The following is a 55,932-nucleotide window of genomic DNA, read 5'->3' on the forward strand; positions in this document are numbered from 1 at the left end:
CTGGAAGGTTAAGGGGAGCGGTTAGGAGCAATCCGAAGCTGTGAACCGAAGCCCCAGTAAACGGCGGCCGTAACTATAACGGTCCTAAGGTAGCGAAATTCCTTGTCAGGTAAATTCTGACCCGCACGAATGGCGTAACGACTTGGGCGCTGTCTCAACGAGAGATCCGGTGAAATTTTAATACCTGTGAAGATGCAGGTTACCCGCGACAAGACGGAAAGACCCCATGGAGCTTTACTGTAACTTGATATTGGACTTTGGTACGATCTGTACAGGATAGGTGGGAGCCTAAGAAGCCGGAGCGCCAGCTTCGGTGGAGGCACCGTTGGGATACCACCCTGATCGTATCGGAGTTCTAACCTGCTGCCGTGAAACCGGCAGAGGGACCGTGTCAGGTGGACAGTTTGACTGGGGCGGTCGCCTCCTAAAATGTAACGGAGGCGCCCAAAGGTTCCCTCAGAATGGTTGGAAATCATTCGAAGCGTGCAAAGGCATAAGGGAGCTTGACTGCGAGACCTACAAGTCGAGCAGGGACGAAAGTCGGGCTTAGTGATCCGGTGGTACCGAATGGAAGGGCCATCGCTCAACGGATAAAAGCTACCCTGGGGATAACAGGCTTATCTCCCCCAAGAGTCCACATCGACGGGGAGGTTTGGCACCTCGATGTCGGCTCATCGCATCCTGGGGCTGAAGTAGGTCCCAAGGGTTGGGCTGTTCGCCCATTAAAGCGGTACGCGAGCTGGGTTCAGAACGTCGTGAGACAGTTCGGTCCCTATCTGTCGTGGGCGCAGGAAATTTGAGAGGAGCTGTCCTTAGTACGAGAGGACCGGGATGGACGTACCGCTGGTGTACCAGTTGTTCCGCCAGGAGCACAGCTGGGTAGCTACGTACGGACGGGATAAGCGCTGAAAGCATCTAAGCGCGAAGCCCCCCTCGAGATGAGATTTCCCAGTATGTAAGACCCCTAGAAGACGACTAGGTTGATAGGTTCGAGGTGGAAGCGCAGCAATGCGTGCAGCTGACGAATACTAATCGGTCGAGGGCTTATCCAAATCAGTGAAGCAACAGCCGGTCAGCACGGCGTATCGTTCGATCCAGTTTTCAGGGCGCAAGCTTACGTCTTGAGTAATGCAGCACGTTTGGTGGCGATGGCGGAAGGGAACCACGCGTACCCATCCCGAACACGACCGTTAAGCCTTCCAGCGCCGATGGTACTTGGACCGCAGGGTCCTGGGAGAGTAGGACGTCGCCAAGCACAATGCAAACCGTACCGTCACATCCTCGGATGTGGCGGTTTTTTGCTATTCCCGATGAAATTCGGTTTAGCTGATACCAGTAAATCTTGATAGTAATATTAGCTATAATTGAAGTTTACTTGCGGCTGTATCCTGAATCTGGTATATGTGCATAAAGGCTTTGGCATTAAGTCTGCATCAAAGAAGCCAAGTTCGGCCTAAAGAGGGGAGAGCTTCACCGTGACAAACCAATTGGCGGAAAGCTATTCCAAAGCGGAATATCAGACCGTTGGAAGCAATGCGCGTTCATTAAAGGTATTAATGGATGCATTCAAAGACGCAAACCCCGATCGGCTCAGTGATATGTACGGTAATGGGGAAATCATCGAGTCCTTCCAGACGAAGGTTGCCTCACTGCTCGGCAAAGAGTCGGCCCTATTTTTTCCTAGCGGCACGATGGCACAGCAAATTGCCTTGCGAATCTGGAGTGAACGCAGGGGAATTCGCAAAGCCGCTTATCACCCGCTCTGTCATCTGGAAATCCATGAGGAAAATGGGCTTCAGGAGCTGCATGGAATCGAGTCGGTGCTGCTTGGTGAAAGGGACCGCTTAATTACTCTGGCAGATGTTCAAGCGATGGGCGACGATATCGGCTGTCTACTGCTTGAGCTTCCACAACGGGAAATTGGTGGCCAGCTTCCTACTTATGAAGAGCTGGTAGCCATTTCAGATTATTGCCAGGCGAAAGGAATTCCGCTGCATCTCGATGGTGCGCGTTTATTTGAAGTTGTTCCTTTTTACGGGCGTACGGAAGCCGAAATATGCCGTTTATTCGACAGCGTGTACGTGTCGTTCTATAAAGGGCTTGGTGGTGTCGCTGGAGCGATTCTGGCTGGTGATACCGATCTGACGGAGAAGTCGAAGGTATGGAAAAGGCGGCATGGAGGCGACTTGGTCAGCCTTTATCCATACATCCTCAGCTCAGATTACGCCTTAGAGCTGCGCCGGCCGCGTATGGGGATTTACTATGAGGGGGCAATAGAGCTAAGTTCCCGCCTGAATGGCTGTTCAAGGCTGAAGACGGTTCCCGAGCGACCAGTCTCCAATATGTTTCATCTCCATATCGAATTGCCGCTGGAGCAAGCGACAGAAGTATTTATAAAAACAACAGAGCAATCCGGTGTTGGCCTCATCTCTTTCTTGAGAGAAACGTCCGAGACGTCCTGCTCGACCGAAATCCATATTGGCGACCGCTATACGAACATTCCAGCCGATCGGCTGGAAGAGGCACTTCTGCTGCTGGACAAGCTTTTACGCACCGCGGGTGAATAGAATCCATTAAGGGAGTGAGTAACAATGGAAATTCGCAAGCTGTTGCCGGAAGAGATAGATGATCATATCAAGCTGAGCCTGTATGCATTCCAGGCCGAGCTATCAGCTGAAGATATGGAGAGACAAAGGCAGTTATCAGAACCCGAGCAAGTACTTGTGGCGGTTGAACAAGGAACGATTCGTTCCAAGCTGCACGTGATCCCGCTCGAAATATATCTTCAAGGCCGCCGCTTTTTAATGGGCGGAGTTGCTGGTGTAGCGACATGGCCAGAGGAGCGACGCAAAGGACATGTCAGCGTATTGCTGAAGCATGCACTTGCAGAGATGCGGAGCAACGGTCAGACTTTGTCGATGCTGGCTCCATTCCACATCGGATTTTATCGCAAATTCGGCTGGGAGCTCTGCGTTGATCTGATCAAGTTTACTATTTCAAAGGAAAAGCTGCCTCGCCGCTCAGAATCGCCAGGAATGATTGAACGAGTAGAGCCCAAAAACGCGGAAGTTTACCCTATCCTGCAGGAGCTCTACGAGGTTTATGCTTCTGACTTCAATAGTTCGCTCGTACGTACACCTAAATGGTGGGAAAACTCCGTGTTTCGACGCAAGTCGGGCAGTGCCATGCTTTATCGTTCATCCGCGGGTACGCCTGAAGGATACGCTCTATATAAGGTGAAAGATGGGGTACTGACCGTTAAAGAGTTGGTTTATTTGAACGAAGAGGCAAGAGAGGGTCTTTGGAGCTTTTTCAGTAATCATGATTCCATGATTGAAAAGGCTGAGTTCGAAAGTTATAGCGGAGATCCTCTGCCGTACCTGCTGCCTGATCCACGCATCGAGCAAAGCGTACATCCTTATTTTATGGCTCGAATTGTAGATGCGCAGGCTTTTGTGAGTCAGTATCCATTCCTGCCCGGACAGAGGGATTCGTGGCGAATCCGTATCGAGGATCCAAATGCTCTCTGGAACGAGGGGGAGTGGGAGCTGACTGTGGACGAGCAAGGCAAAGGTAGTTTGGAGCTTGCTGCGGCAGGGAGTAGAGACATGCTATCCGCATCTATTGGGACCTGGACAGCACTGCTGACCGGCTATTCCAAGGCGGCGACGTTAACGCAAACAAGGCAGCTGCAGGGACCAGAACAGTCCGCTATAAAGCTTGCTGAGCGCATCGCTGCCCGCACCCCCAATTTGATGGACTACTTCTAGGTATAAAGAGAAGCGACTTATCCCAAGCTGGTAACAGCAGGTTTAGTCGCTTTTTCTATTTATGGTGGATAGGACAAAGATTCAGAATTCTTCAAAAACGGATTGGCGATGCTCTTGACCTTTGTGAAAAAAAGCGTATAATTACTGTTAAAGTCAAAGAAAGTCAAAGTCAGTTGCAAACCGTTTCGCTGTAAAAGGGTAAATGCCCTCGAGCAGTTGGAACAGCTTTCTCGCCTAGCGAAGGTCGTAATTTACGCCGTCAGGGGAATGCTACAAGGATGCGATTCGACATTGGCTATTTGGCTTAACTCACAACATTTGCAACCCAAAGTGTGATGCAAAGGGAGGTTGGTGATATGCGAAATATTTCCGATGCTCTGGAGCAGCACTTGAAGCAGCTGCTGCAGGATAGCCCCGAGAGCGCGGTGGAAATTCAGCGCAATGAGCTCGCGGATCGCTTCTCCTGCGTGCCGTCTCAAATCAATTATGTCATCAGCACCCGCTTTACGCTGGAGAAAGGTTATCTAGTCGAAAGCAAGCGGGGCGGCGGGGGTTACATCCGTATTCAGCGGATCGAGCTACCTGCGATGAAAGCCATTCATGGCCATATCCATCATTCAATCGGCACTCATGTTGAACAGAGTGCGGCAGAAGGACTTATTTATCAGTTGGAGGAAGCGACGATCATCACTAGGCGCGAAGGCAATCTGCTGCGAGCTGCTGTGTGCAGGGAGACGATTGCGGTCAAGCTTCCGCTGCGCGACGAGCTTAGAGCGAGATTGCTTAAGGCGATGCTTATCTCACTTCTGGGTAAGGAATAGAAGACAGTCCGGCAAGGAGGGAAGCGGCATGCTTTGTCAGGAATGTGGCAAGAGACCGGCCACGCTTCATTTTACCAAGATCATCAACGGGGATAAAAATGAATTTCACATCTGTGAGTCCTGCGCTCGCGAGAGGGGAGAAGGGCTCCCGGGAGCACCAAACGGCTTCTCCATTCATAGCCTCCTGTCAGGGCTGATGGACTTTGAGCCTTCAGGCAAGGCGAGCAGTCCGAGCCAGATAGCAGCTCAGGCATTGCGATGTGAACAATGCGGTCTGACCTATTCACAGTTCACCAAGCTCGGGCGTTTCGGCTGCAGCTCTTGTTATAAACATTTTGAAGATCGGCTCGATCCTCTGTTCAAAAGAGTGCATGGCAGCACATCGCATGTTGGTAAAATTCCGCAACGCTCGGGAGGCCTGATTAAGACGAGGCGCGAAATCGATCGTCTGAGGCAGGAGATGAAGAGCTCGATCCAGAAAGAAGAGTTCGAGGCTGCCGCCGGGCTCCGAGATGAGATTCGCCAGCTCGAGAAGCAGCTTCATGGAGCTAGCGAAGAATGAAGGGTCAGAAGGGTGTACCTGACGGCCGTGCAACCGAGAGGAGGGATTGGATTTGACAGCCAACCGCTTTGCGCAGAAGGCGCTGAGTGAATGGATGAAGGAAGACGGGCCGGATTCCGACATCGTATTCAGCAGCAGGGTGCGGATAGCGCGCAACCTGCGTGGCTTTCCATTCCCGATCTTGGCCACAGGGGAACATTCCACTGAGGTTATGAACAAGCTTTCGACCGTCGCGATGGAAGGAAAGCTTGATTCAATCGGCAACTTCGAAACGCTGATCCTATCCGATCTCAGTGAGCTTGAACGCAGGGTGCTGGTCGAGAAACATCTAATCAGCCCTTCACTAGCGAATGAATCGCGGGTCGGAGCCGTTGTGTTGAGTGACAACGAAGCAATTAGCATAATGATTAACGAAGAGGACCATCTTCGCATTCAATGTTTATATCCGGGTTTTCAAGTCAAGGAGGCATGGCAGCTTGCCAGCCGAATCGACGATATTTATGAAGAGGCTACGGAGTATGCCTTCGACGAGAAGCGCGGTTTTCTCACCAGTTGTCCGACCAATGTAGGCACGGGCATCCGTGCATCGGTCATGATGCATCTGCCAGCGCTCGTTATGACGCAGCAGATCAATCGCATTTTGTCCGCGATTACGCAGGTAGGGCTGGCGGTGAGAGGTCTTTACGGCGAAGGCAGCGAGGCGCTTGGCAATTTGTTTCAAATTTCTAACCAGATTACGCTTGGTCAGTCCGAGGAAGAAATTATCGATAATCTACATGGCGTCGTCCGCCAAATTATCGAGCATGAGAAGGCGGCTCGGCAGAGACTGATGCAGGAATCCCAGCTGCGGTTGGAGGATCGCGTTAAGCGTTCCTACGGCATTCTTTCCCATGCGGCGATCATGGAATCCAAGGAGTCCGCGCAGCGGCTCTCGGATGTACGGCTGGGCATCGATCTGGGCATGATTCGAGAAGTCTCCCCGCAGGTTATGAATGAGTTAATGGTGATGACTCAGCCGGGCTTTTTGCAACAGGCTTTTGAGGAAAAGATGAACACGGAGCAGCGGGATATGCGGAGAGCGGAGCTCATTCGCATACAGCTGGCATCCCGATCCCAAGATGGAGGTGCTTACGAATGATGTTTGGACGATTCACGGAACGCGCGCAAAAGGTGCTTGCACTTGCCCAGGAAGAGGCAGTGCGACTTGGACATAACAATATCGGTACGGAGCACATCCTGCTCGGCCTCATTCGGGAAGGCGAAGGCATCGCGGCCAAAGCGTTGATCGCGCTTGGACTCGGCCTCGAGAAAATTCAAGATGAAGTGGAGTCGCTTATCGGTCGCGGCCAAGAGCAGCCAAGCAACATCGCTTACACTCCACGCGCCAAAAAAGTCATCGAGCTGTCGATGGACGAAGCTCGTAAGCTGGGTCATACCTATGTCGGTACGGAGCATATTCTACTCGGTCTGATCCGCGAGGGAGAAGGCGTTGCAGCTCGCGTGCTGAACAATCTTGGCATCAGCCTGAATAAAGCTCGCCAGCAAGTGTTGCAGCTGCTTGGCAGCAGCGAAGCTGTTTCCAGCAGCCATGGCGCTCCAGCTAATGTTAGCACGCCGACGTTGGACGGACTTGCCAGAGATTTGACGGCATCCGCCCGCGAAAATAATCTTGATCCGGTTATCGGCCGGAGCAAAGAGATTGAGCGCGTCATTCAAGTGCTCAGCCGCCGCACGAAGAACAATCCGGTGCTGATTGGTGAGCCGGGTGTCGGCAAAACAGCGATCGCTGAAGGACTGGCGCAGAAAATTATCGCCAACGAAATTCCCGAGACGCTGCGCGACAAACGCGTTATGACGCTGGATATGGGCTCAGTTGTAGCGGGAACGAAGTACCGCGGTGAATTCGAGGATCGGTTGAAAAAGATCATGGATGAGATTCGCCAAGCGGGTAATATCGTCCTGTTCATCGATGAGCTTCACACGCTGATCGGAGCCGGTGGCGCGGAAGGCGCAATCGACGCTTCCAACATTCTGAAGCCAGCATTGGCACGCGGCGAGCTGCAGTGTATCGGCGCAACAACGCTGGATGAATACCGCAAGTACATCGAGAAGGATGCAGCGCTTGAGCGTCGCTTCCAACCGATTACGGTTGATCAACCAACGCCGGAGGAAGCCGTTCAGATTCTCCATGGACTTCGCGACCGTTATGAGGCTCATCACCGTGTCAAAATTACCGATGAGGCCATCCTAGCCGCTGTTAAGCTGTCGGACCGCTATATTACGGATCGTTTCCTGCCGGATAAAGCAATCGATCTGATTGATGAGGCAAGCTCCAAGGTAAGATTGCATACGTATACGATTCCGCCGGATCTCAAGCAGCTTGAGAGCCGTCTGGACGAAGTACGTAAGGAGAAGGATGCTGCCGTACAGAGCCAGGAGTTCGAAAAGGCCGCTGCTTTGCGCGACACGGAGCAAAAGATTCGTGAAGAGCTGGACACGACCAAGAACATCTGGAAGGAAAAACAAGGACGAACCGATTCCGAAGTAACGCCAGAGGATATCGGCCAAGTCGTTGCCAGCTGGACGGGAATTCCGGTCAGTAAACTGGCTGAAGAAGAAACGCAACGTTTGCTCAAGATGGAAGATATTCTGCATGACCGCATCATCGGCCAAGCCGATGCCGTCAAAGCTGTCTCCCGTGCGGTGCGTCGTTCACGTGCGGGTCTGAAGGATCCAAAGCGTCCAATTGGCAGCTTTATCTTCCTAGGCCCAACTGGCGTCGGCAAAACGGAGCTGGCTCGCGCGCTGGCCGAAGCGATGTTCGGCGACGAGAATGCAGTTATCCGCATCGACATGTCGGAATATATGGAGAAGCACTCCACCTCGCGTCTGGTCGGGGCGCCTCCAGGATATGTCGGCTACGAAGAAGGCGGCCAATTGACCGAAAAAGTCCGCCGCAAACCGTACTCTGTTGTCCTGCTCGATGAAATCGAGAAGGCGCATCCAGAAGTATTCAACATCCTGCTGCAGGTGTTGGAAGACGGCCGTTTGACCGATTCCAAAGGTCGCGTCGTTGATTTCCGGAATACGCTGATCATCATGACCTCCAACGTCGGCGCTGATCAGATCAAGCGGAATTCGACGCTGGGCTTCACCGCAGAGCAGGATGCGGGACGCGAGTTTAATCAAATGAAGGATAAGGTTCTGGCTGAGCTGAAAAAGAGCTTCCGTCCCGAGTTCCTGAACCGGATCGACGAAACCATCGTGTTCCACTCTCTCGCACAGGAGCATATTGCTCAAATCGTGACGCTGATGTCCGACGAGCTGCGCAAACGGCTGCGTGAGCAAGAGGTAGACTTTGAGCTGACCGATAAGGCTAAGGCATTCCTGGCCAAGGAAGGCTTTGATCCAGCCTATGGCGCTCGTCCGCTGCGCCGTGCGATCCAGAAGCATATCGAGGACCGTCTGTCCGAAGAGCTGCTGATGGGCACGATCCGCAAAGGTTTTATGCTCTTCATCGATGAAGAGAACGGCGGGCTGACCGTTGTTCCTCATCCGGAGCATAAGAATCCCCAGGAGGAGCCGGCCGCTAAGTAATGGCTGAAGGTATTTAAATCATGGCTAGTCGCAGTCCCCGGCCCGAAGCAGGGTCGGGGGCTGTTTTTTTTACGGATCGTGGAACGGGATGCGGGTAAGAAGAGGGATCTAGCAACGCTAACCAAATGAGAAGGAGAGCTGCCTCAATGATAGTTGTAACCAATACGATTCAGATCAAGAGTGGCTTTGGAGATCAGTTTGCGGAAAGATTCAAAAATCCAAAAGGTGTCCATAAAATGCCCGGTTTCGTGAGTATGGAGCTGCTGTTGTCGCGCGGTGAGGAAGCAGATGAGTTGAAGGTAGTCACCCACTGGGTAGATAAAGCGAGCTTCGACAACTGGGTGAGCAGCGATTCTTTCAAGCAGGCACACGCGCGGCCAGCTTCGGCGTCTTCGGCGTCGAGTGAACAGCCTCCGGTAGAAGCGGCCCAGCCCATGGGCGGCACGGCTGTGGATGGTAACCCCGTGGACGGCGCAACGGCTGCTGCTGAGACGGCGGTCGCTCCTACAGCTGCAGGAGAACATGGCGACGCAGCTGAAACGGCGGGGCGGCATAGAGCTGGAGAATACGTGGCAGCGCGCGCTGAAGGCGCTCCTGCAGCCGGAACAGCCAATGCTGGAGCACACGCTACGGCTAGCCACCCCAGTGGAACTGCTGGTACACACGCCGCGCATGGCCAAGCCAACGGAACTGCGGGCGCAGCCGCAGCGGTCGCACCCAATCCGCGCGAGCTGATGCTTGGCGCGAAGCTGTCCGTACACGAGATGCTGTTCACACTCGGTACAGACAAGCTCTAAGACAAAAAAGCTGCTTCCCTCACGTGAGGGAAGCAGCTTTTTTAATAAACAAACCTTTTAAAGCAGCAGTGGAAGTGCGAAAAAGCCCAGAATGCCTCCGCTGACGCTGAGCCATAGAAGCGCATAGCGGTCTCGGAGCACTCCCTTGCGGATGCAGTGCAGAACGAGACCAACGAATAAAAGAGCAATAGCGATAAGGGCGAGTTGCAGCAGATCAGGCATGGCTCCATCCTCCTGGATGCCGTCCTTGCAGCCGATTAGGCGGCGAGGCAGCTTCAATATACCTTTAGCATGGGCGAAAAAAAGGGCGCGTATACGTGTTGACGAAACAATTCCGCTCTGCTATGATTCAATTCATAGTAATTAAATAGGAATTGTATGAATCTACCGGACGAACCGGAGACGCAACGCCGCAGAGCTTATTATGCCCTGCTGCATGCGTCTTTTTTTGTTTCTTACGGGGATTTATTACTGGGATTATGCCGTTTGCCAATAGAGAGGGGAAAAAACATGAGTACATTTCAAACAGTGAATTACCAAACGTCGTCCACCACGGTCAAACGGAATCGAATGAGAAATCGCGCAGCTGCAGCGCTAGCTACCTTATTATCAGCGGCGGTGTTAATTGCAGGCTGCGGAAGCAATGGGGACCAAGCCGCATCGGCAAACTCGAATGGAGCAGGAGAGCCGGAGGTACTGGAGCTGAGCTATCAGGGCACGGTCGAAGGAGTGACTTTCCCGGAGCTTGCCGAGGATCTCGGTTATCTGGCCCCAATCAAGCTCAAATGGATCGGCAACACGATCAGCGGGCCGCAAGACATTCAGACGGTGGCAACGGGCCAGGCTGATTTTGGCGGAGCTTTTAACGGGGCGGTCATTAAACTTGTATCAGCAGGAGCTCCGATCCGCTCCGTCATCAGTTATTACGGTATGGATGAGGAGAACTACAACGGCTATTTTGTGCTCGAAGACAGTCCCATCAAGAGCGCTCGTGATCTTATCGGCAAAAAGGTTGGCATGAACACGCTTGGTGCCCATGGTGAGTTTGTACTTAAAGAGTATTTGCAGCGAGGCGGGCTGACGGATGAGGAAATTAAGCAGGTTACACTGGTCGCTTTGCCGCCCGTGAATATTGCGCAATCGCTGCGAGCAGGCCAGATTGATGTAGCTTCGCTGGGAGGCGTTCTACGTGATAAGTTGTCAGCCGAGGGCGGCGTAAGGAAGTTATTCAGCGACTTCGAGCTATTCGGGGCACAGAGCGCGGGGACGATTGTATTCAAGGAAAAATTCATCAAGGATAACCCTAACACGGTCCGCAAGTTCGTGGAGGCGACTGCCAAGGCGATTGAATGGGCTCGCAATCAGCCTCGGGAAACGGTCATCCAGCGCAGTGAAGCCATTATTAAAAATCGTGGACGCCAGGAAACCGGCACGATTGTGAAGTATTGGAAAACGACGAGCTTGGCCGGCAAAGGGGGCACAATTCGCCCAGAGGAATTCGAGATTTGGCGTAAATGGCTGGAGAAAAGCGGAGATAAAAAGGCCGGGGAAGTAAAGCTGGAGGATCTGTTCACGAATGAATTCAATCCTTATAAAGCTGAAGTAGAGAAGTAAGGTTAGGCAAGCGTTTTGGAAAGGAGTCGATACGACATGAGTGAAAAGCAGCAGCAAGCGGTGATTACAGAGGCGGCCAAAATTAGCTTTCAAAATGTAACGAAGCGGTTCCAGGTTCGCGAGGGGAGGGGCGTATCGGAATTCACGGCGATGGACGGCGTGAACTTGGATGTACGCCCAGGCGAGTTCATGGCGGTCGTCGGGCCAAGCGGCTGCGGCAAATCAACCTTGTTGGATCTGCTCGCCGGGTTATCCCATCCGACCTCGGGTCAGATTTTACTGGATGGTCGGCCGATTACCGGTCCAGGGCTGGATCGGGGCATTGTTTTTCAGCAATATGCGCTGTTCCCTTGGAGGACGGCACGAGCAAACATTGAGTTCGGCCTGGAAGCAAAGGGATTCAGCCAGAAGGAGCGCCGGGAGCGGGCGCGGCATTATTTGGCGCTAGTTGGGCTATCGGGCTTCGAAAACCGTTACCCGCATGAACTATCAGGTGGCATGAAGCAGCGTGTCGCGATTGCTCGCAGTCTGGCATTTGATCCGGATGTGCTGTTGATGGATGAACCTTTCGCGGCTCTGGACGCCCAGACTCGGGAGAGCTTGCAGACGGAACTGCTGAGCATCTGGGAGCAGACGGGCAAAACGATTCTCTTCATCACGCATGGTATCGACGAAGCAGTATATCTCGGGCAGAGAGTCGCCGTCATGACGGCTCGGCCGGGAAGAATCAAGCGGATCATCGACATTCCGCTCGGCAAGCGTTCGGAGGATGAGGATATCCGCTCCGGAGCCGAATTCGGCGCGCTGCGCCACGAAATTTGGAGCGAGCTGCGGGAGGAAGTGCAGCGTTCGCAGGCATTTGACCGGAGCCCGGTAACTGCGAAGGCGGGACTGGCGAAATAGCCGAGCGTGAATGAACAGCGGGCGGAAGCGTGAACTATTCAGTGCATGAACATTTGATTTCATGAACGGTTAAGAGCATAGATGATTGAGCTTGTGAAGGAACGTAATTCGGAGAGGAGCGGGATGCAAAATGAGCCTAGATAAAGCAATGGCGGCCACGAGCTCTACGGCCGCGGGAGGCCTTGCGACAAGGCAAGCTGGCACTGGCACAGGGCGGGCGGTCGCCGCAGCAGTTCGTATTCGGTCGGCTGCGGCAAAGGTGCTTCGCAGCACAGCGGCGATTGCCGCTTTTGCCGCAATATGGGAGCTGGCACCTCGACTTGGGTTAGTCGATTCGACGTTCCTACCCCCGTTATCTACGGTATTGTCGGCCTGGTGGGATCTGGCCGTATCGGGAGCGTTGTTGGAGCATTTTCAAGCGAGCATTGTTCGTTCAATCAGCGGGTTGTTGCTTGCCATTACCGTGGCTATACCTTTAGGATTGGCTATCGGTTATTACAAACCGGTGGCCGCGCTGCTGAATCCGCTGTTGGAGCTGTTCCGCAATACGGCGGCGCTGGCGCTTTTACCTGTATTTATTCTAATTCTCGGCATCGGAGAGACTTCCAAAATCACGATCGTCCTGTTCGCATGCACGTGGCCGATTTTGTTAAGTACAGTCAATGGTGTGCGTAGCGTCGATCCGCTGCTCATCAAGTCGGCACGCTCTCTCGGGCTCCAGCCATTCAAGCTTTTTTTCAAAGTCATTCTGCCGGCTTCGCTGCCGTCTATATTTACGGGAATCCGCCTTGCCGGGGCTTCCTCGATTCTTGTCCTGATCGCGGCTGAGATGGTGGGGGCGAAGGCTGGGCTGGGTTACTTGATCAACTATACGCAGTACAATTTTCAGATTCCTGAAATGTATGCCGGCATCCTGACGATTTCCGCGCTTGGACTGCTCATCAATCAAGGCCTGGTGCTGCTGGAGCGCAGATTCTCCGGTTGGAAGAACAATGCTTAAGTTTGACGGGTCCATTCGACCACTGGGGAGGAAATAAAGATGAGTAGAAAAGATAAGATGCGCCTCGGAGCGTTCATGATGATTCCCGGCCACCACGTGGCCTCGTGGAGATATGAGCATAGCAACGCCGAGGGCGTGCTGGACTATAGCTTTTACCGGCAAGTAGCAAAAACTGCTGAGCGTGGAAAGTTTGATATGGTGTTTCTGGCGGATAGCTATGCGGTGCACGAACGCTTTCCGCTAGCGCTTGAGCAAGCGGTACAGGTGAGGTTGGAGCCGCTGACGCTGCTTTCAGCGCTCGCAGCCGATACGGAGCGGGTTGGTCTGGCCGGCACGGTCTCAACGACATACAACGAGCCTTTCCACGTGGCCCGCAAGTTCGCTTCGTTAGATTTTATTAGCGGAGGCCGAGCTGCCTGGAACGTCGTTACTTCGCATACAGAAGATGAGGCCCATAACTTCAATCGCGACAAAGAAATGCTCCATGACCTTCGCTACGAGCGTGCGCAGGAATTCGTCGACGTTGTCCGTCAACTGTGGGACGGCTGGGAGGATGGTGCGCTGGTAGGTGATAAGGAAGGGTCACGCTTTGCAGACCGCTCCAAAATTCATCGGACCAATCATCAGGGCAAATGGTTCCAGGTGCAAGGTCCGCTGAATGTCGCGCGGCCGCCGCAGGGGCATCCCGTCGTCATCCAGGCTGGTGCTTCAGAGCCGGGAAGGGAGCTTGCTGCTCGGACGGCAGAGGTCATTTTTACGGCGTGGCAAACATTGGAGGAGGCGCAGTCTTTCTACAAGGATATTAAAGGGCGGCTGGCCCTTTATGGACGGCAACATTCGGATTTGAAAATCATGCCGGGAGTTTTCCCGATTATCGGGCGTACCGAGGAGGAGGCGCGCGAGAAAAAGGCACGCTTCGAAGAGTTGATTCCCGTCGAAACAGGCGTAGCGCTACTATCTGGCTTGATTGGTTTTGACCTTAGCCCATATCCGGTGGACGGTCCGCTGCCAGAGCTGCCGAAGGTAGAGCAGGTGAATGGCATCAAGAGCCGATTCCAGCTCATTAAGGATTTGGCCGACCGCGATGAGCTGACCATTCGTCAGCTGTACCAGCGCATTGCTGGAGCTCGCGGTCACCGGGAGATCTTTGGCACGCCTGAGCAGATTGCTGATCAGCTGCAGGAATGGTTCGAAAATGATGCCGCCGATGGCTTCAATATTATGCCTCCCTATTTGCCGGGAGGGCTCGAAGACTTCGTCGACCTCGTCGTACCTGAGCTGCAGCGGCGCGGCCTGTTCCGCACCGAGTACGAAGGCAAGACGCTGCGCGAGAACCTTGGCCTGCAACGGCCAGCGAATTTCTACGCGGAGAGAGCGGTAGAAAGCAGTGTAACGGCGGGCTAAAGACAGCCAGTCAAGAGCACGGCTTAAATTTGAATACGAATTGCTCGACAAGTGAGTGCGGCTCGAGGTCAAACTCGAGTTCAAATTCGATTCGGAAAAAGTGGCCACATGGAGCGATTCCCCTTCATTTTTTGGAGGAGGGAATTGCTCTTTTTGCATTCCATAATCCCTCTCGTAGCAGCGGATGCCCATAACATGGAGACCCGTAGCGGCATGCACCTCCTTACTGTTTTCTTAAAGGTAAGCGAACGATGAACTCCGTCTTGCGCTTAGAGCTATTGGCTTCGATTATGCCGTTATGCAGATCAAGGATGCTTTTGACGATGGCAAGGCCAAGGCCGCTGCCTCCCGTCTGACGTGAGCGCGAGGCGTCAACACGATAGAAGCGCTCGAACAGATGAGGCAGATGGTTCACCGGAATCGGCTCTCCGTAGTTGCGGAAGACGATCTCAGCCCATACCGCTTGCTCTGACTCTGATAGGGGTTCATCGGCGGCTTCTTCCCTTGAGTCCGCACTGGCATCGCTTTCCCGCAAATAGATATCCATCAAACCTCCCGAGGCCCCATATCGAATCGCATTAGTCATCAGGTTCTCGAATACGCGCAGCAGCAGCTCTGGATCGGCATCAACGAGCAACTGGCTTGGCGAAGGATGGACGGTGCATTTCATGCCGGCCTCTTCAAGCAGGGGATGGAACTCATCCCCTAGCTGCCGGAGAAAAGGATTCAAATCCAACCGTTCCAACTGTAATGGCATTCCGCCTCCCGTGACGCGAGTGTACTCGAACAAATCGTCGATCAGCTTGCGCAATACGAGTGACTTATCGTAGGCAATATCGACATATTGTCGCAGCTCCAGCTCATCGCGATAGCGGTCCTTTTGAATATATTCGAGGAATCCAAGCACCGACGTGAGCGGGGTGCGCAAGTCATGGGATACGCCGGTAATCAGGTCGTTTTTAGCTTGAACGGCCGCCCGTTCCTCCTGCTGAGCCAGCTGCAGTTGACTAGCCATATCATTGATCGTTCGGGACACCGCGCCAAGTTCGTCGCTGCTTTTGTCCTCGATTCGATGACTCAAATTGCCATCGGCAATCTGCTTCAGTCCATCTGTAATAGCGTCGAAACGCTTCAGGAAGCGGAGCGACATCCAGTAGAACAGTCCAGCGAACAGCAAGGCGCCAATTACGACCATCACTGGGCCAGATCCGACATATTTGATCACAAATCTGAGCAGAGGAGTAAGCGGGAAAGAGCGCGACGGATTGTAGCGTAGTAATAAGCTGGACAAGGTGTAGCCTAGCCAAAGGATCGGAGCGATGAGGGCCAGGCTGAGCACGAAGCGAAATAAAAGTTTCCAAAGAAACGATTGCAGCATCCGGGTCATCATCGCTCAGCGTCTCTCCATCTTGTAACCGACGCCCCAGACCGTCTTAATATAACGAGGCTCTCGTGGATTCTGCTCGATCTTCTCGCGGAGCTTGCGAATATGCACCATGACGGTATTACCCGACTCGAAAAACGTTTCCTGCCAGACGGTCTCATACAGTTGCTCCATGCTGTACACCCGTCCCGGGCTGCGCATAAGCAGCTCTAAAATGCTGAATTCACGCGGCGTCAGGCGCACTTCATTATCCTCTACGGTGACCTGATGCGTGAGCAAGCTCATCGTGATTCCGTCATGCTTCAATATTTCGCCCATACCATTGGAGGAAGCATCGTCAGCTGGCGCCCGGTAGGAGGCATAACGACGCAATTGGCTTTTGATCCGCGCCACCAGTTCCAGTGGACTGAATGGCTTGACCACATAATCATCTGCCCCGACGCTGAGGCCGTGGATTTTATCGATTTCCTCACTTTTGGCGGATAGAAAAATAATCGGCATTTGCTTCCGCTCGCGGATCGCCATGCACACTTCAATGCCGTTCATGCCGGGCATCATGATGTCCAGCACAACAAGATCGATCGGCTCCTGGTCGATCAGCTCCAGCGCTTCTGTTCCCGTCGAGGCGGTCAGCAGGCGGAAATTTTCCTGTTTCAGGTAAAGGCTTATGAGCTTGATGATCTCGGCTTCGTCGTCGACCATCAGCACGGTTTGCTCCTTCACGGCTCCATCATCCTTTCTTCTATTCATTATAACGGACGAAATCTTACTTTTTTCTTAGTTTGCCTTTAATGGCGGTCTTTGAAATGGTAAACTTTGAAGGATACGTCTTAATCTTAAGGAGCCTACTGTGGCCAAAATAAAAGTTAAGTTCGCCTGCACCGGATGTGGCACGGAATCGCCCAAGTGGCTGGGCAAATGCCCTGGATGCGGTGAATGGAACACAATGGTGGAAGAAAAGGAAGCGGTTGTAAAGACGGCTGGGGTCGGTTTATCCTTCTCAATGTCTCGCACGACGAAAGAAAAGCCGCGTTCCATCATAGATATTAATACAGGACAGGAGCCTCGCATCGAGAGCAGCATCGGCGAGCTTAATCGTGTGCTTGGCGGCGGAGTCGTCCCGGGCTCACTCATTCTCGTCGGTGGAGACCCCGGTATCGGTAAGTCGACGCTGCTGCTGCAAACCTCCCATGCCCTGGCTGCGGCCGGGCTTAAGGTACTGTATATTTCGGGCGAGGAATCCGTACGTCAGACTAAGTTGCGGGCGGATCGTTTGGGAGCACTCACGGAATTGCTTTATGTACTGTGCGAAACGAATATGGAGCATATTAATGATGCCATAGATTCGTTAAAGCCGGATTTCCTGGTCATCGATTCTATCCAAACCGTATATGATCCCAGCGTTCAGTCGGCTCCAGGCAGCGTCGCCCAGGTGCGGGAATGTGCGGCGCACTTCATGCGTACAGCCAAAATCAACGGAATCGCCACTGTGCTCGTCGGTCATGTGACCAAGGAGGGCGCGATTGCCGGTCCCCGCCTGCTGGAGCATATGGTGGACTGCGTCCTTTACTTCGAGGGGGAGCGGCATCATTCCTACCGGCTGCTGCGGGCGGTCAAAAACCGCTTTGGCTCCACCAATGAGATCGGCATCTTCGAAATGGGCGAGGACGGACTGCGCGAAGTAGCGAATCCTTCCGAGCTGTTCCTGTCGGAACGGCCGCTCGGCGTCTCGGGCTCAACAGTCGTAGCCAGCATGGAAGGGACGCGTCCGATACTGGTGGAGCTGCAGGCGCTCGTTGCACCGACACATTTCCCTTCGCCGCGGCGCATGTCCACTGGTTATGACCATAATCGGATGGCTTTAATTATCGCCGTACTTGAAAAGCGGATTGGTCTATTCCTGCAGACGCAGGATGCATACTTGAATGCGGCGGGAGGCGTGCGGCTCGATGAGCCGGCCGTCGACCTGGCGGCAGCGGTTGCCCTTGCTTCCAGCTTTAAGGATGCCCCGACAAAGCCGGATGATATTATTTTTGGAGAGGTCGGCCTGACGGGAGAGGTACGCGCTGTATCGCGAGCGGAGCAGCGGGTCAAGGAAGCTCAGAAGCTGGGCTTCAAGCGAGTTATTATGCCGGAGAAAAGTCTCAAAGGCTGGAAGCCGCCGGACGATATAAAGATCATCGGCGTGACTACGGTAGCGGAAGCATTGCGCGCGGCGCTTGAATAGGGGGTCACCATATATGAAGGAAATCAAGGACATTGAAATTACGAACCACCTGCTGCAGCTGGTCGCACCCGGAACGGCTTTTCGGGAAGGACTCGACAACGTGCTCCGCGCCAAAACAGGAGCTCTGCTAGTCGTCGGCTACAGCCCCGAAGTGATGGAAGTAGTGGACGGCGGCTTCTCGATCAATTGTGATTTCTCACCGAACTACTTGTATGAGCTAGCCAAAATGGACGGCGCTATTATTCTTAGCGAGGATCTCAAGCGAATTCTCTACGCTAATACACAGCTGATCCCGGACCCGTCGACCCCTTCCACCGAGACGGGCATTCGCCATCGTACCGCGGAGAGGGTGGCCAAGCAGACCGGGCGTTTAGTGGTCTCAATTTCACAGCGGCGCAATATCATTACGCTATATATGGGTAATCTTAGGTATTCGCTCAAGGAGATGGGCGTGATCCTCACCAAAGCCAACCAGGCCATTCAAACGTTGGAGAAGTATAAGGCGGTACTGCGCCAGTCGTTCACGAACTTGTCCGCGCTGGAATTCGAGGAATTGGTCACGCTTCAAGAAGTAGCTCATGTCATCCATCGGGTAGAGATGGTGCTGCGCATCAAGATGGAAATCAAGCGTTATGTCAACGAGCTTGGTACGGAAGGCCGATTGATCAGCATGCAGATGGAGGAACTGATCGGCGGTGTCGAGGAGGATGCCTGGTTCCTGCTCAAAGACTATGCCCGCGACAACAGCGACGAGCGGCTGCGCGACATTCGCATGGGGCTCAAAAAGCTCAGCAACGAGGAGCTGATGGATGCGCCGCATGTGATCAAGCTGCTTGGTTACCCGCAAGGAGCGTCCATTGCTGATGAGGCTGTGCAGCCGCGCGGCTACCGGCAAATGTACCGGATTCCGCGTTTGCCACTTGTCATCATGAACAATCTGATTGAGCGATTCGGCAATTTGCCGAATATCGTCATGGCGACAATTGCCGAGCTGGATGAAGTGGACGGTATCGGAGAGGTTCGCGCTCGGGCAATTAAGGAAGGGCTGCGCCGCATCCAAGATCAAATGTTCATTGACAGGCAAATCTGATTACCCTAGAATGAGGGAATGCCATTCGGCTCAAATGGATGAAGGTGGAAAATATTCCATGCCTGAGTTCTAGCTTCGCCGGGCATAGTAGAGATGAGGTGGTACCAGAGTGTTTGCAAAATCATTGCCGAATCTTTTTACAATAGGAAACCTGTTTCTCGGGATTGTAGCGATCATTCTCGTGTTCAATGATAAACCAGAGATGGCGGCGATGATGGTCATTGTCGCCATGCTGCTGGACGGCGTTGACGGGCGGGTTGCCCGCGCGTTAGGTGTTACAAGTGAGTTTGGCAAAGAGCTTGATTCCTTATCCGATGTCATTTCTTTTGGAGTGGCTCCAGCGTTCATCATGTATGTTGTAGCATTCCAGGATCTTAACTCGGACGCGGCTTCATGGATTGTAACGGCGATCTTCCCGATCTGTGGTGCGCTCCGTCTGGCCCGCTTCAATGTGATCAGCGGTATTCCAGGTTACTTCGTCGGGCTGCCGATTCCGGCTGCCGGCGGCATACTGGCTACGCTAGCGCTGTTTTACAAGGATATACAGCCTTGGGTGCTCATGGCGAGCACGCTGGCGTTGGCGCTGCTTATGGTCAGCACGGTGAAGTACCCGAACTTTAAGAAGTTCGGCCTGCCGAAGAGTGCGATCTGGAGCATCCCGATCGTCGTAGCGATTGCAATCGCGCTCGGTGTCGCATTCCCGGATCAGCTTAGCAAGATCATTTTCGTGCCGCTGCTTATCTACGCACTCTATGGCCTAAAAAAAAACGTTAATGTGCATGGACGTCTCCGTCGTCGCAGCCGCCGCGCCAAGGGCGACGAGGAGCGTCGCTCTAAACGTAGCGTTTAGATTCCTAACACGACAAAATAAAACGGCAATCCCATTCGGCTCAAGTCGAGGGATTGCCGTTTTTATCTATTTAAAAGTATAGATAAAAATTATATCCTTTTGTATTAAAGTAGTGTTCCATTTTTTCTTCAAATGCTCTCCGTTCCTTAAAATAAATTTCAAAATCAGGTTCAGCTTCATATTCATATGTGTTCAAATAAATCGAATCCTTCTCTTCACCGATGTAAGTAAGCTCGTGATGCGAAATAATCTCATCTAAAATTTCAGCTCCGCCAACTTGTGCTGTGATGTCATAATTTCCAGGCTCTATACATGTCCATCTTTTACTCAAATTCTATTCCCCTTTTAGTTAGTTCAGCTCTCTGCCGACAGAGATCATATAATCAACGTTGGTGAAGGGTGGGATTTTCTGCGTAAATGTAATGGTCTCGTCCTTATTGACAGCCTGCAGTGGAGGATTGAGGGGGCGGGAGTAAGAGTCTGTAGAGAATCCGCCGCGATTCGAAAAGGCGATCAACGGATGAATATCGCTTTTCCCTTTTTCGATTTTAGCTCCGGAACTGTTTTTGATATTAATGCTAAGGGCAGCGCTATTATTCTTTTGTACAACTTCATAGGATAACAAGTCAAAAGCATGCTCGTTCTTAACGTCGGCAGAGTCATTCCCCGCGAACATGTCGAACACTTCTCCCTTAACAATACGTTTGTCCGTCAGATGCAGCAAGCTTTTCTTCTGATTCCAAGTATAAGACAAATCCGTTTGATCGAGAAACAAGCGCATCGGCAAAAACATCGCTCCTTGGATAAGAGCGGGCTTGGTATCCATTTGAACGAGAGATCCGTCTACATAGGCATTGTAGGAGCCGATCGTTAATTTAAACGTATGATCAAACCAACTGACGATGGCCGTTTTGGATTGAGGGTCGTAACTCACCGCGCCGCCCATCAAATCCTGGATCGATCTTAGCGGGATTAGCAAGCGATTGTTTCCATCGAGGAAAGGTGCTCTTGGTTTCGTGTACAAGATGGAGTATTTATCGATTTTAAGGTGAATGGGAGTCGGTTTATTTGCTTGGGCGGATGCTGCGTCTGGAGGTGAAGCCACAGAAATTAGCATCATAGCCATAAGCGTAATAATTAACGAAATTATTTTTAATTTGTTTATCAAGATATTCCCTCACTCTCAATGGAATATAAATCAGATTTATTATCATCTCGTTTCAGCCTAAGTGACAGGCGTTGCCATCGTCATATAACATAGTGACGAATTAAGTGGGGGGAATTAGACATGAAAACAGCGGTATTTTTATCGATTGCAGCGTTTGTTATAGGTCTGGCATTTCCGTATTTGGGCCTTATTTTTAAAATCCCCTTGATAATCGTTGTTGTTGTCATGCATGTAGCGGTGTCATCAAGGGAGCATGAAGGATGGCGCAAATATCTTGTAAACTACTGTTTTCTGTTAGCGCTTATCGTTAGTTACTTGTTTAAACTCATTTTTGATATCGGATAAGAGCAGTTGTCTAGTAAAAAAGATCGCGAACCCCTGAAAAGGAAGGATTCGCGATCTTTTTTTTTCAGCCCGACACGGGATGCCACTAGAGTCGTGATCCAACGAGCGGAAGCTTTAATTTAAGTCAGATTAAATACGCCCAAAGTGGAGCATTTGGCAGACTCGGCCTCAATAACCTCGTCCAAATCTATTTCGAGCAGATTGCAAAGAGCGGACATATAAAAAAGGTTGCGGCCCAGCTCTGCCTTCAGAACGTCGCGGCAGTTTTCGCAGACAGCACCGTCCATGTGGGTTTCCAGCAGTCGCTTGGCTGTTTCCAGCTCAGGATCATCCGAATAGGGCTGTTTAACAGCTTGTATCTCGATGCAGCCACACTCGGTAACAGCTTTGGCAACCGCGCGATTTACGGCAGCACCGGCTTGGCCGAATTTGGACAGTACATCAAGTACGCTGCGGTGACGCAGAAGCAATTCCGATACTTGCTGCTGAAAATCGTTAAGCGTTGGGGCGCTCATGGAACCCACCTCTTTCGCAATTTTGTCATTGTATAGAGCTATTATAAGCTTGGCTTCTGCGGAATACAAAAGCGAATTGAGCTTTATGAGAAATCCTTCATGAGTCGATGTGGCGCATCGGTAACGGCCGCCGGGAAAGAAAGCCTCCCCCAGTCTTGTTGCCGGTCAAAATGTTCAAATTCCGCGCGGTTTAGCTGTCGCGAAATTGGAACATACTGGCTAATGGAGGTGGCAAAATCGATATGGTTAAACGTATTCTGCAATTACTTGGACTTGTATTTGGCGGTATGCTAGGCTCTCAGGCGGGTATCGGGTCGGGAAGCTCCCTACCGGTTGGACTGGGCAGTTATAGCCCGCTTGCCGGGGGTTACGGCTCATTCGGTTATTACACTGGCTTGGCTGTGGGTGCATTTTGCGGGCTGCTGCTGGCAACCGCGCTCGCCGGCCGCGCCCAGAAGTTGCTTGGCGAAGGTGCACGTCGCGCTGCCGAGCTGCCTGCGGCGGATCTGCTGGCTGGAGCTGCAGGCTTGACCGCAGGTCTTGTGCTCTCGGCACTCCTGTATCCGTCTGTATCTCGTCTGCCGGAATCGGCGGCGATGATCGTGCCAGCGTTGCTGACGCTCGGCCTTGGTTATGTCGGCTTGATGGTCGGCATCCGCAAGAAAGAAGAACTGTCCGAAGGGCTTCAAACGCTGTTGCAGCCAAAGGTTTTACCGGAGCCGGAGAAGGTAGAGCCCGTTAATTTTGAAGAGCATAAAATTATGGACACCAGCGTCATCATTGACGGCCGCATCGCGGACATCTGCAAAACAGGATTCATTGAAGGTACGCTCGTTATTCCGGAATTCGTGCTGGAGGAGCTGCAGCATATTGCGGATTCATCGGATTTGCTGAAGCGCAATCGCGGCCGTCGCGGCCTGGACATCCTTAATAAGATCCAAAAAGAGCTCGATGTGAAAGTGATGATTTACGAGGGCGACTTTGATGAGATCAGCGAGGTGGACAGCAAGCTTGTGAAGCTCGCCAAGGTGCTGCGCGGCAAGGTGCTGACCAATGACTTCAACCTGAACAAGGTATGCGAGCTGCAAGGTGTGTCCGTGCTCAACATCAATGATTTGGCCAACGCGGTTAAGCCGGTTGTACTACCTGGCGAGGAGATCGTCGTGCAAATCATCAAGGACGGCAAGGAACATGGCCAAGGTGTGGCCTATCTTGATGACGGTACGATGATCGTCGTGGAAGGCGGTCGTGACTACATCGGCTTGACGATGGAGGTTCTCGTGACGAGCGTTCTGCAAACATCGGCTGGACGGATGATTTTCGCGAAGCCGAAGCTGTTGGAAAAAGCGCTGTAACGGGTTATGATAGGGAGATAAACGTTACAGCGGGATGTGAGCGGATTGACAACGAGTAAAGAACATCTGCACGCCGATGATAGGGACAAGCCTCGCTGGGGCGCGGTCATCGTCGCCGCCGGACGCGGTACGCGCATGGGCACTGCCGAGAGCAAGCAGTTCCTTGAGCTGCGCGGCAAGCCCGTGCTGATCCATACATTGGAGCTATTCCAGAGTATGGAGGAGATTGGCGAGATCGTGCTCGTGACGGGAGCGGACGATGTGGAGCGGTGCCGGGAATGGTGCCGCTTTTATCGCTTGTCCAAGGTGACAGCGGTGCTGGAGGGCGGCAGCGAGCGGCAACATTCCGTGCGGCTCGGCTTGGCCGGGCTCCGGTCGGAATGGGCGCTTGTCCATGACGGCGTGCGACCGCTTGTGACGGCCAATGCTGTGCGTCTCTGCTTGCAACAGGCGGAGGGGACGGGAGCGGCTGTGCTAGCCGTGCCGGTCAAGGACACGATTAAGCAGGTGGACGAGAGTGGGGTCATCACAGCAACACCGGACCGGAGAAGCTTGTGGGCGATCCAAACGCCGCAAGCTTTTCGCCGTGTCAGGCTGCTGGAAGCCCATGAGCAGGCGCTGCGCGACGGCTTCCTCGGCACGGATGATGCGATGGCAGTCGAAAGGCTTGGCGATTCGGTATCGGTCGCTGAGGGTGAATATACGAACATCAAGATTACGACGCCGGAGGATCTTCCCTATGCGGAATTCCTTTTGGAACAGCGGGAGAGGGGAATTAAGATATGATTCGGATAGGACAAGGCTTCGACGTGCATCAGCTAGTGGAGGGGCGCCCTTGTATCATCGGAGGCGTGACCATACCCTATGAAAAAGGTCTTCTTGGCCATTCCGATGCGGATGTGCTGCTCCACACGATTGCCGATGCTCTACTAGGCGCGCTGGCGCTGGGCGACATCGGCAAGCATTTTCCCGATACGGATCCTGCGTTCAAGGACGCAGACAGTCTGAAGCTGCTAGAGCATGTATGGTCGCTGATCAAAGAGCGCGGCTACCGCCTCGGCAATCTGGACTGCACAATCATCGCACAAGCGCCTAAGATGGCGCCGTATATTCCGGCAATGGCTGCAATAATCGTTGAAGCTCTGGAAGCGACGCAGGATCAGGTGAACGTAAAAGCGACAACAACAGAGAAGCTCGGTTTCCCCGGCAGGGGCGAGGGCATCGCTGCTCAAGCGGTTGTCTGCCTTGTCAAGAATATGCTATGATCAGAGGCACTTATTTGGCTTATCGACCATTATTTGCAATTGCTCAAGGAGGAAAGACTGCCCATGGCACAAGCTAACCAGGAGGTCCGCGTTCGCTACGCCCCGTCCCCGACGGGTCATCTGCATATCGGCAACGCGCGCACGGCTCTGTTCAATTATTTATATGCTCGCAGGCATGGCGGCAAGTTCATCGTCCGCATCGAGGATACGGATGTGAAGCGTAATGTAGCCGGGGGCGAGGAAAGCCAGCTCAAGTTCATGAACTGGCTTGGCATCACGTGGGATGAGAGCGTCGACATTGGCGGGGGTTACGGCCCCTATCGCCAAACGGAGCGTCTCGACATCTACAAAGCCTATTGGCAGCAATTGATGGACCAAGGACTTGCGTACCGCTGCTACTGCACGGAACAAGAGTTGGAGCAGGAGCGCGAGGAGCAGACAGCACGCGGAGAGACGCCGCGCTACTCGGGCCGTCACCGGAATTTGACACCGGAGCAAGGGGCTGCTTTTGAGGCCGAAGGCCGTGTCGCAAGCATTCGCTTCCGTGTTCCAGAGGACCGTACTTACACATGGGACGATATGGTGAAAGGTACGATCAGCATCGATACGAAGGAGACGGGCGATTTTGTCATCGTGAAAAAAGATGGCATCCCGACCTACAACTTCGCAGTGGCGATCGACGACCATGAGATGCGCATCTCCCATGTGCTGCGGGGCGAGGATCATATTTCCAATACACCGCGTCAGCTGATGATCTATGAAGCTCTCGGATGGGAGCCACCGTTGTTCGCTCATATGACGCTTATCGTCAACGAGCAGCGCAAAAAGCTCAGCAAACGCGATGAGTCGATTGTTCAGTTCATCGAGCAATATGAGCAGCTTGGCTATTTGCCGGAGACGCTGTTCAACTTCATCGCATTGCTCGGTTGGTCGCCAGAGGGCGAGCAGGAGCTGTTTACCCGCGAGGAGCTAGTGGAAGTATTCGATTCTGCGCGCCTCAGCCGTAGTCCAGCCGTGTTCGACACGACCAAGCTGGCCTGGATGAACAATGAATATATCAAAAAGCTGGATCTGCCGCGTCTTGTCGACCTGTGTCTGCCCCATTTGCAAAAAGCAGGCCGTGTTAGCGGCGAGCCGGTCGCGCGGGAGCGGGAATGGGTGACTAGCTTAATTGACCTGTACCGTGACAAGCTGCGCTGGGGAGCGGAAATCGTGGAGCTGACCGAGCTGTTCTTCCTGGAATCTTACGAGGACGAGGCGGAAGCTCGCGAAGTACTGGCAGAAGAGACCGTTCCACAGGTTTTGTCGGCTTTCCTCGCAGGACTAGAAACGCTGGAGCCAGAAGCTTGGAACGAGGATAGCGTGAAGGCGCTCATCAAGTCGGTCCAAAAGGAAACCGGCTGCAAAGGCAAAGCGCTGTTCATGCCAATCCGCGCCGCCATCACCGGTCAAACACATGGCTCCGACCTGAACCGCACGATCGTGCTGCTTGGCAGCGAAAAGGTAGCCGCACGGCTGCGCGCTCGGCTGCAAGGCTAAAGCAGAGCCGGCTCGGCCATCCTGGCCCGCCGCTCGCTCGCAGCTAGAGCCCAACGTCGGCGCCGCTTCTTGCACTTTGCCGCTTTTGGGTTATACTAGATGTAATTCAGGCACATGCTGATCGAAATTGACAGGCTTTGAGCAGGAGAGGAACGCCATATCCGGGATAGCAGAGAGGACATCCGTCACGCATCCGGCCTATGCAAGTATGCACAGCGCCGATTGCCGACTGGCTGAGAGATGTCCATTCCGACGGCGCGTCCAATGCACCTGTGAGCTTTGCTCCGATCCTGTGGACGCTCCCGGAACCTTGTTCCGGCCAAGAGCTGACGCAGGGGTAGGCGGCAACGTCCGGCCCGCGTTACAGGCCATATGAGACAGGGCCGTTTTCCGTTCGGCCGGTTTACCCTCAGGCGATCTGGTATCGCCGACACGGTGAAGCCGGTTTCCTCGGATGGCCCTGTACCGCAGAGTGGAACCGCGTGAATGACGCCTCTGCAGCCCTATGGCTGCGGAGGCTTTTTTTCATACGAGAGTAGTTATCCTTATGGATAACATTCTCGTAATTCATTCGCATACGGACATCGTCGAAGGAACGGCGAAGCCGTATTGCCTTGCATATATGCCCAAATGGGGGGGCGAAAACATGTTACGACATATTAAGTCCGATATTCGGGCGGTGTTCGACAACGATCCCGCCGCGCGCAGCATGTTTGAGGTCGTATTTACCTATTCCGGCCTGCATGCGATCTGGGCGCACCGGGTTGCGCATACGCTGTTCAAGCGGAAGTTTTACACGCTGGCGCGTATCGTTTCTCAGGTAAGCCGATTTATGACGGGAATCGAAATCCATCCTGGTGCGAGAATCGGCAATCGGTTGTTCATCGATCACGGCATGGGTGTGGTCATTGGGGAAACATGCGAGATCGGCGATGATGTGGTTATTTACCAAGGCGTGACGCTGGGGGGAACCGGCAAAGAGAAGGGCAAGCGGCATCCGACGATCGGCAGCAATGTGGTCATTGGGTCTGGCGCCAAGGTGCTTGGCTCGTTCCGTGTCGGAGAAAATTGCAACATTGGCTCTAACTCCGTCGTTCTACGCGAAGTACCGGATAACAGCACCGTTGTGGGCAATCCCGGTCGCATCGTCAAGCGCAACGGACAGCGCGTAGGCGATCGGCTTGATCACACGCAACTGCCCGATCCTGTCATTGAGATGTTCCGAAGCATGCAAAATGAAATTAATACCCTGAGGGCCGAAGTGAATTCGCTGCGCGAGAGCAGCGTGGCGGTGCGGGAGCCCTCGGAGCAGCAACCGGTCAAAATACCGGTAGGTGGAGGCGAGCTGTAACGATGAGTCTGCAAATCTACAATACAATGAGCCGGAAGCAGGAAGCGTTTATTCCTCAAGAACCGGGTAAAGTAAAGATGTATGTCTGCGGTCCGACCGTATACGACTACATCCATATCGGAAACGCGCGTCCTGCGATCTTTTTCGACGTGGCTAGACGGTATCTGGAAGCGATCGGGTATGAGGTCGATTATCTCGTCAACTTCACGGATGTTGACGACAAGCTGATCCGCAAGGCAGAACAGCTCGGCACGAGCGTGCCTGAAGTAGCGGATCGGTTCATCGCGGCTTTTTATGAGGATACGGAGGGACTCGGCGTGAAGCGGGCGACCCGTAATCCGCGCGTTACGGAGCATGTCCCAGAGATTATCGCCTTGATCGAGGAACTGGTAGCTCAAGGGGCTGCTTATCCCAGCGCCGGCGACGTTTATTTCCGTACCAAGTCGTTCGCGAATTACGGGCAACTGTCGCATCAGAACCTGGAGGAGCTGCAGCTCGGTATCCGCATCGGCATCGACGAACGCAAGGAAGACCCGCAGGACTTCGTATTATGGAAAAGCGCAAAACCTGGCGAAATCAGCTGGGAGAGCCCTTGGGGACCGGGCCGTCCTGGCTGGCACATCGAGTGCTCGGCTATGGCGCGCAAGTACCTTGGCGATACGCTGGACATTCACGGCGGCGGCAACGACCTGCAGTTCCCGCATCATGAATGCGAGTGCGCTCAGTCAGAATCGCTGACCGGCAAGCCGCTTTCTAACTACTGGATGCATAACGGCTTCATCAACATCGACAATCAGAAAATGTCGAAATCGCTCGGCAACGGCATCACTGTGCACGAGCTGCTGAAGCGTATCAAGCCGGAGGCGATCCGTTACTTCATGCTATCAGGCCATTATCGTGCGCCGCTGAACTTCAGCGACGATACGGTTGAGCAGGCGCTCGGCAGCGTGGAGCGCATCACCAACTGCCGCGTCAACCTGGAGCATCGGCTGGCTGCGGTGTCTCCAGACGGTTCGCATACCGCAGGCTGGCATCTAGTCGAGGATGCGCCAATTGGCGCCTTGCGCTATGAGCCAGCTTCCGGTGATGAGTCGCTGGACACGCGTCTGCAAGAACTGAAGGCGCGCTTCACCGCCAAAATGGACGACGACTTCAATACGCCGGATGCAATAACGGTGCTGTTCGAACTGGTAGCGGAAGCGAACCAACTGCTCAAGCAGCCGGTTGTAGCGGCGCGATCGATCGATGCCGTCCTGGGACTGATGGATTCGATGGACGGGGTGCTCGGCTTGCTTCCAACTGTTGATGAGGCCGCTGGATTGCTGGATGCGGAAGTTGACGCACTTATCGTCGAACGCACCAAGGTGCGCTCGGAGAAGAATTGGAAACGCGCTGACGAGATTCGAGATCTACTGGCGGAGCAAGGCATTTTGCTAGAGGATACGCCCCAAGGCATCCGCTGGAGGCGCAAATGAGCGGGTCACCGGAGCAACCGTCGGTAGAGGATCAGGCCCAGCGGCAGACTGTGCCGGTGGTAGAGGCGACGATTATTGACCAGGCTGGACCCCCTCCGTTAGGAACGGAGGGGGTCGCCTCGCCAACTGGGGCAGTCTTTCAATCGCTGCCCTTTGAGCCGCCCTCCAAGCAGCCGGAGTTTTTGAATCCTGTTGTACTGGCTTACACCGGCGATGCTGTATTCGAGCTGTTGGTCCGCCAGCATCTCGTCGCCGGAGAGAAGCTAAAGCCGAACCAACTGCATCGCGCGGCGACTAGCATCGTCTGCGCGAAGGCGCAGCGCCGCTGGTTGGAGCTGTGGTCGCCGATGCTGAGTGAAGAGGAGCAGGACGTAGTGCGCCGCGGGCGCAACACCAAGTCCGGACAGCCTCCGCGCAACGCGGATCCGCATGATTACCGGCTGGCAACTGCGATGGAATGCCTGATCGGATTTTTATATTACAAGGGCAGGACCGAAAGGATTCGGGAATTGACGGCGGTTGTATTCGCAGCAGTAGACGAAGACCGCCAGAAGGAGACAAAGCATGGCCAATAATAAAACAACTCAAAACGAAAACCAGGAGGAGGAGCAAGGGCAGGACTGGATTGCAGGTAAACATCCCGTTCTAGAAGCACTTCGCTCCGGCCGCGAGCTTAATAAAATATGGATTGCCGACACGGTACAGAAACCGTCGGTGGCGCCGATTCTGGCAGAGGCGAAAAGTGCCGGTCTTGTCGTGCAATTTGTCGATAAACGGCGACTGGACCAACTCGACCTCGGTGTTGCCCATCAGGGCGTAGTTGCCCAAGCGGCCGCATATCGCTATGCGGAATTGGACGAGCTGCTAGCGCGGGCCAAGGCAAGCAGTGAAACGCCGTTGTTGCTCATTTTGGATGAAATCGAGGATCCGCATAACCTTGGCTCGATTCTGCGGACTGCCGAATGCACGGGTGTGCACGGTGTCATCATTCCGAAGCGGCGCGCCGCTGGCCTCACCGCAACGGTGTGGAAAACATCCGCTGGAGCAGCGGAGCATGTGCCTGTGGCACGCGTCACCAACTTGGCACAGACGATAGAGACGTTGAAACAGGAAGGCATCTGGATCGCTGGAGCTGACGTCAGTGCCAGCCAGGATGTATATCGTACGGACTTCAATCTACCGCTTGCGCTCGTGATCGGGAACGAGGCCAAGGGCATAGGCAGGTTGATTCGCGAAAAATGCGATTTTTTGGTGAAGCTGCCGATGCTTGGCCAGCTGAATTCCTTGAATGCCTCTGTGGCTGCCGGCGTACTCATGTACGAGGTCGTCCGACAACGCAGGAGCCTTTAGCCGGCGATGACTCGTCAGCCGGACGTCCTGTTGGTGGACGGCTACAACATTATCGGAGCGTGGCCCGAGCTGGAGCGTTTGAAGGAGACAAATCTCGAAGAGGCGAGAGAGAAACTCCTTGATTTGCTAGCCGATTATCAGGGTTATACAGGAATGCAGGTCTACGTGGTGTTTGACGCATACCAAGTGGCCGGCAGCCGCTCCGCTTACAAACAGTACAAAATCACAGTAGTGTTCACAAAAGAGAAGGAAACAGCCGATGAATGCATAGAGCGACTCGCAGGTGAGTTACGTAAACGCAGCCGAAGCATTTATGTAGCCACTTCGGACTCGGTGGAGCAGCATGTTGCCTTCGGCAAGGGAGCGCTGCGTCTGTCCGCACGTGAGCTGAAGCTAGAATTGGATCAGAATCGTCAACAGATTGCCCGATCACTTCGCGAGGAGAAACCGCGCGGACGCAATTCCATCGACGGAAACTTGAGCTTGGAGGCGCGAATGAAGCTGGAACGGATGCGCCGAGGCGAGTGAGTTCAAAATTGCGTTACAATTATGTCAGTTTAATTGCCGCCAAAAAAGCGATTTCAACCCATCTGTATCCAATTATAGTATTTATTATTGGATATAGAACGCTCGTTTGCATTGACGATGTCAAGAGAGGTCTTGTATACTTGGCTTATTCATTTTTGGAAATTTTGACCGGTTTCAGCATTACCTAATAGACTAGCTGTGCACGCTTTGCAGGCCGGAGGGATAGTTTGTGAGCATCGACCTCAGAGAATGGAGTACGCATGATTATGACTGCCGGACGGATGAGGACATCGTCGAGGCGGTGCGCATAGGTGACAGCGAAGCGCTGGAGTATCTGATCAACAAATACCGGAACTTTGTTAGGGCTAAGGCTCGTTCCTACTTCCTGATCGGCGCCGACAGGGAGGACATCGTTCAGGAGGGTATGATCGGTCTCTACAAGTCCATCCGAGATTTCAGGGGGGACAAGCTGGCTTCCTTCAAGGCTTTCGCCGAGCTTTGCATCACCCGGCAGATCATTACTGCGATCAAGACGGCTACACGGCAGAAGCATATTCCGCTGAATTCTTATGTTTCTCTTGACAAGCCTATCTATGATGAAGATTCCGATCGTACGTTGCTTGATGTCATTTGTGGCACTCGTGTAAGCGATCCGGAAGAGTTGATGATCAATAAGGAAGAGTTCGTCGGTCTTGAGGACAAGATGTCCGAGATTCTGAGCGATCTTGAGCGCAAGGTGTTAATGTTATACTTGGACGGACGCTCGTACCAGGAAATTGCCGTCGACTTGGACCGCCATGTGAAGTCCATTGACAATGCGCTTCAGCGTGTTAAACGCAAGCTGGAGAAATACTTGGAGCTTCGCAATGTAATTGTCTAGTGAATCGGCGGCTCTGCCGCTGGACCCTTCGGGGTCTTTTTTACATTCAGGACTTTGATCTTTATCGCTACTCAACCGTAGTTTTAGAAGTCTTTGAAAAGGGCTATACTGATTCCAGTAGAGAATGGTTTCTCTAGTGAGTTGGCGCCTGCTTCCGAACCCGATGCCGGTAAGCAGGTGCCAAAGCCGTTCAGAAAATCGACAAGTTGTGCTCGATTCGGCATTCGCCAACATGCGGCGTTCAAGTGCTGCCAAAGCCTGTTTTTTCGCTTCCGGCGCGGTCTCCCGGACTTTTCGGCCTCATGGAATTGCATTGACATGCGAGAATCCGGTATGATAAGGTACTTAGAGTGACTCGGATTAGGCCCTGAGGCCTTTTTGAGTCCGTTCGCACGTTGTCGGCTTGTACTATTTTGAGATCTGGAGGTGACCTATAATGCGGGTTATCATCACGCTTGCTTGCACGAACTGCAAGCAACGTAACTACACGAACACCAAGAACAAGCGTAATCACCCCGACCGTATGGAGATGAGGAAGTTCTGCAAGTATTGCAACGAGCATACTCCTCACCGCGAGACGAGATAGTCATGGAGGTGGGTTCAGGTGGCTTTTCTTGCAAAGATCAAGCGAAACTTCGGAACAACTTTTGAGTTCTTCGCAGACAGTTGGGCTGAGCTTAAGAAAGTACGCTGGCCAAACCGTAAAGAGTTAACAAGCTATACGATCGTTGTACTTGTTACGATCGTGTTTGTGACGATTTACTTTTGGCTTCTTGACATCGGGATCTCTAAACTGGTTGAACTGATCGTTTAAGAAGGGTCCAAAGGTGGATTGGGATGGAAAAACAATGGTATGTGGTTCATACTTACTCGGGCTATGAGAACAAGGTGAAAGCCAACCTCGAGCGCCGTGTCGAATCGATGGGCATGGAAGACAAAATCTTCCGCGTGCTTGTTCCTATGGAAGAAGAGATCGTGAACAAGGACGGCAAGAAGAAAACGGTCATGCGCAAAGTCTATCCGGGCTACGTCCTGGTAGAAATGATTCAGACCGATGATTCGTGGTATGTCGTTCGCAATACGCCTGGCGTAACAGGATTTGTAGGCTCGACCGGTTCCGGATCCAAGCCAACGGCACTGCTTCCAGAGGAAGTAGACGCCATTCTCAATCATATGGGAATGTCCGAGCCTAAGCCGAAGATGGAATTCGAACTCAAAGAAACTGTGCGCGTGACCGTAGGTCCGTTCGCCAATTTTGTTGGAGTCATTGAAGAAATTCAGTTCGACAAAAACAAACTCAAAGTGCATGTTAATATGTTCGGACGGGAAACCCCTGTTGAACTTGACTACACTCAGGTCGAAAAGGTATAATGAATCGGTTGTTTCTGGCTTTCGGAAGTCTTTTCGGAAGCGGGCGTGGTAATTCGCGTCAGGTTACTAGTTTGCTCGCAGGAGGTGTAACTCATGGCTAAAAAAGTCATTAAACTGGTCAAGCTGCAAGTTCCAGCTGGCAAAGCCAACCCGGCTCCGCCAATCGGACCTGCACTCGGTCAAGCAGGCGTCAACATTATGGCGTTCTGTAAAGAATTCAATGCGCGTACGGCAGACCAGGCTGGCCTGATCATCCCGGTTGTCATCACCGTATTTGAAGACCGCTCCTTCACGTTCGAGACTAAGACTCCTCCAGCTGCCGTACTGCTCCGCGTAGCAGCAGGCATCGAGAAGGGTTCCGGCGAACCGAACAAGAAGAAAGTCGCTACGGTTAACCGTTCCAAGGTTCGCGAGATCGCGGAACAAAAAATGCAGGATCTTAACGCTGCATCCGTAGAAGCTGCAATGCGCATGGTCGAAGGAACAGCCCGCAGCATGGGCGTTACGATCGTCGACTAATGCCGATCTAGTCGGCGCTGAGCAAGCGCCGCCCTGAGTAAAACCCCCGGTTTTGCTGTGGGAGGAACCGCTGCGCTGCAGTGGGTCCGCTATTTACCACATGAGGAGGATGTTCATTATGGCAAAGCAAGGCAAGAAATACCAAGAAGCCGCTAAGCTGATCAATAGCGAAGCGACTTACGAGCCGGCTGAAGCAATCGAGCTCGTGAAAAAAGCTGCATCCGCCAAATTCGACGAGTCCGTCGAAGTGGCAGTCCGTCTGGGCGTTGACCCGCGGAAACAAGACCAAGCCGTTCGTGGCGTCGTTGTACTGCCGCACGGAACTGGTAAAACTAAGCGCGTCCTCGTATTCGCTAAAGGCGAAAAAGCGAAGGAAGCCGAAGCTGCAGGCGCTGACTTTGTTGGCGATGCAGATATGATCAACAAAATTCAACAAGGCTGGTTCGAATTCGATGTCTGCGTGGCTACGCCTGACATGATGGCTGAAGTCGGCAAGCTCGGACGTATCCTCGGCGGTAAAGGCCTCATGCCTAACCCTAAAGCCGGTACGGTAACGTTCGATGTGACCAAGGCTGTTCAGGAGATTAAAGCTGGTAAGATCGAATACCGTCTTGACCGTGCAGGTCAAATCCATGCTCCAATCGGTAAAGTATCGTTCGATGCTGAAAAGCTGGACGAGAACCTCAAAGCTCTTATGGACGCTTTGAACCGTGCGAAGCCGGCATCCGCCAAAGGGATTTACCTGAAAAACATCGCTGTATCTTCGACAATGGGACCTGGCGCTCGCGTCAACGTTTCCGTATTCCGCTAAGAGCTGCGATTCCAACTTTAGAACACGCATGCCTAAGACAGTAGGTGCCCTTGCGGCTTAATTTTCCTACCGAGGTGTTATGATAAACGTTTCTCGTAAACGGATCATGGCCTTCGCTGTCTTGGCGGAGGCCTTTATACATGCACCTGCAGGTTGAAGGTCGACCGATCGAAGGATGCAAGAGATACTACTACGGGAGGTGTACACAAATGGCAAATACAAAAGTAATCGCGTCTAAGCAACAGCAAGTGGATGAAATCACCGCTAAGCTGAAAGCTAGCACGACTACGGTCGTAGCAGACTACCGTGGACTGAACGTTGCTCAAGTAACGGAACTGCGTAAGCAGCTTCGCGAAGCGGGCATCGAGTTCCAAGTTCTGAAGAACTCTCTCGTTCGTCGTGCGACGGAATCCGCTGAAATGGCGGCCCTGAACGAGGTTCTGACGGGACCAACGGCGATCGCCTTCGGCGGTGACGACGTGGTAGCTCCTGCAAAAATCATTAACGACTTCGCTAAGAAAAACGACGCTCTGAAAGTTAAAGGCGGCGTTCTGGATGGTCAAGTTGTTGATGCGGCCCAAATCAAAGCACTGGCTGAACTGCCGTCCCGCGACGGTCTTCTGTCCATGCTCCTCAGCGTTCTTCAAGCTCCTATGCGCAACTTTGCCCTCGCGGTCAAAGCTGTGTCCGAAAAGCAAGAGGCGCAAGCATAAGGTTTTTATCGCAGGTTCGCCTTTATGCTCGGCTTAGAGTGCGAACGGCCTAAAAACAAATGTATTCCGGCGTAGCCGGAATAAGATAAACCCCAAAAAAAACTAAAAAACCTAATGGAGGTTCAACCATGAGCAAAGAGCAAATCCTTGAAGCCATCAAAGGCATGAACGTTCTGGAACTAAACGATCTCGTAAAAGCAATCGAAGAAGAATTCGGCGTAACAGCTGCAGCACCTACAGTTGTAGCTGCTGGCGGCGGCGCTGCAGAAGTTGAAGAGCAATCCGAGTTTGACGTAATTCTGATAGGCGCTGGCGCTTCCAAAATCAACGTCATCAAAGTTGTTCGCGAACTGACAGGTCTTGGCCTGAAAGAAGCAAAAGAAGTTGTAGACAACGCTCCAAAAGCAATTAAAGAAAAAGTATCCAAAGAAGATGCAGAAGCTCTGAAAGCGAAGCTGGAAGAAGCCGGCGCAGCTGTAGAAGTGAAGTAATATCTGCCTTGGCCATACTGGAACCCCTTGGAACCGCTTCGGCTCCAAGGGGTTCTCTGTCTATGCAAGGGAAGCAGAAAATGGAGGGAAGGCAATGTCGGATCACTACTATTCCAGAAAGCCTGGTGTGCAGGAGAACCGGCAGGAGCATGAAACGAAGCTTCGCGGCTTCGCCTTTCGCTTCCTGACCGATAATGGAGTTTTCTCCAAAGGAGGTATCGATTACGGCAGCCGTTTTTTGATCGAGCAAATGCAGATTGGAGAGTCTGATCAAATTTTGGATGTTGGCTGCGGTTACGGACCGATCGGACTGACGGCGGCTCAGCTTGCTCCTCGTGGACAAGTTGTTATGCTCGACATCAATGAACGTGCAATTGAGCTGGCAACGGAGAATGCACGACGCAATGGTATTACCAATGCAGACATTCGCCATAGCGATTTATACGAGGCTGTTGGGACGGACACCTTTGATGTTATTCTGACGAATCCGCCGATACGAGCTGGAAAAGCGGTTGTACATCGGATTTTTGAAGAAGGTGCTGCATTGCTGCGACCTGGCGGAAGTATGTGGGTCGTTATACAAAAGAAGCAAGGTGCGCCATCAGCAGAAGCCAAACTGCAGCAGCTGTTTGGTAAAGTGATTGAAGTCGGCAAGGATAAAGGATTCCGAATTTTTCGGGCTATTGGGGCAGAAACTCCTCAAAAGTAAGCTTTTGAATTGAAAAGAGACTATTTTCTCATTTTTGTTGACTCGATTTCTCGGTTGTGTTATTATTATGAAATGTCAGCATTAAAATAGGTGGATTCTCTTTAGTCCGCTAAAATGTCAAGAATTATTTATTTGATGCTCGATGCATACAAATATGGTTTTTGACGTATAATGTTTAGATTTTGGGCAAAATTACATGATAGGAGACCGTCTCTCTCACGGTGGCTCATCTGTGGAGAGGCCGAGGTTTCAGGCCGGAAGCATGCTCTTTTTTCGAACCCTATTCGATAAGGGCTTTTCTTTATTTGCCACAGCGATCCGTGTTTTCGAGGAACGTTCTGTGGAAACGGGCTGTGCGGTCTAGGTATGAGTGCGCTTATCAAGCTGAGAAGCAGACATGAGGGGTGAGGTTAAGTTGGCAGGACAACTTGTTCAGTATGGTCGACGCACGCGTAGGAGCTATAACCGGATTCACGAAGTGCTCGAGGTTCCGAACTTGATTGAAATCCAACAAAAGTCTTACGGGAAGTTTCTGGAGAGCGATCTTCTGGAATTGTTCCAGGATATTTCGCCAATTCAGGACTTCACGGGAAATCTTTCGTTGGAATTTATCGATTACAGTCTCGGAGAGCCGAAGTATTCGGTTGATGAGTCAAAAGAACGCGACGTTACGTATGCCGCGCCGCTGCGCGTTAAGGTAAGGCTCCTTAACAAGGAAACTGGCGAGGTCAAGGAACAGGAAGTGTTCATGGGCGATTTTCCGGTGATGACGGATACGGGCACCTTCATTATTAATGGTGCAGAACGCGTCATCGTCAGCCAATTGGTACGCTCACCCAGCGTGTACTTCAGCACGAAAGTCGACAAAAACGGCAAGCGTAACTACACGGCTACGGTTATTCCAAACCGTGGTGCTTGGCTGGAGCTGGAAACCGATGCAAAGGACATTATCTACGTGCGTATCGACCGTACCCGGAAGATTCCGGTAACGGTACTTCTTCGCGCGCTCGGCTTCGGAACAGATGCCGAAATTTTGGACTTGCTCGGACAGGACGAGTATATCAAGAACACGCTGGACAAAGACAACACGGACTCGACAGAGAAAGCTCTGATCGAAATCTACGAGCGTCTTCGTCCGGGTGAGCCGCCGACTTTGGACAATGCGAAAAGTCTGCTTGTGGCTCGTTTCTTCGACCCTAAACGCTATGATCTGGCCAATGTAGGCCGGTATAAAATCAATAAAAAGCTTCACATCAAAAACCGTCTGTTCAACCAACGTCTCGCTGAAACGCTGGTGGATACGAATACGGGTGAGATTCTTGCTGAGGCTGGCCAAATGATCGACCGTCGTTTGTTAGACGATCTGCTTCCGCATCTGGAAGATAAGCTGAACAGCAAGATTCATCATGTGGCGGGTGGAGTGATGGATGCAAGTAGTATCCCACTGCAGACGATCAGCGTATTCGCTCCTAATGAAGATGGAAAAATCATCAAAGTGATTTCCAACGATGTTATCGACAAATCCGTCAAGCATGTTACGCCTGCGGATATCATTGCGTCGATCAACTACTTCATCAACTTGTTGCATGGAGTAGGTAGCACGGACGATATCGACCATCTCGGTAACCGTCGTCTTCGCTCCGTTGGCGAGTTGTTGCAGAATCAGTTCCGCATCGGCCTCTCCCGTATGGAGCGTGTCGTACGTGAGCGGATGTCGATCCAGGATGCCAATGCGATCACGCCACAAGCATTGATCAACATTCGTCCGGTCATCGCATCGATTAAGGAGTTCTTCGGATCTTCCCAGCTGTCCCAGTTTATGGATCAGACGAACCCCCTTGCTGAGCTTACGCACAAACGTCGTCTTTCAGCACTCGGACCCGGTGGTTTGACGCGTGAGCGGGCCGGCATGGAAGTCCGTGACGTCCATCACTCTCACTATGGCCGTATGTGTCCGATCGAGACGCCAGAGGGACCGAACATCGGTTTGATCAACTCCTTGTCTAGCTTTGCCCGCATCAACGAGTACGGCTTCATTGAAACTCCGTACCGCTGGGTAGATCCTAAGACAGCTATTGTCACCGAGCAGATCGCGTATCTGACTGCCGATGAAGAAGATAATTACGTCATCGCACAAGCGAACGCGCTCCTGTCAGAGGAAAGCAAGTTTGTCGACGATCAAGTTGTCGTTCGTTACAACAAGCAGGCTGACAACATCCTGACTATGCCAACCGAGCGCGTCGACTACATGGACGTATCGCCGAAGCAGGTTGTATCCGTCGCAACGGCGCTCATTCCGTTCCTCGAGAACGATGACTCCAACCGTGCGTTGATGGGATCCAACATGCAGCGGCAAGCCGTTCCACTGCTCATTCCGAAGGCGCCGCTTGTCGGCACAGGCATGGAGCACAAGTCTGCTAAGGACTCTGGTGTTTGCATCGTTTCCGATCATGACGGTGTCATCGAGCGCGTATCCTCCAACGAAATCTGGGTGCGTCGCGTGGAAACCGTGGACGGCAAGCCTGTGAATGGCGATCTCGTGAAGCACAAGCTTCACAAGTTCACCCGTTCTAACCAAGGTACTTGCATCAACCAACGTCCGATCGCCCGCAAAGGTGATATTGTTAAGAAAGGCGACATCCTGGCTGACGGCCCGTCCACGGAGCAGGGCGAAATTGCTTTGGGACGTAACGTCGTTGTCGCGTTCATGACATGGGAAGGTTACAACTATGAGGATGCTATCCTACTCAGCGAAAAGCTCGTGAAGGAAGACGTATACACGTCCATCCACATTGAAGAATATGAGTCCGAAGCCCGTGATACGAAGCTTGGACCGGAAGAAATCACTCGCGATATCCCTAATGTAGGCGAAGATGCGCTCAAGAATCTCGACGAGCGCGGTATCATCCGCGTCGGCGCTGAAATCAGTGCAGGAGACATCCTCGTTGGTAAGGTTACGCCTAAAGGTGTGACGGAGCTGACGGCGGAAGAGCGTCTGCTCCATGCAATCTTCGGTGAAAAGGCCCGCGAAGTTCGCGACACAAGCCTGCGCGTGCCGCATGGCACCGACGGTATCGTTGTTGACGTCAAAGTGTTCACTCGCGAGAATGGCGACGAGTTGCCTCCTGGTGTGAACCAGTTGGTACGCGTCTACATTGCACAGAAGCGTAAAATCTCCGAAGGCGACAAGATGGCCGGACGCCACGGTAACAAAGGTGTCATCGCGCGCATTCTGCCGGAAGAGGACATGCCGTTTATGCCGGATGGAACTCCAGTAGAGGTTGTTCTCAACCCCCTGGGTGTACCTTCTCGGATGAACATCGGCCAGGTTCTTGAAGTTCACCTTGGCCTGGCATGCAAGCGTCTCGGTATCCACGCCGCTACACCGGTATTCGACGGAGCGCGCGAGCATGATGTATTCGATGCAATGGAAGAAGCTGGGATTCAGCGTAACGGCAAGACCGTGCTGTACGACGGCCGTACCGGCGAGTGCTTCGAGCGCGAAGTTACGGTCGGCGTCATGTATATGATTAAGCTGGCGCATATGGTCGACGACAAGATTCATGCTCGCTCCACAGGTCCTTACTCTCTCGTTACGCAGCAGCCACTCGGCGGCAAGGCCCAATTCGGCGGCCAACGTTTCGGGGAGATGGAAGTATGGGCGCTTGAAGCTTACGGCGCGGCTTACACCCTGCAAGAGATTCTTACGGTCAAATCTGACGATGTGGTCGGCCGGGTGAAAACGTACGAGTCTATTGTGAAGGGCGAGAACGTGCCGGAGCCAGGCGTTCCGGAATCGTTCAAGGTTTTGATCAAGGAGCTGCAGTCACTCGGCATGGACGTGAAGATCCTCAATGCGGACGAGAACGAGATCGAGATGAAGGAAATCGATGACGAGGACGAAGGTGCAGGCGATAAGCTGAACCTCAACCTTGAAGGCGCCGAAGCAGGCGCTGAATAAGTCATACTTGAACTAAGGAGGGTTGCTCCTTGTTGGACGTGAACAACTTCGAGTACATGAAGATCGGCCTTGCATCGCCGGAAAAGATTCGCTCTTGGTCCCGCGGAGAAGTCAAGAAGCCGGAGACCATTAACTATAGGACACTCAAGCCAGAGAAAGAAGGACTCTTCTGCGAGAAGATCTTTGGCCCAACAAAGGACTGGGAATGCCATTGCGGCAAGTATAAGCGCGTTCGTTACAAAGGCGTTGTCTGTGACCGTTGTGGCGTTGAAGTTACTCGTGCTAAAGTTCGCCGCGAGCGGATGGGCCATATCGAGCTCGCCGCTCCGGTATCCCACATCTGGTACTTCAAAGGTATCCCAAGCCGGATGGGGCTGGCACTTGATATGTCGCCCCGTTCCCTTGAGGAAATTATCTACTTCGCCAGCTACGTTGTCACCGATCCTGGTGAGACGCCGCTTGAGAAGAAACAGCTTCTCTCTGAGAAGGAATACCGCAGCTATCGCGAGAAATACGGCTACGGTTTCCATGCCGGTATGGGTGCTGAGGCGGTCAAAAGACTGCTTCAGGACATCGATGTGGAGCGCGAGCTTGAGCAGCTGAAGGAAGAACTGCGTACGGCTCAAGGCCAACGCCGTAACCGTGCAATCAAGCGCCTTGAGGTTATCGAGGCATTCCGCCACTCTGGCAACAAGCCAGACTGGATGATTCTTGATGTGCTTCCGGTCATTCCTCCAGAGCTTCGTCCAATGGTACAGCTGGACGGCGGACGTTTCGCTACGTCTGATCTTAATGACCTGTACCGTCGCGTTATCAACCGCAACAACCGTCTGAAGCGTCTGCTTGACCTTGGCGCGCCTGACATCATCGTGCAGAACGAGAAGCGGATGCTGCAGGAAGCCGTTGATGCCTTGATCGATAACGGTCGTCGTGGCCGCCCGGTAACGGGCCCAGGCAACCGTCCATTGAAATCCCTCAGCCATATGTTGAAGGGTAAACAAGGTCGTTTCCGGCAGAATCTGCTCGGCAAACGGGTTGACTACTCCGGCCGTTCTGTAATCGTTGTAGGCCCGAACCTTAAGATGTATCAGTGTGGCCTGCCAAAAGAAATGGCGCTTGAGCTCTTCAAACCGTTTGTCATGAAGGAACTGGTTAACAAGGGTCTTGCCCATAACATCAAGAGTGCGAAGCGCAAAGTTGAGCGCGTAAGCGCAGAAGTATGGGATGTCCTTGAAGAAGTTATCAGAGAGCACCCGGTTCTGCTGAACCGCGCCCCTACGCTTCACCGTCTTGGTATTCAAGCGTTCGAGCCGATCCTCGTTGAAGGTAAAGCGATTAAGCTGCATCCACTTGTTTGTACAGCTTACAACGCCGACTTTGACGGAGACCAAATGGCTGTGCACGTACCGCTGTCCGCAGAGGCGCAAGCAGAAGCTCGCTTGCTCATGCTCGCCGCAGGCAACATCCTTAACCCTAAGGACGGTAAGCCTGTCGTAACGCCTTCGCAGGATATGGTCCTCGGCTCCTTCTATCTAACGATGGACAACAAGGAAGCCATGGGCTCTGGATCTGTGTTCGGCTCGGTCAACGAGGCGATCTCGTCTTATCAGCGCGGTATCGTGTCGCTGCATGCCCGGATTTTCATTCCGGCTAAGGTGCTCAAGAAGGACGACTTCACGGAAGAGCAGAACCGCTCGCTTATTTCGACGACAGTGGGCAAGGTTATTTTCAACGAAATCTTCCCGAGCTCGTTCCCTTACATCAATGAGGCCACTAAGACCAATCTGATGGATGGGACGCCGGACAAATATTTCGTATACGAAAAAGGCGCGGACCTGAACTCCTTCTTGGATAACGTTCCGCAAATGGGCGCCGTTGGCAAGGAATACCTCGGTCTTCTGATTGCCGAATGTTTCCGTCTTTACCACACGACGCGTACCTCGATCATTCTCGACAAGATCAAAGAGCTGGGCTTCACTTATTCGACCCGTGCGGGTATTACGGTTTCCGTCTCCGACGTCATCGTACCGCCAGAAAAAGTGGGAATCCTCAAAGAATCCGACGAGAAGGTCAGAATCGTTACGAATCAGTACCGTCGTGGTCTGATTACGAACGAAGAGCGCTATGACCGCGTTATCGAGATCTGGAGCAAAACAAAGGATCAGATTACGGAAATCCTCATGAAATCGATGGACCGTTACAACTCCATCATGCTCATGGTTGACTCCAAAGCGCGGGGTAACAAGTCGCAGATCACCCAGCTGGGCGGCATGCGGGGCCTGATGGCGAATCCATCCGGTCGAATCATCGAGCTCCCGATCAAGTCGAACTTCCGCGAAGGCCTTACCGTCCTCGAGTACTACATCTCGACTCACGGAGCGCGTAAAGGTCTTGCCGATACGGCTCTTCGGACAGCCGACTCCGGTTACTTGACTCGTCGTCTCGTTGACGTCGCGCAGGATGTTATCGTCCGCGAGGACGATTGCGGCACGGACAAAGGTATTCCCGTTGCTAAGATCCAGGACGGCAAAGAAGTTATCGAGGATCTGTTCGACCGTATCGAAGGTCGTTATTCCTTCGAAACGCTACGCAATCCGACAACCGGTGAGATTATCGTCGGCCGTGGAGAGCTGATCGATGCGACCAAAGCTGATGCCATCGTGAACGCGGGCATCGAGAAGCTGCAGATTCGCTCTGTACTGAGCTGCCGTGCCCGTCATGGCGTCTGCAAAATCTGTTACGGCCGCAACCTGGCAACTGGCAAACATGTTGACATTGGAGAAGCGGTAGGCATTATCGCCGCTCAGTCGATCGGTGAGCCAGGAACTCAGTTGACGATGCGTACATTCCATACCGGCGGCGTTGCCGGTGATGACATCACGCAAGGTCTGCCGCGTATTCAGGAGCTGTTCGAGGCTCGGAATCCAAAAGGCCAAGCGATCATTACCGAGCTCGACGGCGTCGTGAAGAGCATTCGCGAGACGAAGGACCGCAGGGAGATCGAAGTGCAGGGCGAAGCCGAGTCCAAAGTGTACCCGGTCAGTTATGGCTCCCGTATCCGCGTCATCGAAGGACAACACCTGGAAGCTGGCGACGAGCTGACGGACGGATCGATCGATCCGAAAGAGATGCTGCGCATCAAGGGCATCCGCGGGGTACAGAACTATATCCTGCAGGAAGTTCAGCGTGTTTACCGCAACCAGGGCGTAGAAATCAACGACAAACACGTCGAGGTCATGATCAAGCAGATGCTTCGCAAAATCCGTATCGTCGATGCGGGGGATACGAAGCTGCTGCCTGGCGCATTCGTCGATGTGCATGAATACGAAGCAGCTAACCGTGAGGTTCTTCTGTCCGGACGCGAGCCGGCAGTCGCCAAACCGGTACTGCTCGGTATTACCAAGGCATCCCTGGAGACGGACTCCTTCCTCTCTGCAGCCTCCTTCCAGGAGACGACCCGCGTCCTTACCGACGCTGCTATCAAAGGCAAGGTCGATCAGCTGCTCGGTCTCAAGGAAAATGTTATCATCGGCAAGCTGATTCCAGCAGGTACGGGCATGAACCGTTACCGCAGCATCCGCTTTGTCGGCCAGGAGGACGAAATCGAAACGGCAAAGGCGCAAGCCAGCGAATCCGTGCCGGTAGAGTCCTAAGCCTTGTCGGGACTTAGGTCCCGACCGTATCTTCCCAGCACCAGCTGCCCGGTTCGCCGGCCAGCTGGTGCTGCTGCGAAGATCGAATAGGAAGACTAAGAGAATGGCTAAGTCTTTCTTGACATGCCCATTCAACTAGTGCTACTATATCGGAGTGTGCCTGTGAGTGGATTCTTGTGCTTGTATGAGGATGGTGAATCCCGTGGCTTACAAGATTGGCACGAAGCAAACGACAAAAGCGGTTGAATCCCGCAAGGCGATTCAAGTTTATGTAGCCCGGGATGCTGATCCTAAGCTGACACGCGGCATTGTCGCGATTAGCGAGAGGGACAATATACCGATCAAATGGTTCGAAAGCATGGCGGATCTCGGCATGGAATGCGGGATAGACGTTGGTGCTGCGATGGCTGCAGTCGTTAGCGATGAAGAGTAGGAACGATGTTTTTGCCGGCAGGGTTGATTTTTATCCTCAATGCGCAGGCAAGAACTTTTGTTTGTCCAAAGATGAACCGCCTGGACCTGTGGGCTTAAATAATGAGCAGATTGCAGTTCAGCGCTTCATGAATTATGGGAAGGGGGTGGCAACCGACATGCCAACTATCAACCAACTGGTCCGCAAAGGCCGTCAAGCTAAAGTGGTCAAGTCCAAATCGCCAGCACTGCAACGGGGTTTCAACGCCCTGAAACGTGAGGTTACGGAAATCAGCGCTCCTCAAAAACGTGGTGTCTGCACCCGTGTAGGTACAATGACTCCGAAAAAACCGAACTCCGCGCTTCGTAAGTATGCTCGTGTTCGTCTGACGAACAAAGTAGAGGTAACAGCTTACATCCCGGGTATCGGACACAACCTCCAAGAGCACAGCGTCGTGCTGATTCGCGGCGGACGTGTAAAAGATCTTCCAGGTGTTCGCTATCATATCGTTCGCGGCGCACTGGATACGGCTGGTGTTAACAACCGTAAACAAGCTCGCTCCAAATACGGCGCGAAGCGTCCTAAAGTTAAAAAATAAGATTTTTCCTACTATCACATAATGAGAGAAAGGGGGACTTGCTCAAATGCCACGCAAAGGTCCTGTAACAAAACGCGATGTTTTGCCAGATCCGCTGTACAACAGCAAGCTGGTTACTCGTTTGATCAACCGCATTATGATCGACGGTAAACGCGGTGTTGCTGCAACACTGTTGTATGATGCCTTCAAGTTGATCCAAGAACGTTCCGGCAAAGAACCTATGGAAGTGTTCGAAGCAGCCCTGAAGAACATCATGCCTGTACTGGAAGTTAAAGCTCGCCGTGTAGGCGGCTCCAACTACCAGGTTCCAATCGAAGTTAAACCAGAGCGCCGTACAGCGCTTGCTCTCCGTTGGCTCGTGAACTACTCGCGTAACCGCGGGGAGAAAACGATGGAAGAGCGTCTGGCTGCTGAAATCCTCGACGCTTCCAACAACACGGGTGCTTCCGTTAAAAAACGTGAAGACACACACAAGATGGCGGAAGCCAACAAAGCATTCGCTCACTACCGCTGGTAGGATTCTAGCAGTACAATTTGAAGGGAGACATTCCAATGGCAAGAGAGTTCTCCTTGGCAAATACGCGTAACATCGGGATTATGGCGCATATCGATGCGGGTAAAACCACCACCACTGAACGGATCCTGTTCTATACAGGCCGTACCCACAAAATCGGCGAAGTGCACGAAGGTGCAGCGACGATGGACTGGATGGAGCAAGAGCAGGAGCGCGGGATCACGATCACGTCTGCTGCGACGACGGCTCAGTGGAAGGGAAACCGCATCAATATCATCGACACCCCGGGACACGTTGACTTCACCGTTGAAGTTGAACGTTCCCTGCGCGTATTGGACGGGGCAGTTGGTGTTTTCAGTGCGAAGGAAGGCGTAGAGCCTCAGTCCGAAACCGTATGGCGTCAGGCTGACCGCTACAACGTTCCCCGGATTGCTTACATCAACAAAATGGACATTATCGGCGCGGACTTCCTGAATGTCATCAAAGACATGCGTGATCGTCTGCAAGCTAATGCTGTTGCGATTCAACTGCCGATCGGCGCGGAAAGTGATTTCCTCGGCGTAGTCGACCTCGTTGAACGTGTTGCCTACAAATACAAAGACGACCTCGGGAAAGATCCTGAGCAAGTCGAAGTTCCTGCCGAGCTGGCCGACCAAGTCGAAGAGCTCCGTGCAGAACTGGTCGAGAAAGTGGCCGAGCTGGATGAAGACCTCATGATGAAGTATCTGGAAGGTGAAGAAATTTCCATTCCAGAACTGAAGGCAGCGCTCCGCAAGGGCGTTATCGACGTGAAGATCTTCCCAGTTATCGCTGGCTCCTCTTACCGCAACAAAGGCGTACAAATGATGCTGGATGCAGTTATTGACTACCTGCCGGCTCCAATCGACGTACCATCTATCAAGGGTACCCTTGAAGACGGTACGGAGACGACCCGCGATTCTTCCGATGAAGCGCCGTTCGCGGCCCTCGCATTCAAAATCATGACGGATCCGTATGTCGGCAAACTGACCTTCTTCCGCGTTTACTCCGGCGTACTGAACTCCGGTTCTTACGTTGTCAACGCAACGAAGGGCAAGCGCGAGCGGGTCGGTCGTATTCTTCAAATGCATGCGAACAGCCGTCAAGAAATCAGTTCGGTATACTCCGGCGACATCGCCGCTGCAGTAGGCCTTAAAGATACGACGACGGGCGATACGCTGTGTGATGAGAAGAATCCGGTAATTCTCGAATCCATGAACTTCCCAGAACCGGTTATCCAACTCGCGGTTGAGCCTAAAACAAAGGCTGACCAAGACAAAATGGGTATCGCTCTGCAGAAGCTTTCGGAAGAGGATCCAACGTTCCGTGCTCATACGGACGAAGAAACGGGACAAACGATCATCGCGGGAATGGGTGAGCTTCACCTTGAAATCCTCGTTGACCGCATGCTCCGCGAATTCAAAGTTGAGACGAACGTAGGTAAACCGCAAGTAGCTTACCGTGAAACCTTCCGTCAAGCGGCTAAGGTTGAAGGTAAGTTCGTTCGCCAGTCCGGTGGACGCGGTCAATACGGTCACGTATGGATCGAGTTCTCCCCGCTTGAGCCAGGTAGCGGTTTTGTGTTCGAAAACAAAATCGTCGGCGGATCTGTTCCTCGTGAATTCATCGGTCCAGTTCAAGCAGGTATTGAAGAGTCGATGAAGAACGGTGTTATCGCCGGCTTCCCGCTCGTTGATATCAAAGCACAAATCTTCGATGGTTCGTACCATGACGTCGATTCCTCGGAGATGGCGTTCAAAATTGCGGGTTCCATGGCACTCAAGGCAGCTAAAGACAAGTGTAAGCCTGTCATCCTTGAGCCGATCATGAAAGTCGAAGTAACCGCACCAGAAGAGTACATGGGCGACGTAATGGGCATGCTGAACTCCCGCCGCGGTCGCATCGAGGGCATGGATTCCCGCGCAGGAGCGCAAATTATCCGTGCTAAGGTGCCTCTTGCCGAGATGTTCGGATACTCCACTACACTTCGTTCCGGTACCCAAGGCCGCGGTGTGTTCTCCATGGAACTCTCTCACTACGAAGAAGTTCCAAAATCGATTCAAGAAGAGATTGTTTCCAAGAACAAATCGGAGTAATCTCTATATAGATTCGCTGTGACAGACCGTGCTGATTGCCTAGTGCAAGTAATGGTCTGTCACCTAACATAAAATTTCCTGACCTTTAAGGAGGATTAAGTTCAATGGCAAAAGCTAAATTTGAACGTAATAAACCCCACGTTAACATTGGCACAATCGGTCACGTTGACCATGGTAAAACAACGCTGACGGCTGCCATCACAACGGTTCTTTCCAAAAAATACGGTGGCGCAGCTATCGCTTTTGATCAAATCGACAAAGCACCAGAAGAGCGCGAGCGCGGTATCACGATCTCGACTGCACACGTTGAGTATGAGACTCCTAACCGTCACTACGCACACGTTGACTGCCCAGGCCATGCCGACTATGTTAAAAACATGATCACTGGCGCAGCTCAAATGGACGGCGCGATCCTGGTTGTATCCGCAGCTGACGGCCCAATGCCGCAAACGCGTGAGCACATCCTGCTCTCCCGCCAAGTTGGCGTACCTTACATCGTCGTATTCCTGAACAAATGCGACATGGTTGATGACGAAGAGCTCCTTGAGCTTGTTGAGATGGAAGTTCGCGACCTTCTGAACGAGTATGAGTTCCCAGGCGACGACACTCCAATCATCCGCGGTGCTGCTCGTGAAGCTCTGCAAAACCCAGAAGGCCCATGGGCTGAAAAAATCATCGAGCTCTTTGAGCAAGTTGATACGTACATCCCAACTCCTGAGCGCGACACGGCTAAGCCTTTCCTTATGCCAGTCGAGGACGTGTTCACGATCACGGGTCGTGGTACGGTTGCTACCGGTCGTATCGACCGTGGCGTAGTAAAAGTATCCGACGAGATCGAAATCATCGGTCTTGCTGAAGAGTCCCGCAAATCCATCGTTACGGGCGTTGAGATGTTCCGTAAGCTGATGGACTCCGCTCAAGCGGGCGACAACATCGGCGCACTGCTTCGTGGCGTTGACCGTAAAGACATCGAGCGTGGACAAGTTCTGGCTAAGCCAGGTTCTGTTAAACCACACACGAACTTCACGGCTCAAATCTATGTTCTGACCAAAGAAGAGGGTGGCCGTCACAAGCCTTTCTTCACTGGTTACCGTCCACAGTTCTACTTCCGTACAACGGACGTAACAGGCATCATCAACCTGCCTGAAGGAACTGAAATGGTTATGCCTGGCGACAACATCACGGTTACCGTTGAGCTGATCGCTCCAATCGCTATCGAAGAAGGCACTCGCTTCTCGATCCGCGAAGGCGGCCGTACTGTAGGCGCTGGCGCCGTAGCAACAATCCAAAAATAAGGATTCTGCAGCGTAAGCTGCGGAATCGAAAAACCCCCGCTTCGGTGGGGGTTTTTATTTGTTTCATCTATATATAATGAGCGCAGAATGAGTAGCTCTCGTTCAAACTTTTAATCCAATTTTTGTTGAATAGAGACTCTAATAAGCATTTACCTAATTACTTGTTGCATTAGGCTATTCAACATGATAAAATATTGTCTGTTGGTTTGTGACGTTGCGATGATGCGGGAGGTTGCTGACACACCCGGCTCCTTTGCCATGGAGCGTGTGTGAGGAGTTCTCGCGGAGTATGTCCGATACTAAATTGGGCGATAGAAGGAGGGACTTATATGGCAAAGCAAAAGATTCGTATTCGCTTGAAAGCATACGATCACCGCATTCTCGATCAGTCTGCAGAGAAAATCGTTGAAACCGCAAAACGTTCCGGAGCAGGTGTTTCTGGACCGATTCCGCTTCCGACGGAAAAGCAAATCATCACCGTTCTCCGTGCAGTACACAAGTACAAGGATTCGCGCGAGCAATTCGAACAACGCACACACAAGCGTCTGATCGACATTGTTAACCCGACTCCGCAAACGGTTGATGCGTTGATGCGTCTGGACCTGCCGTCCGGTGTCGATATCGAAATCAAACTGTAAGTTATCCACAAGCGTAAGCTAAGTGAGAACGAAAAGAGGTGTCAACATGAAGGGTATCTTAGGCAAAAAGCTCGGAATGACGCAAGTATTTACGGCTGAAGGTATTGTCGTGCCAGTCACGGTTATCGAAGCAGGTCCTTGTGTCATTCTACAAAAGAAAGATCAAGAAAACGACGGCTACGAAGCGGTCCAACTCGGTTTCTCCGACAAAAAGGAGAAAAACGCGACTAAACCTGCAATCGGTCATGCCAAAAAGGCCAACACGGCTCCTAAGCGCTACATTCGTGAAATTCGCGGCATTAACTTGGGCGAATATGAAGTTGGCCAAGAAGTTAAGGCTGACGTATTCACGGAAGGCGAATTTGTTGACGTAACGGGCGTTTCCAAAGGTAAAGGCTTCCAAGGCGTTATCAAACGTTGGGGACAAAGCCGCGGACCAATGGCGCACGGCTCGCGTTATCACCGTGGACCAGGTTCGATGGGTTCGATCCAAGCGAACCGCGTTCCAAAAGGCAAGCGTCTGCCAGGCCACATGGGCCATGAGACAATTACGATTCAAAAACTTGAAGTCGTACGCGTCGATGTAGAACGCAATGTCCTGCTGGTAAAAGGCTCCATTCCGGGCCCTAAAAACAGCTTCGTAAAAATCAAACAAACGGTGAAGAAATAAGCACCGCCTGAAGAAAGGAGGAACAAGCTATGCCTAAAGTAGCTATCTTCAATGTGAGTGGCTCCCAAGTCGGCGATATCGAGCTTTCTGAGCATGTCTTCGGTATCGAGCCTAACGCTCACGTCCTGCATAGCGCAGTTCTGTTGCAACAAGCAGCTGAGCGCGCTGGAACGCACAAAACAAAAGGACGCTCTGAAGTACGCGGCGGCGGACGTAAACCTTGGAAACAAAAAGGTACAGGCCGCGCCCGTCAAGGCTCCACCCGCGCCCCACAATGGGTTGGTGGTGGTACCGTCTTCGGTCCAACTCCGCGCAGCTACAGCTTTAAGCTGCCTAAGAAAGTTCGCCGTCTGGCGATTCGTTCTGCTCTGTCTTCCAAAGTTATCGCTAGCGAGCTGATCATTCTTGATCAACTGAGCTTCACTGCTCCGAAAACGAAGGAATTCAAAGCCGTTCTGAAAAACCTCAAAGTAGGTCGTAAAGCGCTTGTCGTAACGGCTGAATTTGAAAACAATGTAGCTCTATCCGCCCGCAACATTCCTGGAGTAAAGTTCGTCGCAGCAGAAGGCATCAATGTTCTGGATGTACTGTCGTATGACCAACTTATCATCACCAAGGAAGCGGTCGAGAAAGTACAGGAGGTGCTTGCGTAATGAAAGATCCACGCGATATTATCAAGCGCCCGGTAATCACGGAACAAACGACTGAGCTCATGGCTGCTAAACGTTATGTGTTCGAAGTTGACATCCGTGCTAACAAAACCGAGATCAAATCTGCTGTCGAGCAGATTTTCAACGTAAAAGTAAGCAACGTGAACACGCTTCGCGTACCGGCTAAGCCTAAACGCTACGGTCGCCATTCTGGTTACACGTCCGAGTGGAAGAAAGCCTTCGTTCAATTGAGCGCAGACAGCAAAGAGCTGGAATTCTTCGAGTCGGTTTAATCTGACAAGGCAAGGAGGGAAACAAAGTGCCAATCAAGAAGTACAAACCTACTTCCCCGGCCCGTCGTGGTATGTCGGTCTCGACATTTGAAGAGATCACAACAAACGTACCGGAGAAATCGCTCCTGGCGCCGCTTTTCAAAAAAGCTGGCCGTAATAACCAGGGTAAAATCACGGTTCGTCACCACGGTGGCGGACATAAGCGTAAGTACCGTATCATCGACTTCAAGCGTACCAAAGATGGTATCGTAGGCCGCGTAGCGACGATCGAGTACGATCCGAACCGCACCTCGAACATCGCGCTGATTCATTACGTTGATGGCGAGAAACGCTACATCATCGCACCAAAAGGCATGAAAGTTGGCGATCAGGTCGTTTCCGGTCCTGGTTCTGACATCAAAGTGGGCAACGCGCTTCCACTGGAGAACATCCCAGTAGGTACGCTTATCCACAACATCGAAATGAAGCCTGGCAAAGGTGGACAACTTGTTCGCGCTGCTGGTACGGAAGCTCAGCTTCTCGGTAAAGAGGATGCTTACGCGGTTATCCGCTTGTCTTCCGGTGAAGTTCGTCGCATTCTGAAAACTTGCCGAGCAACGATCGGTTCTGTTGGTAACGAGGATCACGAGCTCGTGAAAATCGGTAAAGCTGGCCGTTCCCGTTGGTTGGGCAAACGTCCTGAAGTTCGCGGCGTAGTAATGAACCCTAACGATCACCCACACGGTGGTGGTGAAGGCCGCGCTCCAATCGGACGCAAATCGCCTATGTCTCCTTGGGGCAAACCAACCCTTGGTTTCAAAACACGCAAGAAGAAGAAAGCATCGAGCCAATATATTATTCGTCGCCGTACGAAATAATAACCGCTTGAGCGACTGTGCGTGACGTCGCCTGCGTCACGCTAACGTCTCGAGGAAGGGAGGAACTAGATCATGGGTCGTAGTTTGAAAAAAGGTCCTTTCATCGATGGGTACCTTCTGAAGAAAGTTGAAGAACTGAACGCTGCGGACAAAAAAACGGTGATCAAAACTTGGTCCCGTCGTTCCACGATCTTCCCGCAATTCATCGGACACACGCTGGCTGTTTATGATGGCCGCAAACACGTGCCGGTTTATGTAACGGAAGATATGGTCGGACACAAGTTCGGCGAATTCGCACCGACTCGTACCTACAAAGGTCACGACGACGACAAGAAAACGGGCAGACGCTAAGCTGCTGCCTTTCTATAACCAAGCTGTTTGAGAGGAGGTACCTGTCATGGCAGAAGCAAGAGCACATGCTAATAAAGTTCGCATTGCACCCCGCAAGGCTCAACTCGTAGTTGACCTTATTCGCGGAAAGCAAGTCGGTGAGGCGATCGCTATCCTGCGTCACACGCCGCGCGCTGCATCCCCAATCGTGGAAAAGCTGCTGAACTCCGCAATCGCTAACGCTGAGCATAACTACCAGATGGACGTAAACAATCTGGTCGTCTCCCAGGTATTTGTTAACCAAGGTCAGACGATGAAACGGTTCATGCCTCGCGCTATGGGTCGCGCAAGCCGCATCAATAAGCGCACCAGCCACATCACGCTGGTCGTATCCGAAAAATAAGGAGGGATAACGAGTGGGTCAAAAGGTAAATCCAATTGGTCTCCGGGTTGGAATCATCCGAGACTGGGAATCTAAGTGGTACGCGGGTAAAGACTTTGGCGATCTTCTGATAGAAGACGTACGAGTACGCGAGTTCCTTAAAGGAAAGCTGAAAGACGCTGCTGTATCCCGTATCGAGATCGAACGCGCGTCTAACCGCGTGAACGTAACGATCAACACGGCTAAGCCGGGTATGGTCATCGGTAAGGGCGGTTCGGAAGTGGAAAACCTTCGTAGCGAGCTTACTCGTATTACGAACGGCAAAAAAGTCCACATTAACATCTCCGAAATCAAGCAAGCGGATCTGGACGCAATTCTCGTTGCCGAAAACATCGCTCAACAACTTGAGCGCCGGACTTCGTTCCGTCGTGCTATGAAACAAGCTCTGCAACGCTCCATGCGTGCAGGCGCTAAAGGAATCAAAACCTCAGTTAGCGGTCGTCTCGGCGGCGCTGAGATTGCTCGTCAAGAAGGATACAGCGAAGGCACCGTTCCGCTTCATACGCTGCGCGCCGATATCGATTACGGCACAGCTGAAGCACATACAACTTACGGCCGTATCGGCGTAAAAGTATGGATCTACCGCGGTGAAGTCCTTCCTCCTAAAAAGAAAGCAGCCGTCCAGGAAGGAGGCAACTAATCATGTTGGTACCTAAACGCGTCAAACACCGCAAAGAACAACGCGGACATATGAAGGGCCGCGCTAAAAACGGAACGGAAGTTCACTTCGGTGAATTCGGTCTGCAAGCGACGGAACCTGGTTGGGTAACGAACCGTCAAATCGAATCCGCTCGTATCGCCATGACTCGCTACATCAAGCGTGGTGGTAAAGTATGGATTAAAATTTTCCCTGCTAAACCAGTAACCCAAAAGCCTCTCGAGGTACGGATGGGTAGCGGTAAAGGTAATGTGGAAAAATGGGTTTCCGTTGTGAAACCTGGCAAAGTTATGTTTGAGCTTGCCGGCGTATCCGAGGAAATCGCACGTGAAGCAATGCGCCTTGCGGCCCACAAGCTCCCGGTTAAAACCAAGTTTGTGAAACGCGAAGAAGTGGGTGGTGAAGCAAATGAAAGCTAGTGAATTCCGCAACTTGACCACTGATGAACTTAACCAAAAGGTTGCCGGCTTTAAAGAAGAGCTGTTCAACCTCCGCTTCCAACTGGCTACTGGCCAACTGGATAACCCAACGCGCATCGGCGCCGTTCGGAAAGAGATCGCACGTGCCAAAACGGTACTGCGTCAAAGAGAACTGGGAATCAGCAGCTAATTCAGCCGCGTGCCTATGCACGCCTAGTCTGAGGAAGGAGGAAGAACATGAGCGAACGCAACAATCGCAAAGTTCAGATTGGCAAAGTTGTCAGCGATAAAATGGATAAAACGATCGTGGTGGCTGTAGAAACTTACAAAAAACATGATCTATACCATAAACGCATTAAGCATACGAGCAAGTTCAAAGCCCATGATGAAAACAACACTGCAAAAATCGGTGATATGGTTAAAATCATGGAAACTCGTCCGCTGTCGAAAGACAAGCGCTGGAGACTGGTTCAAATCGTAGAAGAAGCCGTAGTTCTCTAATACGATACGACCATCAAGTTTGAAAGGAGGACATTTCAATGATTCAACCTTTTACACGCCTTTCGGTTGCTGACAATTCTGGCGCGAAAGAACTGATGTGTATCCGCGTACTGGGTGGTACAGGACGTCGTGTAGGACATATCGGTGATCTCATCGTTTGCTCGGTCAAACAAGCAACACCTGGTGGCGTTGTCAAAAAAGGTGATGTAGTCAAAGCCGTTATCGTTCGCACGAAGCGTACGGTTCGCCGTAAGGACGGTTCCTACATCGCATTCGACGAAAATGCTGCTGTAATCGTGAAGGAAGATAAATCCCCTCGTGGTACTCGTATCTTCGGACCAGTTGCTCGTGAACTTCGCGACAAAGACTTCATGAAGATCGTATCGCTTGCACCGGAAGTTATCTAATAGCGCCTCTAGCGGCGTGAAGTCAAGGAGCAGGAGGTGTAACACATGCCAAAGGTTAAAAAAGTTCTGGAATCCCACAACAACAAGCTGCACGTGAAAAAGGACGATACCGTTATCGTCATCACGGGCAAAGATAAAGGCAAAAAAGGCCGCGTTATCGCAGCTTACCCTCGTGAGAACCGCGTTCTGATTGAAGGTGTGAACATGGTGAAGAAGCATACGCGTCCTTCCCAAACGAACCCTCAGGGCGGCATTATCGAGCAGGAAGCTCCGGTTCACGTTTCCAACGTGATGCACGTGGATCCGAAGAGCGGCAGCGTAACCCGTATCGGCTACAAAACGCTTGATAACGGCAAGAAAGTCCGCGTTGCTAAGCGCTCCGGCGAGGTTATCGACTAATTATTTTTTGACGGAAAGGAGGACCCTTTACCATGGCAGCAAGAATGAAAGAGCGTTTCTTGAACGACATTACTCCTGCTCTGATGCAGAAGTTCAACTATACGACTGTAATGCAGGTGCCGAAGATTGAGAAAGTTGTTATCAACATGGGTGTAGGCGAAGCAGTTGCCAACTCCAAAGTGCTTGATACAGCAGTTGAAGATCTTCGTCTGATCTCTGGTCAAAAACCGGTTATCACGCGCGCTAAGAAGTCTATTGCAGGCTTCAAGCTTCGTGAAAATATGCCGATCGGGGTTAAAGTTACACTGCGCGGCGACCGCATGTACTATTTCCTCGACAAGTTGTTCAACACCGCATTGCCACGCGTCCGTGACTTCCGCGGCGTATCGACCAAAGCTTTTGACGGTCGCGGCAACTACACTCTTGGTTTGAAAGAGCAGCTGATCTTCCCGGAGATCGAATACGATAAGATCGACAAAATCCGCGGTATGGACGTCGTCATCGTGACGACGGCGAAATCGGACGAAGAATCCCGTGAGCTGCTGTCCCAACTGGGAATGCCGTTCGCGAAGTAATCGCCAATCAGGAGGTGTAATACCAAAGTGGCAAAAACTTCGATGAAAGTTAAGCAACAACGCACTCCGAAGTTCAAAGTACGTGCCTACACGCGCTGTGAGCGCTGTGGACGTCCTCACTCGGTTCTGCAAAAGTTTAAAG

General features: G+C 52.4%; 61 protein-coding genes, 2 rRNA genes and 1 other annotated feature (2 of these 64 only partly in view). Of the genes, 57 read left to right on the plus strand and 6 right to left on the minus strand.

What is annotated here, in order from left to right; genetic code table 11:
• From CGZ75_RS19040 to CGZ75_RS25645, 9 genes are all read left to right on the plus strand, one after another.
• Positions 1-1,052, plus strand: a 23S ribosomal RNA gene (locus CGZ75_RS19040); it begins 1,880 nt to the left of the window's first position.
• A gap of 86 nt (positions 1,053-1,138) precedes the next feature.
• Positions 1,139-1,255: ribosomal RNA gene (rrf, locus tag CGZ75_RS19045) — 5S ribosomal RNA — on the plus strand.
• A 220-nt stretch (positions 1,256-1,475) separates the two neighbouring features.
• Positions 1,476-2,567 (plus strand): threonine aldolase family protein, encoded by a 1,092-nt coding sequence (locus CGZ75_RS19050; protein ID WP_245850924.1) that lies wholly within the window; start codon positions 1,476-1,478, stop codon positions 2,565-2,567.
• A gap of 24 nt (positions 2,568-2,591) precedes the next feature.
• Positions 2,592-3,770 carry a GNAT family N-acetyltransferase gene (locus CGZ75_RS19055; RefSeq protein WP_089525770.1) on the plus strand — a complete coding sequence of 393 codons (1,179 nt, stop codon included), beginning with the start codon at positions 2,592-2,594 and terminating at the stop codon, positions 3,768-3,770.
• A gap of 356 nt (positions 3,771-4,126) precedes the next feature.
• Entirely contained in the window at positions 4,127-4,591 is a 465-nt protein-coding gene (locus tag CGZ75_RS19060) for a CtsR family transcriptional regulator (RefSeq protein ID WP_089525771.1), read from the plus strand.
• 28 nt (positions 4,592-4,619) lie between these two features.
• Positions 4,620-5,153, plus strand: a complete 534-nt coding sequence (mcsA, locus tag CGZ75_RS19065; RefSeq protein ID WP_089525772.1) for a protein-arginine kinase activator protein McsA — start codon at positions 4,620-4,622, stop codon at positions 5,151-5,153.
• 52 nt (positions 5,154-5,205) lie between these two features.
• Positions 5,206-6,291, plus strand: a complete 1,086-nt coding sequence (gene mcsB, locus CGZ75_RS19070) for a protein-arginine kinase McsB (RefSeq protein WP_089525773.1) — start codon at positions 5,206-5,208, stop codon at positions 6,289-6,291.
• Positions 6,288-8,750, plus strand: coding sequence for an ATP-dependent protease ATP-binding subunit ClpC (clpC, locus tag CGZ75_RS19075; RefSeq protein ID WP_089525774.1), 2,463 nt, complete (start codon positions 6,288-6,290; stop codon positions 8,748-8,750). The genes mcsB and clpC overlap by 4 nt, the downstream gene beginning before the upstream one ends.
• Before the next feature lie 146 nt (positions 8,751-8,896).
• On the plus strand, positions 8,897-9,547 hold the full coding sequence (locus CGZ75_RS25645; protein WP_217900080.1) for an antibiotic biosynthesis monooxygenase: 651 nt from the start codon (positions 8,897-8,899) through the stop codon (positions 9,545-9,547).
• Positions 9,548-9,604: 57 nt separating this feature from the next.
• Here the strand turns inward: CGZ75_RS25645 and CGZ75_RS24760 are convergent, their stop codons facing one another.
• Positions 9,605-9,769, minus strand: a complete 165-nt coding sequence (locus tag CGZ75_RS24760; protein WP_157694344.1) for a DUF2304 family protein — start codon at positions 9,767-9,769, stop codon at positions 9,605-9,607.
• A gap of 288 nt (positions 9,770-10,057) precedes the next feature.
• Here CGZ75_RS24760 and CGZ75_RS19085 point away from each other — a divergent pair, with 288 nt between their 5' ends.
• From CGZ75_RS19085 to CGZ75_RS19100, 4 genes are all read left to right on the plus strand, one after another.
• Positions 10,058-11,161 carry an ABC transporter substrate-binding protein gene (locus CGZ75_RS19085; RefSeq protein ID WP_342745695.1) on the plus strand — a complete coding sequence of 368 codons (1,104 nt, stop codon included), beginning with the start codon at positions 10,058-10,060 and terminating at the stop codon, positions 11,159-11,161.
• Positions 11,162-11,197: 36 nt separating this feature from the next.
• Positions 11,198-12,064: an ABC transporter ATP-binding protein gene (locus tag CGZ75_RS19090; RefSeq protein WP_089525775.1), complete on the plus strand. Its 867-nt coding sequence runs from the start codon at positions 11,198-11,200 to the stop codon at positions 12,062-12,064.
• A gap of 130 nt (positions 12,065-12,194) precedes the next feature.
• The gene (locus CGZ75_RS19095; protein ID WP_089525776.1) at positions 12,195-13,064 is read left to right on the plus strand and encodes an ABC transporter permease; all 870 of its coding nucleotides are present in this window, start codon (positions 12,195-12,197) and stop codon (positions 13,062-13,064) included.
• Positions 13,065-13,103: 39 nt separating this feature from the next.
• Positions 13,104-14,468: an LLM class flavin-dependent oxidoreductase gene (locus tag CGZ75_RS19100; RefSeq protein ID WP_089525777.1), complete on the plus strand. Its 1,365-nt coding sequence runs from the start codon at positions 13,104-13,106 to the stop codon at positions 14,466-14,468.
• 223 nt (positions 14,469-14,691) lie between these two features.
• On the opposite strand, the gene CGZ75_RS19105 is transcribed toward CGZ75_RS19100, so the two are convergent.
• On the minus strand, positions 14,692-15,858 hold the full coding sequence (locus CGZ75_RS19105; protein ID WP_089525778.1) for a sensor histidine kinase: 1,167 nt from the start codon (positions 15,856-15,858) through the stop codon (positions 14,692-14,694).
• A 3-nt stretch (positions 15,859-15,861) separates the two neighbouring features.
• Complete coding sequence (locus CGZ75_RS19110) at positions 15,862-16,575, minus strand: response regulator transcription factor (RefSeq protein WP_089525779.1); 714 nt, start codon at positions 16,573-16,575, stop codon at positions 15,862-15,864.
• 127 nt (positions 16,576-16,702) lie between these two features.
• On the opposite strand from CGZ75_RS19110, the gene radA reads away from it, so the two are divergent.
• The 3 genes from radA to pssA all read left to right on the plus strand — a co-directional run bounded on the left by radA (position 16,703) and on the right by pssA (position 20,019).
• Positions 16,703-18,079, plus strand: a complete 1,377-nt coding sequence (gene radA / locus CGZ75_RS19115) for a DNA repair protein RadA (protein WP_089525780.1) — start codon at positions 16,703-16,705, stop codon at positions 18,077-18,079.
• A 13-nt stretch (positions 18,080-18,092) separates the two neighbouring features.
• A complete protein-coding gene (disA, locus tag CGZ75_RS19120; RefSeq protein ID WP_089525781.1) occupies positions 18,093-19,169 on the plus strand; it encodes a DNA integrity scanning diadenylate cyclase DisA in 1,077 nt (358 codons plus the stop codon).
• Positions 19,170-19,278: 109 nt separating this feature from the next.
• Positions 19,279-20,019 carry a CDP-diacylglycerol--serine O-phosphatidyltransferase gene (gene pssA / locus CGZ75_RS19125; protein WP_089525782.1) on the plus strand — a complete coding sequence of 247 codons (741 nt, stop codon included), beginning with the start codon at positions 19,279-19,281 and terminating at the stop codon, positions 20,017-20,019.
• Positions 20,020-20,089: 70 nt separating this feature from the next.
• Here the strand turns inward: pssA and CGZ75_RS19130 are convergent, their stop codons facing one another.
• A complete protein-coding gene (locus CGZ75_RS19130; RefSeq protein WP_089525783.1) occupies positions 20,090-20,350 on the minus strand; it encodes a hypothetical protein in 261 nt (86 codons plus the stop codon).
• Between the two features lie 18 nt (positions 20,351-20,368).
• Positions 20,369-21,187, minus strand: a complete 819-nt coding sequence (locus tag CGZ75_RS19135; protein ID WP_089525784.1) for a copper amine oxidase N-terminal domain-containing protein — start codon at positions 21,185-21,187, stop codon at positions 20,369-20,371.
• Between the two features lie 120 nt (positions 21,188-21,307).
• Here CGZ75_RS19135 and CGZ75_RS19140 point away from each other — a divergent pair, with 120 nt between their 5' ends.
• Positions 21,308-21,532, plus strand: a complete 225-nt coding sequence (locus tag CGZ75_RS19140) for a hypothetical protein (protein ID WP_089525785.1) — start codon at positions 21,308-21,310, stop codon at positions 21,530-21,532.
• Between the two features lie 119 nt (positions 21,533-21,651).
• Here CGZ75_RS19140 and CGZ75_RS19145 read toward each other — a convergent pair whose 3' ends face one another.
• Positions 21,652-22,047, minus strand: a complete 396-nt coding sequence (locus CGZ75_RS19145; RefSeq protein WP_089525786.1) for a nucleoside triphosphate pyrophosphohydrolase family protein — start codon at positions 22,045-22,047, stop codon at positions 21,652-21,654.
• A gap of 242 nt (positions 22,048-22,289) precedes the next feature.
• Between CGZ75_RS19145 and CGZ75_RS19150 the strand changes: the two genes are divergently transcribed.
• From CGZ75_RS19150 to CGZ75_RS19350, 40 genes are all read left to right on the plus strand, one after another.
• Complete coding sequence (locus CGZ75_RS19150; RefSeq protein WP_089525787.1) at positions 22,290-23,402, plus strand: PIN/TRAM domain-containing protein; 1,113 nt, start codon at positions 22,290-22,292, stop codon at positions 23,400-23,402.
• Between the two features lie 45 nt (positions 23,403-23,447).
• Positions 23,448-24,188: a 2-C-methyl-D-erythritol 4-phosphate cytidylyltransferase gene (ispD, locus tag CGZ75_RS19155; protein ID WP_425436510.1), complete on the plus strand. Its 741-nt coding sequence runs from the start codon at positions 23,448-23,450 to the stop codon at positions 24,186-24,188.
• A complete protein-coding gene (gene ispF / locus CGZ75_RS19160) occupies positions 24,185-24,667 on the plus strand; it encodes a 2-C-methyl-D-erythritol 2,4-cyclodiphosphate synthase (protein WP_089525788.1) in 483 nt (160 codons plus the stop codon). Before ispD ends, ispF begins: the two co-directional genes overlap by 4 nt.
• 63 nt (positions 24,668-24,730) lie before the next feature.
• Positions 24,731-26,206: a glutamate--tRNA ligase gene (gltX, locus tag CGZ75_RS19165; protein WP_089525789.1), complete on the plus strand. Its 1,476-nt coding sequence runs from the start codon at positions 24,731-24,733 to the stop codon at positions 26,204-26,206.
• Positions 26,207-26,852: 646 nt separating this feature from the next.
• Positions 26,853-27,557, plus strand: a complete 705-nt coding sequence (gene cysE, locus CGZ75_RS19170; protein ID WP_089525985.1) for a serine O-acetyltransferase — start codon at positions 26,853-26,855, stop codon at positions 27,555-27,557.
• A 2-nt stretch (positions 27,558-27,559) separates the two neighbouring features.
• The gene (gene cysS / locus CGZ75_RS19175; protein ID WP_089525790.1) at positions 27,560-29,032 is read left to right on the plus strand and encodes a cysteine--tRNA ligase; all 1,473 of its coding nucleotides are present in this window, start codon (positions 27,560-27,562) and stop codon (positions 29,030-29,032) included.
• Positions 29,029-29,607, plus strand: coding sequence for a Mini-ribonuclease 3 (locus CGZ75_RS19180; RefSeq protein ID WP_089525791.1), 579 nt, complete (start codon positions 29,029-29,031; stop codon positions 29,605-29,607). Before cysS ends, CGZ75_RS19180 begins: the two co-directional genes overlap by 4 nt.
• On the plus strand, positions 29,597-30,382 hold the full coding sequence (gene rlmB, locus CGZ75_RS19185) for a 23S rRNA (guanosine(2251)-2'-O)-methyltransferase RlmB (protein ID WP_089525792.1): 786 nt from the start codon (positions 29,597-29,599) through the stop codon (positions 30,380-30,382). Before CGZ75_RS19180 ends, rlmB begins: the two co-directional genes overlap by 11 nt.
• Positions 30,383-30,388: 6 nt before the next feature.
• A complete protein-coding gene (locus tag CGZ75_RS19190) occupies positions 30,389-30,910 on the plus strand; it encodes an NYN domain-containing protein (RefSeq protein WP_089525793.1) in 522 nt (173 codons plus the stop codon).
• A 229-nt stretch (positions 30,911-31,139) separates the two neighbouring features.
• Positions 31,140-31,790: an RNA polymerase sporulation sigma factor SigH gene (gene sigH / locus CGZ75_RS19200; RefSeq protein ID WP_089525795.1), complete on the plus strand. Its 651-nt coding sequence runs from the start codon at positions 31,140-31,142 to the stop codon at positions 31,788-31,790.
• Between the two features lie 436 nt (positions 31,791-32,226).
• Positions 32,227-32,376, plus strand: coding sequence for a 50S ribosomal protein L33 (gene rpmG / locus CGZ75_RS19205; protein WP_089525796.1), 150 nt, complete (start codon positions 32,227-32,229; stop codon positions 32,374-32,376).
• 18 nt (positions 32,377-32,394) lie between these two features.
• Positions 32,395-32,604 (plus strand): preprotein translocase subunit SecE, encoded by a 210-nt coding sequence (gene secE, locus CGZ75_RS19210; protein ID WP_089525797.1) that lies wholly within the window; start codon positions 32,395-32,397, stop codon positions 32,602-32,604.
• Between the two features lie 23 nt (positions 32,605-32,627).
• Complete coding sequence (gene nusG / locus CGZ75_RS19215; protein WP_089525798.1) at positions 32,628-33,161, plus strand: transcription termination/antitermination protein NusG; 534 nt, start codon at positions 32,628-32,630, stop codon at positions 33,159-33,161.
• A 93-nt stretch (positions 33,162-33,254) separates the two neighbouring features.
• Positions 33,255-33,680 carry a 50S ribosomal protein L11 gene (rplK, locus tag CGZ75_RS19220; RefSeq protein WP_021878535.1) on the plus strand — a complete coding sequence of 142 codons (426 nt, stop codon included), beginning with the start codon at positions 33,255-33,257 and terminating at the stop codon, positions 33,678-33,680.
• 118 nt (positions 33,681-33,798) lie between these two features.
• Positions 33,799-34,491 carry a 50S ribosomal protein L1 gene (gene rplA / locus CGZ75_RS19225; protein WP_089525799.1) on the plus strand — a complete coding sequence of 231 codons (693 nt, stop codon included), beginning with the start codon at positions 33,799-33,801 and terminating at the stop codon, positions 34,489-34,491.
• Positions 34,492-34,504: 13 nt separating this feature from the next.
• Positions 34,505-34,639: a sequence feature (ribosomal protein L10 leader region), on the plus strand.
• A 61-nt stretch (positions 34,640-34,700) separates the two neighbouring features.
• Positions 34,701-35,204 carry a 50S ribosomal protein L10 gene (rplJ, locus tag CGZ75_RS19230; RefSeq protein WP_089525800.1) on the plus strand — a complete coding sequence of 168 codons (504 nt, stop codon included), beginning with the start codon at positions 34,701-34,703 and terminating at the stop codon, positions 35,202-35,204.
• 128 nt (positions 35,205-35,332) lie between these two features.
• Positions 35,333-35,695: a 50S ribosomal protein L7/L12 gene (gene rplL / locus CGZ75_RS19235; protein WP_089525801.1), complete on the plus strand. Its 363-nt coding sequence runs from the start codon at positions 35,333-35,335 to the stop codon at positions 35,693-35,695.
• Between the two features lie 94 nt (positions 35,696-35,789).
• Positions 35,790-36,404, plus strand: a complete 615-nt coding sequence (locus CGZ75_RS19240; protein ID WP_089525802.1) for a class I SAM-dependent methyltransferase — start codon at positions 35,790-35,792, stop codon at positions 36,402-36,404.
• 415 nt (positions 36,405-36,819) lie between these two features.
• Positions 36,820-40,365: a DNA-directed RNA polymerase subunit beta gene (gene rpoB, locus CGZ75_RS19245; RefSeq protein ID WP_089525803.1), complete on the plus strand. Its 3,546-nt coding sequence runs from the start codon at positions 36,820-36,822 to the stop codon at positions 40,363-40,365.
• Positions 40,366-40,394: 29 nt separating this feature from the next.
• Positions 40,395-44,018 (plus strand): DNA-directed RNA polymerase subunit beta', encoded by a 3,624-nt coding sequence (gene rpoC, locus CGZ75_RS19250; protein ID WP_089525804.1) that lies wholly within the window; start codon positions 40,395-40,397, stop codon positions 44,016-44,018.
• 202 nt (positions 44,019-44,220) lie between these two features.
• Positions 44,221-44,451, plus strand: a complete 231-nt coding sequence (locus CGZ75_RS19255; protein ID WP_089525805.1) for a ribosomal L7Ae/L30e/S12e/Gadd45 family protein — start codon at positions 44,221-44,223, stop codon at positions 44,449-44,451.
• Between the two features lie 157 nt (positions 44,452-44,608).
• Positions 44,609-45,028: a 30S ribosomal protein S12 gene (gene rpsL / locus CGZ75_RS19260; protein WP_089525806.1), complete on the plus strand. Its 420-nt coding sequence runs from the start codon at positions 44,609-44,611 to the stop codon at positions 45,026-45,028.
• A 46-nt stretch (positions 45,029-45,074) separates the two neighbouring features.
• A complete protein-coding gene (rpsG, locus tag CGZ75_RS19265) occupies positions 45,075-45,545 on the plus strand; it encodes a 30S ribosomal protein S7 (protein ID WP_089525807.1) in 471 nt (156 codons plus the stop codon).
• A 35-nt stretch (positions 45,546-45,580) separates the two neighbouring features.
• Positions 45,581-47,656 carry an elongation factor G gene (fusA, locus tag CGZ75_RS19270; protein ID WP_089525808.1) on the plus strand — a complete coding sequence of 692 codons (2,076 nt, stop codon included), beginning with the start codon at positions 45,581-45,583 and terminating at the stop codon, positions 47,654-47,656.
• 104 nt (positions 47,657-47,760) lie between these two features.
• Entirely contained in the window at positions 47,761-48,951 is a 1,191-nt protein-coding gene (gene tuf / locus CGZ75_RS19275) for an elongation factor Tu (RefSeq protein ID WP_089525809.1), read from the plus strand.
• A 329-nt stretch (positions 48,952-49,280) separates the two neighbouring features.
• The gene (gene rpsJ / locus CGZ75_RS19280; protein WP_028609655.1) at positions 49,281-49,589 is read left to right on the plus strand and encodes a 30S ribosomal protein S10; all 309 of its coding nucleotides are present in this window, start codon (positions 49,281-49,283) and stop codon (positions 49,587-49,589) included.
• Between the two features lie 46 nt (positions 49,590-49,635).
• Positions 49,636-50,259 (plus strand): 50S ribosomal protein L3, encoded by a 624-nt coding sequence (rplC, locus tag CGZ75_RS19285; protein ID WP_089525810.1) that lies wholly within the window; start codon positions 49,636-49,638, stop codon positions 50,257-50,259.
• 29 nt (positions 50,260-50,288) lie between these two features.
• Entirely contained in the window at positions 50,289-50,912 is a 624-nt protein-coding gene (gene rplD / locus CGZ75_RS19290) for a 50S ribosomal protein L4 (protein ID WP_089525811.1), read from the plus strand.
• Positions 50,912-51,202, plus strand: a complete 291-nt coding sequence (gene rplW / locus CGZ75_RS19295) for a 50S ribosomal protein L23 (protein WP_089525812.1) — start codon at positions 50,912-50,914, stop codon at positions 51,200-51,202. Before rplD ends, rplW begins: the two co-directional genes overlap by 1 nt.
• A 26-nt stretch (positions 51,203-51,228) precedes the next feature.
• Positions 51,229-52,059, plus strand: coding sequence for a 50S ribosomal protein L2 (rplB, locus tag CGZ75_RS19300; RefSeq protein WP_089525813.1), 831 nt, complete (start codon positions 51,229-51,231; stop codon positions 52,057-52,059).
• Between the two features lie 72 nt (positions 52,060-52,131).
• Positions 52,132-52,410, plus strand: a complete 279-nt coding sequence (rpsS, locus tag CGZ75_RS19305) for a 30S ribosomal protein S19 (protein ID WP_089525814.1) — start codon at positions 52,132-52,134, stop codon at positions 52,408-52,410.
• Between the two features lie 46 nt (positions 52,411-52,456).
• Complete coding sequence (gene rplV / locus CGZ75_RS19310; protein ID WP_089525815.1) at positions 52,457-52,792, plus strand: 50S ribosomal protein L22; 336 nt, start codon at positions 52,457-52,459, stop codon at positions 52,790-52,792.
• A 13-nt stretch (positions 52,793-52,805) separates the two neighbouring features.
• Complete coding sequence (rpsC, locus tag CGZ75_RS19315) at positions 52,806-53,471, plus strand: 30S ribosomal protein S3 (protein ID WP_089525816.1); 666 nt, start codon at positions 52,806-52,808, stop codon at positions 53,469-53,471.
• A gap of 2 nt (positions 53,472-53,473) precedes the next feature.
• Positions 53,474-53,908, plus strand: coding sequence for a 50S ribosomal protein L16 (gene rplP, locus CGZ75_RS19320; RefSeq protein WP_089525817.1), 435 nt, complete (start codon positions 53,474-53,476; stop codon positions 53,906-53,908).
• Positions 53,898-54,098: a 50S ribosomal protein L29 gene (rpmC, locus tag CGZ75_RS19325; protein WP_089525818.1), complete on the plus strand. Its 201-nt coding sequence runs from the start codon at positions 53,898-53,900 to the stop codon at positions 54,096-54,098. The genes rplP and rpmC overlap by 11 nt, the downstream gene beginning before the upstream one ends.
• Before the next feature lie 47 nt (positions 54,099-54,145).
• Complete coding sequence (gene rpsQ / locus CGZ75_RS19330; protein WP_089525819.1) at positions 54,146-54,409, plus strand: 30S ribosomal protein S17; 264 nt, start codon at positions 54,146-54,148, stop codon at positions 54,407-54,409.
• A gap of 38 nt (positions 54,410-54,447) precedes the next feature.
• Positions 54,448-54,816 (plus strand): 50S ribosomal protein L14, encoded by a 369-nt coding sequence (gene rplN / locus CGZ75_RS19335; protein ID WP_089525820.1) that lies wholly within the window; start codon positions 54,448-54,450, stop codon positions 54,814-54,816.
• 45 nt (positions 54,817-54,861) lie between these two features.
• Positions 54,862-55,215, plus strand: coding sequence for a 50S ribosomal protein L24 (gene rplX / locus CGZ75_RS19340; RefSeq protein ID WP_089525821.1), 354 nt, complete (start codon positions 54,862-54,864; stop codon positions 55,213-55,215).
• Between the two features lie 32 nt (positions 55,216-55,247).
• Positions 55,248-55,790: a 50S ribosomal protein L5 gene (gene rplE / locus CGZ75_RS19345; protein ID WP_089525822.1), complete on the plus strand. Its 543-nt coding sequence runs from the start codon at positions 55,248-55,250 to the stop codon at positions 55,788-55,790.
• Positions 55,791-55,817: 27 nt separating this feature from the next.
• Positions 55,818-55,932 carry the 5' portion of a type Z 30S ribosomal protein S14 gene (locus CGZ75_RS19350; protein WP_054025317.1) on the plus strand. It continues 71 nt past the right edge of the window, so 115 of the gene's 186 nt are visible here — the first part of the coding sequence; the start codon lies at positions 55,818-55,820; the stop codon falls past the right edge of the window.

Origin of the sequence: Paenibacillus herberti (genome assembly GCF_002233675.1) — a bacterium.
Lineage (GTDB): Bacteria > Bacillota > Bacilli > Paenibacillales > Paenibacillaceae > Paenibacillus_O > Paenibacillus_O herberti.

Excerpts from the sequence above, each read along its gene's own strand:
- CGZ75_RS19055 (WP_089525770.1), top strand. The coding sequence starts at position 2,592 with ATGGAAATTCGCAAGCTGTTGCCGGAAGAGATAGATGATCATATCAAG.
- CGZ75_RS19060 (WP_089525771.1), top strand. The coding sequence starts at position 4,127 with ATGCGAAATATTTCCGATGCTCTGGAGCAGCACTTGAAGCAGCTGCTG.
- mcsA (WP_089525772.1), top strand. The coding sequence starts at position 4,620 with ATGCTTTGTCAGGAATGTGGCAAGAGACCGGCCACGCTTCATTTTACC.
- clpC (WP_089525774.1), top strand. The coding sequence starts at position 6,288 with ATGATGTTTGGACGATTCACGGAACGCGCGCAAAAGGTGCTTGCACTT.
- CGZ75_RS25645 (WP_217900080.1), top strand. The coding sequence starts at position 8,897 with ATGATAGTTGTAACCAATACGATTCAGATCAAGAGTGGCTTTGGAGAT.
- CGZ75_RS24760 (WP_157694344.1), bottom strand. The coding sequence starts at position 9,769 with ATGCCTGATCTGCTGCAACTCGCCCTTATCGCTATTGCTCTTTTATTC.
- CGZ75_RS19085 (WP_342745695.1), top strand. The coding sequence starts at position 10,058 with ATGAGTACATTTCAAACAGTGAATTACCAAACGTCGTCCACCACGGTC.
- CGZ75_RS19090 (WP_089525775.1), top strand. The coding sequence starts at position 11,198 with ATGAGTGAAAAGCAGCAGCAAGCGGTGATTACAGAGGCGGCCAAAATT.
- CGZ75_RS19095 (WP_089525776.1), top strand. The coding sequence starts at position 12,195 with ATGAGCCTAGATAAAGCAATGGCGGCCACGAGCTCTACGGCCGCGGGA.
- CGZ75_RS19100 (WP_089525777.1), top strand. The coding sequence starts at position 13,104 with ATGAGTAGAAAAGATAAGATGCGCCTCGGAGCGTTCATGATGATTCCC.
- CGZ75_RS19105 (WP_089525778.1), bottom strand. The coding sequence starts at position 15,858 with ATGATGACCCGGATGCTGCAATCGTTTCTTTGGAAACTTTTATTTCGC.
- disA (WP_089525781.1), top strand. The coding sequence starts at position 18,093 with ATGAAGGAAATCAAGGACATTGAAATTACGAACCACCTGCTGCAGCTG.
- CGZ75_RS19140 (WP_089525785.1), top strand. The coding sequence starts at position 21,308 with ATGAAAACAGCGGTATTTTTATCGATTGCAGCGTTTGTTATAGGTCTG.
- CGZ75_RS19145 (WP_089525786.1), bottom strand. The coding sequence starts at position 22,047 with ATGAGCGCCCCAACGCTTAACGATTTTCAGCAGCAAGTATCGGAATTG.
- CGZ75_RS19150 (WP_089525787.1), top strand. The coding sequence starts at position 22,290 with ATGGTTAAACGTATTCTGCAATTACTTGGACTTGTATTTGGCGGTATG.
- ispF (WP_089525788.1), top strand. The coding sequence starts at position 24,185 with ATGATTCGGATAGGACAAGGCTTCGACGTGCATCAGCTAGTGGAGGGG.
- gltX (WP_089525789.1), top strand. The coding sequence starts at position 24,731 with ATGGCACAAGCTAACCAGGAGGTCCGCGTTCGCTACGCCCCGTCCCCG.
- cysE (WP_089525985.1), top strand. The coding sequence starts at position 26,853 with ATGTTACGACATATTAAGTCCGATATTCGGGCGGTGTTCGACAACGAT.
- cysS (WP_089525790.1), top strand. The coding sequence starts at position 27,560 with ATGAGTCTGCAAATCTACAATACAATGAGCCGGAAGCAGGAAGCGTTT.
- CGZ75_RS19180 (WP_089525791.1), top strand. The coding sequence starts at position 29,029 with ATGAGCGGGTCACCGGAGCAACCGTCGGTAGAGGATCAGGCCCAGCGG.
- rlmB (WP_089525792.1), top strand. The coding sequence starts at position 29,597 with ATGGCCAATAATAAAACAACTCAAAACGAAAACCAGGAGGAGGAGCAA.
- CGZ75_RS19190 (WP_089525793.1), top strand. The coding sequence starts at position 30,389 with ATGACTCGTCAGCCGGACGTCCTGTTGGTGGACGGCTACAACATTATC.
- rpmG (WP_089525796.1), top strand. The coding sequence starts at position 32,227 with ATGCGGGTTATCATCACGCTTGCTTGCACGAACTGCAAGCAACGTAAC.
- nusG (WP_089525798.1), top strand. The coding sequence starts at position 32,628 with ATGGAAAAACAATGGTATGTGGTTCATACTTACTCGGGCTATGAGAAC.
- rplK (WP_021878535.1), top strand. The coding sequence starts at position 33,255 with ATGGCTAAAAAAGTCATTAAACTGGTCAAGCTGCAAGTTCCAGCTGGC.
- rplA (WP_089525799.1), top strand. The coding sequence starts at position 33,799 with ATGGCAAAGCAAGGCAAGAAATACCAAGAAGCCGCTAAGCTGATCAAT.
- rplJ (WP_089525800.1), top strand. The coding sequence starts at position 34,701 with ATGGCAAATACAAAAGTAATCGCGTCTAAGCAACAGCAAGTGGATGAA.
- rplL (WP_089525801.1), top strand. The coding sequence starts at position 35,333 with ATGAGCAAAGAGCAAATCCTTGAAGCCATCAAAGGCATGAACGTTCTG.
- CGZ75_RS19240 (WP_089525802.1), top strand. The coding sequence starts at position 35,790 with ATGTCGGATCACTACTATTCCAGAAAGCCTGGTGTGCAGGAGAACCGG.
- rpsL (WP_089525806.1), top strand. The coding sequence starts at position 44,609 with ATGCCAACTATCAACCAACTGGTCCGCAAAGGCCGTCAAGCTAAAGTG.
- rpsG (WP_089525807.1), top strand. The coding sequence starts at position 45,075 with ATGCCACGCAAAGGTCCTGTAACAAAACGCGATGTTTTGCCAGATCCG.
- fusA (WP_089525808.1), top strand. The coding sequence starts at position 45,581 with ATGGCAAGAGAGTTCTCCTTGGCAAATACGCGTAACATCGGGATTATG.
- tuf (WP_089525809.1), top strand. The coding sequence starts at position 47,761 with ATGGCAAAAGCTAAATTTGAACGTAATAAACCCCACGTTAACATTGGC.
- rpsJ (WP_028609655.1), top strand. The coding sequence starts at position 49,281 with ATGGCAAAGCAAAAGATTCGTATTCGCTTGAAAGCATACGATCACCGC.
- rplC (WP_089525810.1), top strand. The coding sequence starts at position 49,636 with ATGAAGGGTATCTTAGGCAAAAAGCTCGGAATGACGCAAGTATTTACG.
- rplD (WP_089525811.1), top strand. The coding sequence starts at position 50,289 with ATGCCTAAAGTAGCTATCTTCAATGTGAGTGGCTCCCAAGTCGGCGAT.
- rplW (WP_089525812.1), top strand. The coding sequence starts at position 50,912 with ATGAAAGATCCACGCGATATTATCAAGCGCCCGGTAATCACGGAACAA.
- rpsS (WP_089525814.1), top strand. The coding sequence starts at position 52,132 with ATGGGTCGTAGTTTGAAAAAAGGTCCTTTCATCGATGGGTACCTTCTG.
- rplV (WP_089525815.1), top strand. The coding sequence starts at position 52,457 with ATGGCAGAAGCAAGAGCACATGCTAATAAAGTTCGCATTGCACCCCGC.
- rplP (WP_089525817.1), top strand. The coding sequence starts at position 53,474 with ATGTTGGTACCTAAACGCGTCAAACACCGCAAAGAACAACGCGGACAT.
- rpmC (WP_089525818.1), top strand. The coding sequence starts at position 53,898 with ATGAAAGCTAGTGAATTCCGCAACTTGACCACTGATGAACTTAACCAA.
- rpsQ (WP_089525819.1), top strand. The coding sequence starts at position 54,146 with ATGAGCGAACGCAACAATCGCAAAGTTCAGATTGGCAAAGTTGTCAGC.
- rplN (WP_089525820.1), top strand. The coding sequence starts at position 54,448 with ATGATTCAACCTTTTACACGCCTTTCGGTTGCTGACAATTCTGGCGCG.
- rplX (WP_089525821.1), top strand. The coding sequence starts at position 54,862 with ATGCCAAAGGTTAAAAAAGTTCTGGAATCCCACAACAACAAGCTGCAC.
- rplE (WP_089525822.1), top strand. The coding sequence starts at position 55,248 with ATGGCAGCAAGAATGAAAGAGCGTTTCTTGAACGACATTACTCCTGCT.